This is a genomic window from Plantactinospora veratri, from assembly GCF_036421995.1.
GTDB lineage: Bacteria > Actinomycetota > Actinomycetes > Mycobacteriales > Micromonosporaceae > Plantactinospora > Plantactinospora veratri.
Genome location: NZ_JAZGQL010000012.1, coordinates 1 through 57,671 on the forward strand (window position 1 = coordinate 1; position 57,671 = coordinate 57,671).

The window sequence follows — 57,671 nt, forward strand, 5'->3', positions numbered from 1 at the left end:
TACGGGGGCGCGGGGGGGGGTGGGACGGGGGGGGGGGTGCGGGGCAGCGGCGCGGCCCACGGCGGCCAGCTGCGCCGGGGTCAGCTCCTCCCGGGTACCGTGCAGGTCCGTGCCGGCCACCCGGCTGAGGAAGACGAAGTCGGTACCGATCAGGTCCCGGTTGAAGTCGGCGTAGACGACCTCGGGTACGACGGTCACCACCCGGGCGGCCCGGCGGTAGAAGTCGACCTCGGTGCGCATCAGGTCGACCTCGTGGCTGAGCAGCTTCAGTTCGGGTGGCGGGGCGACCTTGAGTACCAGTTCGGTGCTCTCGCCGAGCGTCACGCCGTAGGCCGCGTTGTAGGTGCCGCCGGTCAGTTCCCGCCACCCGGTGATCCCGGTCCGGTCACCGAAGCCGCGCCGGACCAGCGACCGGAGTTCGCTCTCGGAGACGCGCCTTCTGGTCGTGCTCTGGTACTCCATGCGACCCCCTCGCTAGTACGGTCGGGCGGCGGTGCCTGCCCGAGGTGAAGTTCCGGGCTCGGGGTCACACGCTGTTATCGGCGATCACCCTCCGGTACCAGTGCGCGCTGCGCTTGGGGATCCGGCGCTGGGTGGGGAAATCAATATAGATCAATCCCCATCGCTGTTCATAGCCCTCGTTCCACTCGAAGTTGTCCATCAGCGACCAGACGTGGTAGCTCTCCAGCGGCACGCCGTCGGAGATGGCCCGGTGCGCGGCCGCCAGGTGGTCCCGGAGGAAGGCGATCCGGCCGACGTCGTCGACCCCGCCGTCCCCGTCGAGCCGGTCCGGGGTGGGCAGGCCGTTCTCGGTGACGGTGAGCGGCACGTCGCCGTAGTCGCGGGTGACCCGGGTCAGGATGTCGTACATCCCGGCGGGGAAGATCTGCTGCCAGTCCGCCTCGGAGGTCGGCCACCTGCGGACCGTACCGCCGTCGGCGGTGACGTAGAGCGGCGTGTAGTACTGCACGGCGAGCAGGTCCACCGGGGAGGAGATGATCGACAGGTCGCCGTCCCGGATGCCCTGGACCATCCGGCTCTGCGGGCCGAGGTCGGCCAGTACGTCGGCCGGGTAGGCGCCCTTGAAGATGGAGTCCAGGTAGAGCCGGTTCTCGTAGCCGTCGTAGAGCCGGGTCGCCTCGGTCGCGCCCGGGGCGGTGTCGTCGGCCGGGTAGCAGGGGTGCAGGTTGAGCGCGGGGCCGATCCGGCTGCCGCTGCCGGTGGCGCGCAGTGCGCGTACCGCGAGTCCGTGCGCGAGTTGCAGGTGGTGCGCGACCAGGTAGGCCGCGTCCGGCTCGCGCAGGCCCGGGGCGTGGTGGCCCTGGAGGTAGCCGTTCTGCACCACCGTCTTGGGTTCGTTGATGGTCAGCCAGACCGGCACGCTCTCGCCGAGCGCCTCGAAGATCGCCTCGGCGTAGTCGGCGAAGCGGTAGGCGACGTCCCGGGACTCCCAGCCGCCGACGTCCTGGAGCGACTGCGGCAGGTCCCAGTGGAAGAGCGTGGCCATCGGGGCGATGCCCCGGTCGTTCAGGCCGTCGACCAGGCGCCGGTAGAAGTCGAGTCCGCGCTGGTTGGGCGCGCCCGTGCCGTCGGCCTGGATCCGCGGCCAGGAGATGGAGAACCGGTACGTCCGCAGCCCGAGTTCCTTCATCAGGTCCAGGTCCTCGACGTACCGGTGGTAGTGGTCGGCGGCGACGTCGCCGGTGTCCCCGCCCCGGACCCGTCCCGGAGTGTGGCTGAACGTGTCCCAGACGGACTCGCCCCGCCCGTCGTCCTTGGCCGCCCCCTCGATCTGGTACGCCGAGGTGGCCGCGCCCCACCCGAAGCCGTCCGGGAAGCGGAGTCCGAGCTGCGCCTCCGGTGCCGTACGTCGCACGTCGTCGGCCTCATGGTCGGCGTCGCGACCGGCCAGCGGCGCGTCGGCGACGTCGGCTGCCGCCGTGCTCGTCGACGGCGGGCCGGCGGGGACGGCACTGGCGGATAACGTGGCGCGGCGCAGCAGATGCCGCCGAGTCAGTACGGACATGCTGTCTCCTCGTGAGTGGGGCCCTCCGCACGAGCCCGGGAGCGCTCCCATACAAGAGCGTAGCGATCTACCGGGCGATTGCGTATGGGATGTTCGGGTGGCAATGGCGGGTCTGGGCCTCGTCCATTGCCCGTCCCCACGTGCGTCAATGACCACGGCGACCGTTCGTCGCGTCGCGACGAGGCCGGTCGCCGTCCGAGGTGCCGATGACGCAGCCGGTCGACCGGTTCGGCGTCGAGACGCTGTACCGATGACCGATTTTCCCGTCGTTGGCGGGGGGTTAGTGTGGGGACGGGGAGGGCAACCCCCGTCCCCAGCTTGAGTTACAAACACGCACGAACGGAATTGGCGTCCAGGTCGTGCGTGCCGCGCGGGAGCCGGGCCACGCGAGTGGCTCTGGTTCCACCTCCTTCCGACGGTGGTGAGCTGGCTGACGGCGGAGTCCGGGCTGGCCCGCCCTCAGCCCTCTGGCTGAGCGGTCGGCGGCTACGTAACATTGCCGTAGCTCGCCCATCGGGGAGCGGTCGACCCGGCGGACCGGGTCCTCGCAACCTCCGTGGTGGTGCGTTCCAAGCTACTTACATCATCATCAATGGAAGCGCTCCCATCGACGTTGGTTGGACTGTAGCCCGCGTCACGGGTTTGTGAAAGACCCAAAATAAGATCGAAACATGTGGCCAACGTCGAGGAAACTCCGTTGTGCTGCCTCGATCGCATCGATGCCCAGGTCAAGCTGTCTCCGCGGGCGTCCGCTATGGACGCCTGGCCCGGCTCCCCTTGCTGCGGGAGCGCTCCCATGCAACACTGTCGAACTATCGCGGTAGGGGAGCCACAAGCTGACGCGATCACGGGCCGCCAGGGCATCCGAGTCTCTCGGTACGGCGCCCCTGCACAGCTCGGAGCCGCCACGTCCGGCGTCTCCTCCGGCGTCCGCCGACCCCGGTCCGGGACGGGTTGACCACCACCAATCCGGCGCCTACCCACCCACGCGCAACGCCCCCGCACCACGCGCAGGAGGCGCCCAAGCCGCGGCAGTACCGCGGCCCGGTCCGCGAGGAGAAGTCACGACATGAAGCTGAGGTTAGGAAGACGCCGACTGGCGATGGCCGCCGCCGGCATATTGGTGGTCGGAGGTGTGGCCGTCATCCCCGGCACCGCCTACGCGGCCCCCGGCTGCGACGTCACCTACACCGCCAACAGCTGGGGCTCCGGATTCAGCGCGTCCGTCACCATCCGGAACGTCGGCGACCCGTTGACCAACTGGAGCCTCGGGTTCACCTTCCCGGGCAACCAGCGGATCACCCAGGGCTGGTCGGCGAACTGGACCCAGTCCGGTGCGAACGTGACCGCGACGAACGTGTCCTGGAACGGCAACCTGGCCACCGGCGCCTCGACCAGCATCGGGTTCAACGGTACCTACTCGGGGACCAACGCCAGCCCTACCGCGTTCACCATCAACGGCAACGCCTGCAACGGCGCCCAGAACACCGCACCGACCGTTGACATCAGCAGCCCGGCCGACGGCGCGACCTTCACCGCACCGGCCGACGTCACCGTCTCGGCGACCGCGAGCGACGCCGAGGGGCCGGTCGAGCGCGTCGAGTTCTACCGCAACGGCCTGCTGGTCGGCACCGACACCAGCGCGCCGTACAGCTACACCAACAGCGCACTGCCGGCCGGGTCGTACACCGCCCAGGCCCGTGCGTACGACAGCGCCGGGCTGACCGGCATCGACGAGGTGGCCTTCACCGTCGGCGGCACCAGCCAGGCGAGCGTGGTCGTCCCGGCGACCCTCTCGGTGCCCGAGGGCGGCAACGCCGCCCTGAACGTCAGGCTCAGCGCCGCACCGACCAGCAACGTCACCGTCAACCTGGCCAAGACCGGCGACGCGGACGTGACGCTGGGCGCCAGCACGGCGACGATCACCCCGTCGAACTGGAACACCGGGGTCAACGTCGCGGTCAACGCCGCACAGGACGCCGACGACACCAACGACACGGCGACGATCACCGCCAGCGCCAGCGGGCGTACCCCCGGCACCACCCAGGTGACCGTCAGCGACGACGAGGGCGGCGGACCGGCCGGCGAGTACGGCGAGGAGTTCCTGGAGCTCTACAACAAGATCAAGGCGCCGGCGAACGGCTACTTCAGCCCCGAGGGCGTGCCGTACCACTCCGTGGAGACGCTGCTGGTCGAGGCCCCGGACCACGGTCACGAGACCACCTCCGAGGCGTTCAGCTACTGGCTCTTCCTGGAGGCCATGTACGGCCGGACCACCGGCGAGTGGGGACCGTTCAACAACGCCTGGCAGATCATGGACCGGTACATCATCCCGTCCGAGACCCAGTCGAACTACAACGCCAGCGACCCGGCGGACTACGCCCCCGAGGCGAACCGGCCGGACCTCTACCCGCAGCAGGGCGGCAAGCTCGACTCCAGCGTCAAGGTGGGTCAGGACCCGCTCGCCGCCGAGCTCCAGTCGACCTACAACAGCGGCCGGGTCTACGGCATGCACTGGCTGCTCGACGTGGACAACGTCTACGGCTTCGGCAAGTGCGGCGACGGGACCACCAAGCCGGCGTACATCAACACCTACCAGCGCGGCCCGCAGGAGTCGGTCTTCGAGACCGTCCCGCACCCCTCCTGCGAGACGTTCAGGCACGGTGGCCCGAACGGCTACCTGCCGATCTTCATCGGTGACTCGTCCTACGCCCAGCAGTGGCGCTACACCAACGCTCCCGACGCCGACGCGCGCGCCGTCCAGGCCGCGTACTGGGCGCTGAAGTGGGCCAAGGAGCAGGGCGCGCAGGGCCAGATCTCGGCCACCATCCAGAACGCCGCCAAGATGGGTGACTACCTGCGCTACGCGATGTACGACAAGTACTTCAAGCAGCCCGGGTGCGCCTCGCCGTCCTGCGCGGCCGGCACCGGCAAGAACAGCGCCGCCTACCTGCTCTCCTGGTACTACGCCTGGGGCGGCTCGCAGGGCGGCAGCAGCAGCTGGTCGTGGCGGATCGGTTCCAGCCACAACCACGGCGGCTACCAGAACCCGTTCGCCGCGTACGCCCTCTCCACGGTGTCCGAGCTGACCCCGCGGTCGCCGACCGCGCGGACCGACTGGGCCACCAGCCTCACCCGGCAGATCGACTTCTACACCTGGCTCCAGTCGGCCGACGGTGCCATCGCCGGTGGCGCGACCAACAGCTGGAACGGCGACTACAGCGCCCGCCCGGCCGGCGTGCCGACCTTCTACGGCATGGTGTACGACGTCAAGCCGGTCTACCACGACCCGCCGTCGAACCAGTGGTTCGGCTTCCAGGCGTGGAGCATGGAGCGGGTCGCGGAGTACTACCACGAGAGTGGTGACGCCCGGGCCAAGGCGCTGCTCGACAAGTGGGTCAACTGGGCGATCGCCAACACCACGGTGAACGGCGCCAACTACCAGATCCCGTCGACGCTGAGCTGGAGCGGTCAGCCCGGTGGCAGCTGGACCGCCGGCACCACCTCGGTGAACAACAGCAACCTGCGGGTCTCGGTGGTCGACCACACCCAGGACGTCGGTGTCGCGGGTGCCTACGCCCGTACGCTGATCTACTACGGTGCCAAGGCCAACCACGCGGCGGCCAAGAACACCGCCAAGGCCCTGCTCGACGCCGTGCTTCAGCACAAGACCGACAAGGGCGTCGCGGTGACGGAGACCAAGGCGGACTACAACCGCTTCGACGACCAGTACAACTCCAGCACCGGTCAGGGTCTCTACATCCCGCCGGGCTTCAGCGGCACCATGCCGAACGGCGACCCGATCAACCAGAACTCCACGTTCCTGAGCATCCGTTCGTTCCTCCAGGACGACCCGGACTGGCCCAAGGTGGAGTCGTACCTGAACGGCGGCCCGGTGCCGACGTTCACGTACCACCGGTTCTGGGCGCAGATCGACGTGGCGATGGCACTGCACGACTACGACCGGCTGATCGGCTGATCCCGGTCACCAGACGGGCCTGATTCCCACGGTCAGGCCAACGGTGGCGGGCCCGGCCGGATTGGCCAACGCAGCGATCCGGCCGGCCCGCCACTCCCGTTCCACTCCGGACAGCACAGGGGCGACCACCACCGCCCTGAGGGCGGGCGGCACCAGAGGGTGCCGCCCGCCCTTGCCTGTCCGGGTGGACCAACTTCGCCCATGCCGGGCGTCGTGGCGGAGATTTTCGTGTCACGGCGCGGGAAAGGCACTGAGTTTCCAGTCAGTCCGGGGTGCCCCGTGCGGCGAGACGGAGTATCCTGGCCTCAGTGGGAGGGGCCGCTTCCCCCGTGGCGGCCCCTCCCGCTTCTTGCTTCCCGCCCCTTCGTCGCCCATCGGTCGAGTGCGGTGTCGGCTATGCCGGGAGCGTCCGATACGGTGTCGAGCGTGCGTGGCCGAAGCGGCATCCTGACAGCGTCCTGGTTGATCCTGTTGACCGCACTACAGATACTCGCGTTCGTCGTGGTCTGGCGGTTCGCCGTCGGCACCGAACACGGTCAACTGCTGGACACGATCGCGCTGACCGGCAACTCGATCGGGCAACACCGGATCGAGGGGATCGTCGGCGGCGTGCTGAACGCGGTCTCCCTGCTCTCCCTGCTGGTCGCCACCGCCGTCATCGGCTTCATCGCGCTGATCCGGGTCCGGATCACCCTGGCGGTGGTGACGGTCGTGCTGATCGTGGGCGCCAACGTCACCACCCAGGCCCTGAAGTACTTCATCGAGCGGCCCGACTTCAACGTCGACGAGGCCCGGGAGGCGGCCGGCAACAGCCTGCCCAGTGGACACACCGCCGTCGCCGCCTCGGTCGCCATCGCGCTGGTCATGGTGCTGCCGCCCCGGGTCCGTGGCTGGGGCGCGCTGGTCGGCGCCGGCTACTCCGCCGCCGCCGGGGTCGCCACCCTGTCGGCCGGCTGGCACCGGCCCAGCGACGCCGTGGCCGCGCTGCTGGTGGTCGGCGCCTGGGCATCGGCGGCCAGCCTGGTGCTGCTGCTGACCCAGCGCGAGACCGCGCAGGTCTCGGCGGCCGACGGCAACCGCCGGGTCACCGCGGTACTCGCCGTCGTCGGCCTGGCCCTGCTGCTGGTCGCCGCGCTCGCCCTCGGCTGGACCGACGGGGTGCGCTCGACGCCGATCCCCGAGTTCGACCGACGCCAGCTCATGATCGCGTACGGCGGCAGCGCGGCCGGGATCGCCGGCACGGCCGCCCTGGTGACGGCCCTGGTACTGGTCACCCTGCACCGGGTGGTGCCCCGGCACACCGGTCGAGGCGCCACCGGACCGGACGACTAACCTGGCGGCGTGCGGGTGATCGAGGTGTTCCGGGGCGAGGCCGTCCAGCTCGCCGGAGTGCTGGCCGGGCTGACCGAGTCCGAGATCGCCCGACCGACCCGCTGTGCACCGTGGAACGTCCGGGAACTGGTCGCACACGTGAGTCTCGGCGCCGGTCGGGTGGTCGGGATGCTGGCCGAGCCGGCACCAGCCCGTGCCGAGGTCGACGCCGCCGCCTACTTCGGGCCGGCGAAGTTCGCCCCCGCGACCGACACGGCCCGGGTCGACACGGCCCGCCGGCACGGCGCCGGCTTCGGCCGGGACCTCGCCGAGGAATTCGCCCGGAGCTGGCGGGCCGGGTACGCGGCGAGCCTCGCGGCCCCGCCCGGCCGGCTTGTCCGGACCCGGCACGGCGACCCGATGACCCTGGAGGAGTTCCTGGTGACCCGGGTGGTCGAGCTGGGGGTGCACGGGCTCGACCTGGCCGCCGCCCTGGACCGGGAGCCGTGGCTGACCGAACCGGCCGGCGAGCTGATCGCCGGGCTGCTGATCCGGGCGGCCGGCCCGGCGGCCGCCGGCCTCGCCGAGGAGCATCGCTGGGACCGGCCGACCCTGGTCGCCAAGGCCACCGGCCGGCGGCCGCTGACCGCCGCGGAGCGGACCGACCTCGACCGGCGCGGGGTGCGCTGGCCCTCCTTCAGTTGACCTCCGGGACCGGCCCGGTCAGGACTGCGCGCGCAGGTGAGCGAGGACCACAGGGTCGATCTTGGCCGGCACCATCCGTTCCTCCAGGTTCTCCACGCCGGCCCAGGCGGCGAGCCGATCCTCCAGCGTCGCACCGTCGCCCGGATGGCCGACCCCGGCGAGCAGCCCCGACACCTCGTCGGCGAGGTCACCGGTCAGGTCGAGCAGCGTTTGCGGATCGGGGCGCTCGAAGAGCAGCCGGTGCACGTCCAACAGCCGCGCCAGCTCGGCCACCGGATCGGGGTGGTCGTCCACCCGCAGGTCCACCACGACGTCGCTGCCGCCGCCGTACCCGCCGCCGCGGCCGACCACCAGCAGGGCGGCGCTCTGCCGGCCACGCCGGTCGCCACCGGCCAGGTCACCGGCCCGGAGCGCGCCGAGCAGCCGGTCCGGGAAGCGCCGGTCGGCACCGCCCAGCCAGGCGTCCCGCATCTCGTCGACGACCTGCGGCCCGACCAGGATGTTGCCCTGCACCGCCCAGCCGGCACCGGCCTGACCACCGGCCCAGTCGTGGCAACCCGACCCGGTGTAGGTGGCGGCGGTACCCTCCGCGTCGACGATCCCGAGCTGCCGCTGCGGACGGCCGGGATCGGCGGCGACCAGCCCGGCCAGCGCGTCGGCCGCAGCCAGACCGGTACGCAGGAACGCCAGCCCCTGCGGCCGGTAGGCCAGGTTGGCGTACGCCTGGGTGGCCAGCGCACCCACCTCGGCCTCGGCGGCCGGCACCAGGGCGCCGACCCCGAGGAACTTGCTCGCGACCGCGACACCGTGCAGCCGGCCGTCGTCGGATCGCGCCACGATGGAGAAGGTCACCCGGCCGAGGCTACAAGAACGGCACCACTCTGTTGCCCGGGCCCGGGGGAGCGGGCACCATCGACCGATGACCACACGTTGGGGAATGACCGTGCCGCTGGGCGGCGTGCCGCTCGACGGGCACGACGCGATCTACGCCGCGCTCGCCGAGGCGGGTTTCACCGACCTGTGGTCCGCCGAGGTGGCCGGCAGCGACGCCTTCACCCCGCTGGCGCTCGCCGCCGCCTGGCAGCCGTCGCTGCGGTTGGGCACCGCCGTCGCTCCGGTCTTCACCCGGGGGCCCGGGCTGCTGGCGATGAGCGCGGCGGCGTTGGCCGAGGCCGCCCCCGGGCGGTTCTCGCTCGGGATCGGCGCGTCGTCACCGGTGCTGGTGCAGGACTGGAACGCGACACGGTTCGCGGACCCGTACCGGCGCAGCCGGGACGTACTGCGTTTCCTGCGGGCTGCACTGCGCGGGGAGACCGTCGACGAGGGCTACGACACCTTCACCGTACGGCGGTTCCGGCTGGAGCGTCCGCCGGCCGTACCGCCGCCGATCCTGCTGGCGGCGCTGCGCCCCCGGATGCTGCGGCTGGCGGGCGCCGAGGCGGACGGGACGATTCTGAACTGGCTCGCCGACGACGACGTGCCGAAGGTGCTCGCGGCGTTGGGGGAGCGCCGCCCCGGCTTCGAGGTGGCCGCCCGGATCTTCGTCTGTCCGACCGAGGACGCCGGATACGTCCGTACCTCCGCCCGCCGGCTGATCGCCACCTACCTGACCGTTCCGGCGTACGCGGAGTTCCACCGCTGGCTCGGCCGGGAGCCGGTGCTCGCTCCGATGTGGCGGGCCTGGGCGGCCGGTGACCGCCGGGGTGCCGCCGAGCTGGTCCCGGACGAGCTGGTCGACGCGCTGGTCGTGCACGGCAGCCCGGAGGTGTGCCGGGCACGGATCGAGCGGTACGCGGCGGCCGGAGTGGACGTTCCGGTGCTGGCCCTGCTCCCCACCCCGGAGGTGACGGCCGGCGGCGCCGCCGCGCTGACCACGCTGATCGCCCAGCTCGGCCCGGCGTCCCTGCCCCCGGCCTGAGCAGAGCCGGGTGGCCGGCCGGCACCGGGTGCGCCCTGCCGACCTCGTCGCCGAGTCGCGGTCAGCGACTGGCGGTCAGCGACGCCAGCGCAGCGGGCCGGGGTGCAGCGACCAGATCACCCGGCGCCACCACGGCCGGCCGGCGCGGAGTTCGGCCGCGTACGCCACCGCCAGCTCGCCGGCCCGCCGGGCCTGGTCGTCGGTGGCGTTGCCGGGCGCGAACGCGGCCAGGTTGACCAGCGCGGCCAGGTCGTCGACCGGAGGTGTCGCCGGGCGGAGCGGGCCCGGTCGGCCCGGCTGCTCCGGTCCGCTGCCGAGCTCCGGGCCCGGGCCTGGCTCCGGCCCCGGCGCACCGGGCAGGCTGGACCGGGCGTGCGCGGCGACCTCGGTCGCCGCCAGATGCTCCGGCACCGGCCGCCCGGCCAGGCGCAGCGCGTCGGTCACCTCCCGCCAGGCTCCGGCGATCCGCTGCGCGGGCGGCCCCTCGGCGAGCCGGCGGCGACGCAGACCCCGACGCAGACCGACGATCAGGGTGGCCAGCCCGGCGAGCAGGAGCAGGAACCCACCGGCACCGCCGCCGACCAGCACGGGGGTGCCGAGGCCGCCGCCCCGGCCCGGGCCGGCCTGCGGGTCCGGCGTGCCGCTCGGCGTGGCCGCCGGGCTCTGCGACGCCTCGTCCGGCGGCGGCGTCGGATCCTCCGGCTCCGGCTTGAAGTCCTGCTCGACCGGCTTGGGCCGGGTGTTCGGCTTCGGCAGCGGGTCGAACGCCACCCAGCCGAGACCCTCGAAGAGCACCTCCGGCCAGGCGAGCGCGTCCGCGCCGCGTACCGGACCGGTGCCGGTCGGCGACTGGAAGCCGACCACCACCCGGGTGGGCAGCCCCGTCATCCGGCCGAGTACGGCGAACGCGGCGGCGAACTGCTCCGAGGTGCCCCGCTGTCCGCCACCGTTGCTCGGGCCGAAGAGGAAGAAGTTCAGGTTCGGATAGGCGTGCCCGCTGGGCGCGTCGGCGACCACCCGGTAGTGCTCGGCGAGGAACGTCTCGATCGCGTCGGCCCGGGCGAACGGCGCGCCGTTCTCCTCGGCGATCTGGGCGGCGAGCTGCTGCATCTGCTCCGGTGCGCCCGGCTCGACCCTGAGGAACCGGGCGACCGCGTCGCCGGCCGGCACGCTCGCCGAGGGCAGCAGGCTGTAGTCGGGTCGCTCCTGCCGGGAGGTGACCGAGTAGGTCAGGCCCGCAGTCAGCCCCTCCGGCCGGATCAGCGTCCCGCTCTCCTCGTCGTACGCCACCCGGGCACCGGTGACCTCACGCGGGGTGGGTACCGCCGGCAGCAGCTTCCCGGTCAGGCTGTCGACGGTGATCTGTTGCACCACCTGCTGCACCCGGGCGTCGGGCAGCGGCTCCGGCTCGGGCAGTACCCGCCCCGCGTTCCGGTACGTCGCGCCGACCCGCCAGGTCACCCCGTCGTAGTCACCCAACACCGCGAGCCGGATCCGCCGGCCGAGTGGCGGACCTTCCTCCTCCTCGACGGCCGGCTCCGCGCCGTCGCCGCCCGGGGTGGGCGCGGCGGTGCCGGTCGGCTGCCCGGCGGTTGCCGGCCCACCCGCTCCGACGGTCGCCACGTCGAGCAGCTTCTGGTCGGGGTTCAGCGCCCAGCCGGAGATCCGGATCAGCGGATTCTCGTCGAGGCTGTCCACCTGGGGCGGTTGCACGTACCGGCGCGGGTCGACCGGGGTGGCGTCGACCTGCCGGGCCACCACGGGCGCCACCAGCACGGCGAGGCCGAGCACCAGCACCAGACCCAGCGCGGTACTGGCCAGGGTGCGGGCCCGCAGCGCGGCCCGGACCCCCGGACCCGGGTCGCCGGCCGGATCGGGGCCGCCGCCGCGCTCCGGTGGAGCCGGCCGCCCACCGGCAGCCAGCGCCACCGCGCCGGCTGCGGCGAACGCGACCGTCAGCCACGGCGTCGAATCGGCGTTCGGGCCGACGACGTAGAGCGCGCCCGCGTACAGGGCGGCGGGGGCGGTGAGGCCGAGCAGGACCCGGTCGGCCCGGATCCCGACCTCGGCACCGGCCAGCCCGGCGAGCCAGGCCGCGACCAGCGGCACGATCACGGTGTCCGGCATCGGCTCGACCGGGATCAGCGCGGTGAGCAGCCGGGGGATGCCGTTGCGGGCGGCATCGGCCGCCACCTCGCCGAGCGAGCCGGGCAGGTCGGCCCGCTGCGCGGTGAACCGGAGCGCGGCTGCGGTGTAGCCGAGCAGGACCAGCACCGAGAGCGGGGCGACCAGCCAGGACGGCAGTCGGCGGGCGGCCAGGCTGACCCCGACCGAGCCGACCGCCGCGCCGAGAACGAGCCGGCTGAGCAGCGAATCGGCGTACACCCCGCCGAGGACGGCACCGGCCAGGCCGATCATCGCCACCAGGGCCAGCGGCACCGGCAGCGTCCGGAGGAACTTCACCACCGGCGGACCCCGTCCCACTCGGCCGCGAACTCCGCCCCGTCGGCCGCGTCGATCACGACCAGTCCGGCGCTGCCTGCCGGGATCTGCCCGCCGGCTCCGAAGACCCCGGCCACCACCGACGGGTACGCCGGGCGGAGCGCGCCGACGTAGCCGAGGTCGGCGGCGGCGCCCGGACCGGTGAGGAAGACCAGGGTGTCGCCGAGCTTCTCCTGCCGCAGCCGCAGTGTCGTGGTGCGCAGCGGGTCACCCTCGACGCCCTGCGGCCCCCGCACCAGGTCGGCGGCGGCGAGCCGGTCCAGGAACTCCCCGGAGCCGTCGGAGTCGGCCACCAGCAGCAGCGTCACGGGCAGGTCCTCCCGGCGGGCGGCGACCACCACCGAGGCGGCCGCCTCGCAGGCGGACTCGAAGGTCTCGGCGATCCCGTCGACCCGCCCCGGATGGGCACCGGCCCGGTTGTCCAGCAGTACGACGATCCGGGGCAGGCTGGTGTCCAACTGCTCCTTGACCATCAACTCGCCGACCTTGGCGCTGCTCCGCCAGTGCACCCGGCGCAGTTCGTCGCCGACGACGTACTCCCGGAGCGAGTCGAAGGTGATCGACCCCTGCGGTACCTTGTCGATCCGCCCGTCCATGCTCCGGGCGATCCCGGCCGGCACCGCCGCCAGCGGGTGGATCCGGGGATGCACCCAGACCTGCGCGGTCTCGCCGTGCGAGCGGGCGACGGTGATCAGGCCGAGCGCGTCCCGCCCGGTGACCCGCAGCGGGCCGACGGCGATCACCCCGCGCCGGGTGGTCGGGACCGGGTAGCTGACCGTGGTGTCCCGGCCGGGACGCAGCCGGAGCAGCGGCACCGGCACCGCACGGTTGCCGCAACGGTCCTCGGCGATCAGGTTGGCCGAGCGGAGCCGGGCGCTGTTGCGCACCGTCAGGGTCATGCTCGCCGGCTCGCCCCGGCCCACCCGGTCCGGGTCGGCCACCCGGGTCACGTCGAGCCGGGGTCGCCAGGTGGCGTTGCCGGCGGCGCAGCCGACCGCGATGGCGGCGGTGGTGCCGAGCAGGGCGAGTTCGGGATAGCCGAACCGGAAACCGGCGACGAGGAGGACGGCGGCGCCGACGAGGAGGCCGATGCCGCGGGAGGTGACGGTCATGGTGCCGGGATCAGGTGCCGGCCGGGGCGAGTTGCCCCGAGGGGAGCGGCACCGGCACGGACGCGATCGCCTCGTGCAGCACCTCGGTCGCGGTGACGCCCCGGACCTGGGCGTCGGGGGAGAGCAGGATCCGGTGCGCGAAGACCGGCTCGGCGAGGATCTTGAGGTCTTCGGGGAGGATCCAGCCGCGCCCGTCGATCAGGGCGTACGCGCAGGCCGCCCGGGTCAGCGCGATCACGCCCCGGGGGCTGACCCCGACCCGGACCTGCGGGTGGTTGCGGGTCGCCGCGGCGAGCCGGACCGCGTACGCGTAGAGCGGGTCGGCGATGTGCACCCGCTGGGCCATCCGGACCATCTCCCCGACGGTGGCGGTGTCGGTGACCGGCTCCAGCGCCTCGGGGGAGCGCATCGGGGCGCCCCGGAGCACCTCGATCTCGACGGCCTCGTCGGGGTAGCCGATGGAGAGCTTCACCAGGAACCGGTCGAGTTGCGCCTCGGGCAGCCGGTAGGTGCCGTCCATCTCGACCGGGTTCTGGGTGGCGACCACCAGGAACGGCCGGGGGACAGGGTGCCGGACCCCGTCCACGGTGACGTTGCGTTCCTCCATCACCTCCAGCAGCGCCGACTGGGTCTTCGGGGAGGCCCGGTTGATCTCGTCCGCGATGACGATGTTGGCGAAGACCGGGCCGGGGTGGAACTCGAAGCCCCGGCTCGCCTGGTTGAAGATGGTCACCCCGGAGACGTCGGCGGGGAGCAGGTCCGGGGTGAACTGGATGCGCCGCCACTGGCCGTGTACGGTCGCCGCGATCGCCCGGGCCAGGGTGGTCTTGCCCACCCCGGGCACGTCCTCGAGCAGGACGTGCCCCTGGGCGAAGAGCGCGGTGAGCGCCAGCCGGACCACGTGCGGCTTACCCAGCACCACCGAACTGATGTTGTCGGCTATCCGGGCGGCCAGGTTGGCGAAGCCCTGCACATGGTGCGGGGTAAGCGGCTCGTGGTTGTTCACGGTCGTGGTGCTCCTTGTTACCGGAGTGCTCCCGTTACCGGGTGACGCGGTCAGCAGGTCGGCAGGACGTTGATATTGTCGCCCCCCTCGAGGTTGAGCCAGGCGAACGGGATGTACGGCTTGCCACCGTCCCACTCGATCCGGACCCACCAGGTGCTGCGCTTGTCGTCGTTGTAGACGTAGGCGTAGACCTCTTCACCGGACTTCTTGCAGAGCGACTTGATCCGGGTGCCCGGCTTCGCCCAGCCGACCTGGCGGTCGTCGTCCTGCTGGGTCACCGAGAAGATCTCGTTGCCGTTGCGGCCCGGACCGTCGGAGTTGCAGTACGTCCGCTGGTCACCGGAGGAGCCGTTCTTGCAGGTGGCGACGCCGTAGACGGCGGCGGTCGCCTTGCTGACCTTGTCGGTGCCGTTGCCGGCCGCGTTGGTCGCCGTCACGGTGAAGCTGTAGCTGGTGCCGGGGGTCAGCCCGGTGACCCGGATGCTGGAGCAGTTGCCGTTGACCTTGGCCCGCCCGGCCGGCGTCACCGAACAGGCCGCCTGGCCGCCGCCGTCCTCCACGGTGAAGTTGACCGTGACCGAGGTGACGTCCGCGGTGGTGCCGGTGATGGTGACCCGGGGCGCCGCGACCGTCCTGGCGGTGTCGGTGGCGGCGGTGCCGGGGCCGGCCTCGTTGACCGCCTGCACCCGGACGGTGACGCTCGCCCCGTCACCCAGTCCTCCCACGGTGGCCTGGGTGTCGGTGACCTCACTCTTCTTGCCGCCCGCCTCGACGACGTATTTCGTGATCGGGCGACCGTTGTCCGCCGGCGGGCTCCAGGTCATCGAGACGGTGCCGCGTGAGCCGGCGACCGTCTTCGCCTGGAGGTTGACCGGCGCGGCCGGGGTGCTGAACGGTACGACGCTGTTGCTGGCCGGTGAGGCGACCGAACCGGCGCCCTTCTCGTTGATCGAGACGACGGTGAACGCGTACTGGTTGCCGTAGTCGAGTTCGCCGGCCGGGATCACCAGTTCGGTCTTGGTCGACTCGCCGACCGGTGCGTTGGCGCCGGCCGAGATCGCGGTAACGGCGTACTTCTTGATTTTGTAGCCCTGACCGTTGGCGGCCGGCCACCTGACCACCACGGTGCCGTCCGGGCGTTCCTCGGCGGTGACGCTGGCCGGCGGATCCGGCACCTCCGAGGTCGGCACGACCGGGTTGCTCTTCTTGGCCGGACCGGCGCCCTTGGCGTTCACCGCGTGCACCGCGAACTGGTAGGTCTCGCCGTTGGTCAGGCCGGTCACCTCCAGCGAGCGCTGGTTGGCACCCACCTCGAAGGTCCGACCGGCGCCCTGCACCACGTAGCGGGTGATGGCGGCACCGTTGGCGGCGGCCGGTCGCCAGCTCACCCGGGCCTGGGCGTTGCCGGCGGCGGCGGTAACCGACTTCGGGGCGCTCGGCTTGCTGATCACCGGCTTCGGCGGCGGCGGGGGTGGCGGCGGGTTCGGCGGCGGGTCCCCGCCGAGGATGTCGTTGGCGTACTTGTTGACGTCCTTGACCCGGTGCTGGTCGTCAATGACCCGTGCGACGGCCGAGTTCGGCGCGTTGATGAAGAGGTGGTTCTCCCGGACCTCCAACTCCAGCGGGCCGTTGGCACCCGGGATCTCGATCTTCTCCAGCAGCTTTCCGGCGGAGTCGAACGAGTAGACCGTGCCGGTGTCCTCGTCGGCGCAGTAGAACCGGTCCGCCCAGGCGACGGCGGGACTGAGCTGGGTGCCGGCGCCGGGCACCCTGAACTGCTGCCCGACGGCGCCGTTGTCGGCCACCACGATGTTGCGGTCGTCGAGCACGGTCACCGGCACCCGGAGGCCGGTGGTCCGGGGCGGCAGGTCACCCGGACCGGTGAGCGGCAGCTTGACCGGCAGCTTGTCCTTGCCACGCAGCGTGGTGAGCGTGCTGGTGGTCCGGTCCAGCACCGCCACGCCGTCGTCCAGGGTGGAGAGCTTCAGGTCGTGGCTCGGGTCGGCGACCGCCTCGCTGAAGATCTGCTCCGGGTTGACGCCGCCGCCCGCGCCGCCGCTGTCGGACTCCGGAAGTTTGGCGGCGGTGATGGCGGAGACGGTTCCCTCGCTCGGTACGGCGATCCAGAGCCGCCCGGTCCCGTCGAACTGGCCGCCGGTGATGCCCGGCGGATAGTTGATCTGCTGGCCCACCGGGGTCAGCGTGCGGGGGTCGAGCTGGCGCACGATTCCCTGCACGGCGTCGACGACGAACGCCGCGTCCTCGTGCAGGGCCACGTTGACCCCGAGCCCGGCGGTGGTCTTGGTGGTCGCCATGATCTGGAGCGTGGCCAGGTCGAGCGAGCTGATCTGGCCGGTGTTCAGGTCGCGCAGGATCAGCAGCCGGTCGGTCTGCACGACCTGCATCTGGTGGTTGCGGCCCTGCGGGATCTGCACCCGGGTGTCGACCCGGCCGGTCACCCCGTTGACCCGGGCCATCTCGCTCTTGGTCATGCTCCACAGCCAGGAACTGGCGTCGTAGCTGGCCACGGCGTTGTCGGCGGCACCCAGGCCGAGCACGGTCAGACCCATAGCGGCGGCCAGCGCCGCCACCGTGGCGACGGTGACCAGTCCACCCCGGAGCCGGGACCGGCGACGGACCGGGGGCGCACCCGGCGCCACACCGGCGGGTTCGATCCCGCCGGTCCCGTCACTGCCTGTCAAGCCGTTGCCTGTGGTGACCACAGCCGGCCGCCTCCCCACCCCGTGGGCGGTCGTGTCCGACCGCCGTCGTCAGCGAATCTTTCCCGAAACCGCGTGCCATCATAAGGGCCCGGGCTTTGGCCGCGGGTACCCGCAACGTGCCGTTGTGGACAGACGCGGCGCGAATTGTGGATGAGCTCCGGTGTCCATCACCGTCTCCGCAGGTCGATGCGGTAGGAACGGTTGTCGAATTGTGATCAGCGTGGCGTGGCCCCGGCGCCGTCCCGCTTCGTGCAGGCAAGATCCGACGGGGCGAATTCGTTGGTCGAATAGACGGCGAGCACCGAGAAGCAGTAATCGAGCTTGGGGTTCAACGCGTTCACCTTGAACGTGGTCTCGCCGGCACCGACCGTAGTCATCGGCTTGGTCTGCTGGCCCGCCCGGCCGCCCGCGACGACGAACGGCACCGTCCCGCCGCTCGGATCGGTCCAGCTGATGGTGATCGCCGAGCCTTCGTCGACCAGCTTCACGTCGGTCGGCGGCTCACCGGCGACGACCGGCTCGCCGCGCTCGTCGGTCGGCCCCTGCTCCGTCGACCCGCTCTTGTCCACCACCACGGCGACCACCACCACGATCGCGGCGACCACCGCCGCCGCGGCGGCGACCGCGGCGGCCACCGTCGAGCCGCGGCCCCGGCTCGGCTCGGGGGCCGGCGCCGGCGGCACGGGGGCCGGGGTCGGTGCGATCACCGGGTACGACTCGAGCTGCGCGACCGACTGCGCCGAGTACGGCGGGTACGTCGACGACGTCGGCCCGGCGGCGCTCGGGGCGTACGGCGAGGTCTGCGGCTCGACCGGGCGGGCCGGTGCCGGTTCGGTTGCCGGCCCGTACGCCGGTGCGGTGGCGGCCGACCGGAACAGCCCGTCCCCGGCCGGTCGGGCCGGCGGTGCGGACAGCGGCGGCGTGACGGGTGGCGCCGAGACCATCGGCGGCCCGGCGAGCGGTGCCGACAGTGGTGCGGGCGGTGCCGACAGTGGTGCGGGCGGTGCCGACAGCGGCCCGACCGGTTCCGGGGCAGCGCCCCCGGGTGCCTCGCCGAGGTAGTCCCGGGCCGCCCGGACCTGCCAGTGGTCCTCCCCGAGCACACCCGCCCCGAGCGAGGCGATCCGGCCGAAGTTGCGCCGCGCCTCGTGCCGGTTGCCCAGTTCCTCGGCGACGGCGCCGAGTTCGAAGGTGAGCGACAGCATCAGCGGATCGGCGTCGCCCCACCGGCGCTGACCGTCGACGATCGCCTCTTCGAGCAGCCGCCGGGCTGCCGCCGGGTCGTCGGCCTCGCGGTGCCACTGTGCCAGCAGCCCGACCGTGCCGAGCACCTCCGGATGGTCCTTGCCGTACGCCGGCCGGGCCGCGTCGAGTGCCTGTGCGAGCAGCCGTCTGGCGCCCGGATCGTCACCGCCGTCGCGGAGCGCCCGGGCGCGGCCCTGCACGGCGGCAAGTTGTGGAGGCTGAGACACGCCCGCCATGCTGCCCCCTGGACGGGGTGACGCGCCAGCCGGGTACCGGCCCGGCGGTGCCGTTCCGGCCCGGTGCCGGACGCTGCCCCGCTGGCAGCACGCCGCTGACCAGGGCCGATCGGAGCGTCCAGCAATTCCGGTCGGAGTTTCCCGCGATCCGGGTCCGGCGGACGACGACGGTCCCCACCGACGCTGACCCGCACGGGACGCGCCTGTTCCGGTGGGGCCGGTACGTCGACTCCCGGCCCCACCGGCACTCCGGCCCGGTCGGCTTCCGGGTCAGCGGCTCTGCAACGCGTCCAGGCCGACCGCCATCGCGATGACCAGCCGGCGGTCGAGCTGCGGCAGGTGGACGTCGACGACGTACCGGTCGCGCAGGCCCCACTTCTTCACCACCGAGAACGCGGGCTGACCGTCGATGGTGAAGTCGAAGTGGTAGGGAAGCCACGAGAGCGAGTCGACGAACCGGCGCAGCAGCGCGACCGGCAGGCTGCGCTCCTGACCGATGGCCTGCCCGAGACCGGGCTGCTCGACATGCCAGGTGGAGCGCAGCAGCGACGACTTGAAGTCCTTGCGGAACAGCCCGATCGGAGTACCGGCGGCGTCGGTCACGTCGTACGTCGCGCCGAGGTCCATCACCTGGCGGGCCTTGAAGCCGAGCACCGGCTGCTGCTTGGAGTCATCCGCGTAGAGCGTCACCTGCTCCTTGAAGGCGAGCCGCTTCTGCTGGGCGAAGGCCAGCAGTTCACCCTCGGAGCCGTCCGGGTTGACCGCGTGCACCTCGTACTGGTTGACCATGAACCGGACCCGCTGCCGGACGTGGAACTGACGCTGGGACTGGAGCACATCGAGCTGCATGGCAGTTTCCTTTTTCTTCGGGGGTTTCCGGCGTGTTTCTTCGGATTCCGGCGTGGCGCGGCCGGCGTTTTCACCACCTGCTGTGCAGGCGCAGCCTCGGAGTGTGGCACAGCGGGGCGACATCCCGCCGCCCGGTCAGGAGGCTACCGCGCCACCCCCGTCGACCGGCCGGAACTGGCCCGGATCGGTTCCGCCCTCCAGACCGGGCCGCCCGGCGCTATGGTCCGGTCGGAGCGAACCCGGGTTCGCCCCGACCGGAACTGGGTCGCTGATCGGAAGCCGGAGGTCCAGGATGCCTTTCGACCGCCAACCGCGGCTGACCGGTGAGTCACTCGACGTCCGGCCGCTGCGGGCGGAGGACTTCGCGGACCTCTACGCCGTCGCCGCCGATCCGCTGCTCTGGGTGCAGCATCCGGAGCCCGACCGGTATCGGGAGGAGGTGTTCCGGGTCTTCTTCCGGTCCGCGCTGGACTCCGCGGGCGCGCTGGCCGTCGTCGACCGGCGCGCCGGGCGGATCATCGGTTCGTCGCGCTACCACGGCTACGACGAGGAGCGGAGCGAGGTCGAGATCGGTTGGACCTTCCTCGCCCGGTCGCACTGGGGCGGCGGAGCCAACCGGGAGCTGAAGTGGCTGATGCTGGCGCACGCCTTCACCGCGGTGGAGAGCGTCGTCTTCCTGGTCGGGCCGGAGAACCTCCGCTCCCAGCGGGCCGTGGAGAAGATCGGCGGGGTGCGGGCTGGCTCGCGGGCCGACGGGACCGGGCGGCACAGCCTGCTGTACCGGATCGACGCGCAGAGTTGGCGGGCCGGGTCGACCGGCTGAGAACCGGCGTACCGCCCGCGCCCGGTCGTGCCCCGTCGACCGTTGCGGGCCCGGCGAGGTTCGCCGGCCGGCGAGCCGGGCTGGCTGGACCGATCCCGACGAACGGCTCCGGGCCGGCCGCGAAAGTCGGCAGACCGGCGACCAACGTGCCGGTGGTGCACATCGACGGACGCCGGGTGGACTGCTTGGATGAGGCGTCGGTGCGATCCCGATCGGCGACGAGGCCGTGTAGAGGGAGCAGGGGAATGACCCAAGAGGACCGTTGGGACTTCTTCATCGCGTACGCGCCTGCGGACCGCGCCGCCGCGGAGGAACTGTACGACCTGCTCAGTCCGCCCTTCCGGGTCTTTCTCGACCACCGGAGCCTGCCACCCGGTGACCAGTCGCAGACCGTCGGTGGCGGTGACCGGGACAGTCGGCTCTCCGCCGCACGCCGCCGGGCGTCGGTCACCCTGGTGCTGGTCTCCGGCGGCACCGACGGTGCCTACCAGCCGTCGGCGGGACCAGCCGGGGTGGTCGAGCCGGCGGGTGGCGAGGACGGCCGGCAACTGGTCGTGCCGATCCTGCTGGACGGGACGGCGACGGCGGCCGGGCCGGCACACGGGTTGCCGTTCGAGCAGGCCGTCCCGGTCACCGCCACCGGCGGCCTGCGGCAGGTCGCCGAGCGGCTCGGCAGCACGCTGCGGCATCGGCTGGCGCTGCCACCCGACGAACTGCTGCGCCGGTACGAGGAGCGGACGCCTGTCGAGCGGGCCGTCCGGCTGGTACCCCGGGACGGCTTCGATCCGGCCGGACGGCTCGGACTGGAGAGCCGCAAGTACGTCTTCGTCGGCGACTACGAGGAGCAACGGCACCGAACCCTTCGCCAGATCCTCGCCAATCTCTGGATCGGGGACGCCTTCGAGCACGTCGCCAACTCCAACGGTCCCTGGTTGGCCCTCACCCTGGAGCTGGACGAGCTGAACCGCCGCAAGATGGACCTGCTGCCGGCGACCTGGAAGGCGGCGTTCCGGATCCTCTCCGACCCGACCCGGGCCGGGTGCTTCGAGGCGACCGACGAGGAACGCACCCTGCTCGGCCTACCGCCCCGCAACTACTACTCCGGCGACCAGCAGGCGTGGTATTCGAGCTGCACCACCCGGGAGCGCAGGTACACCCCGTGGGGCCCGGACTACTTCATCCGGGAGGTGCTGGGAATCAGTTGGCTCTGCTTCACCGGCACCGGGATCACCCAGGGGGCCCGGCGGTCCAGCGGGCTGCCGTCGCGGGTGTTCTTCGTCCGGAACCTGCCGCTGCACGGCATCGACTACCGGATCCAGGACCTGGGCGTACCCGACGACGGCGTGGTGCTGGACTAACGCCCCGGTTACGGGATTGGAAGCCTCCGGTGCGGGTACCCGGCGCATCTCCTACGACGGAGGTTGGCATATGTCGGAGCGGCATACCGTACTGCGCTCGATGCACGATCTCGGCCTGGCTGCCTGGTTCGGCGGCTCGCTGATGGGGGCGATCGGGGTCAACGGCGCGGCGGCGAAGGTGAACGACTCGACCCAGCGGCTCGGGGTGGCTTCGGCCGGCTGGGCCAAATGGACGCCGGTTAACGCGGCGGCGATCGGCACACATGTCGCAGGTGCGGCAGGTGAGCTGATCACCGAGAGTCCGCGGATGCTCGTCCAGGCCGGGGTGGGCCGGATGAGCGTGGTCAAGACCGGGCTGACGGTGGCGGCACTGGCAGCGACAGGCTACAGCCGGATGCTCGGCATGCAGTTGGAGAAGAGCAGCGGGGCACCGGTGGTGGCGACGACGGCGCCGGAGAACGGCACGCCGGCGGGCGTCGCCGCGCGGCAGCGGCAGTTGCGGGTGTTGCAGTGGGTGATTCCGGCCCTGACCGGCGGACTGATCGTGGTCACCGCGTTCGCCGGTGAGCAGCAGAAGCCCGGCCAGGTGGTGCAGGGCATCCTGAACCGGATGAACGGGCTCGGCTACCGGGCCAGGGGTGTGCAGGGTATGGCCACCAAGCAGCTGCGTGGGCTGGCCGGCATCGGCATGGGCGGGATGACCGGCAAGGGCATCCGGGAGATGCTCGACCGGCGGATGCCCGGGATGACCGGCCAGGGTGGGCGAGGGCTGGTGACCAGGGTGCTGCCCGGGGTGGCCGGGATGCGGGTGGCCCGGGGCGCGGTGGCGAAATTCCGCCGCTGACCTCCCGTCGCGGCGGGTCCTACCTGCGGGACCCCGTCGTCCCGTAGTGCGGGAAGGTGGTGCCCGGCAGCGGGCACCATCCGCGACACCGCGCAACCGGGCCGGGCGCCGTGCACCGGCAGCACCCGTCCGGCAGCCGATCCCGGCGGTCACCCGGCCGGCCGCGCTGAGCTGCGGAAACGTTACCGGTGCCCCGATGCGTACCGGGAGCGGTCGGCCATAGGTTCTCGGCGCTACGGTGTCAATGGACTGATGACTGCTTATAGTTCGGCCCGATCGCTCTGGCATGGACGACCGTCTACGCGGTTACCTCGGACCAGGATCAGCCCATGTCCTGGAGGTACGCAGGTGCCGGTCACATCGCCGTCGGAGCCGACGGCCGCACCACGACCGGCGGCGGCACACGCCGTCGCCGCCCTGGTCGGCCGCGGTGCCGAGCTGGCCCGGACGGTCGCGCTGCTCGACGAGGACAGGTCACGGCCCCGGTTCCTGGTGCTGCACGGCGAACCGGGGATCGGCAAGAGCCGTCTCGTGGCCGAGCTGGCGAAGGTGGCCGCCGGCCGGGGCCGCAGGGTACTGCTCGGCCGGGCGACCGAGTTCGAACGCTCCCTCCCGTACGGGATGCTGCTGGACGCGCTGGCCGGCGTACCCGATCATCTGGCCGAACTGCACGCGTCGCTCGACACCCTCGCGCCGCGCGACCCCGGCGGGCCGGGGCCGGCCACCGCCGCGGTCGAGCGGCACCGGCGGCACCGGCGGTTGCGCAGCCTGGTCACCGCCGCCGCCCGGCCGACCGGGGCGCTGCTGGTCTTCGACGACGTGCAGTGGGCCGACGACGCCTCCGTCGAGTTTCTCGGCTATCTGCTGCGGCATCCGCCGGACGCCCGGCTGACGGTGGTGCTGGCGTTCCGGTCCGAGCAGTGCCCGCCGAGACTCGCCGAGGAACTCGCCCACCTGGCGCCGCTGCCCGAATGGCTCCGGCTCGCCCCGCTCAGTGGCGCCGACGTCGACCAGTTGCTGCCGGCCGAGCCGGCGTCCCGGCGCCGGCTGCTGCACCAGGTCAGCGGCGGCAACCCGCTCTATCTGGAACTGCTCGCCGGCACCTCGACGCAGGTCCTCGGCGCGCTGCGCCGGGGCGACTTTCCCGACGAGCCGGTGACCAGCGCGCTGCACGGCGCGATGGCGATCGAGATCCGCGGGCTCGGTCCGACCGAACGCCTGGTGCTCCAGGCCACCGCCGTGGTCGGGCCGGGCCTCGACATCGGCACCGTCGCCGCCGCGGCCGGAATCGACCCGCGACGCACCACCGCCGCACTCGACGCGCTGGTCGCCCGCGACCTGCTCCGCCAGGCCGGCGCGAAGCTGGACTTCCGGCACTCGCTGGTGCGGGCGGTGGCGTACTGGCTGGCCGGTCCGGCCTGGCGGCTGGCCGCGCACCGCCGGGCGGCGGCACACCTGGAACAGGGCGGCGCCCCGCTGACGCTCCGGGCCCACCACCTGGCCAAGGCGATCCAGCCGGGCGACGAGGCCGCCGCCGGGGTGCTCGCCACCGCCGCGATGACCACCATGGGTACGGCGCCGAGCACCAGCGCCGCCTGGCTGCGCGTCGCGCTGTCGGCGCTGCCGGACGGCCCCGGCCGATCGGAGCGCCGGGCCGAGCTGCGACTGCTCTTCGCCAAGGCGCTCGGGGTGACCGGCCAGTTCGACGAGGCGCGGACGGTGCTGCACGACCTCGTCGCGGTCCCCGGCCCACACCGGCACGCGGCGGTCGAACAGCTCGCGGTGCTGGAGCGGCTGGCCGGCCGGCTCGACGTGGCCAGCGCGCTGCTCAGCACCGAACTGGAACGGCTCGGCGCCACCGGCACGCCGCAGGCGATGCTGCGGCTGGAACTCGCGGTGACGGAGATGCTCGCCGGCCGCTGGCGGGCCGGGGCCAGGCACGCCGGCAAGACCATGGACCGGGCGCGCCAGGGCGGGTACCGGGGAATCGAGGCCGCCGCCAGCACCGTACTGGCCACCTGCGCGGTCGCCCGGGAACCGCTGGCCACCGCCCGGCTACGGGTCTCGTACGCCGCCCGGATGATCGACGCCCTCGGCGACGTCGCGCTCCGGGACGAGCTGGGCGCGATCGCCCTGCTCGCCTGGGTCGAGGCGATGCTGGACCGGGTCGACGACGGGCTGGCGCACGCCGAGCGGGGCATCGAGGTGGGGCTGCGGTACGGGCGGATCCACGTGCACCCGCTGCTCTACGCGGCCCGATCCGTGCTCTACGGCACGGTCGGCCGGGTCGACGACGCGCTGCGGGACGCCGAGGAGGCCGAGGAGATCGCCCGGTGGCAGGGGGGTGCCGAGGCGGCGACACTGGCGGCGGCGGTACGACTCCGGCCGCTGCTCTGGCTCGCCGGGCCGGACGCCGTACGCCCGGCCCTGGACCGGTTGCGGAGCAGCGCGGCGCCACGCTCCACTCTGTACCGGGCGGTGGTCCGGATGCACCTGGCGGAGGCGAGCGCGGCGGTCGGCGACGACGCCGGCTGCCAGGAGTTGCTGGCCGACGCGGAGACGTACCGCTGCCTCGGGCCGGCCGAGGCGGGTGTCCTGGTCGTGCGGGCGCTCGCCGCCGCCGGAGCCGGTCGGCCCGGATCGGCGCCGGAGGGGCCGGCGGCGCTGCCACCGCAGGCCCGCCGCTGGCTGGCCCGGGCCGCCGACGCCGCCGGTGACCTGCCCGGACGGCTCGGGCTGGTCGGGATGGCCGGCGCGACCCTGGCCCTGGCGCACGGCGCCCCCGGTGACGCCGTGCCGAAGGTGGTGCCGGCGATCGACCAGTTGGGCGCGGCCGGCATGCCGGTGCCCGAGGGGCAGGCCCGGATGGTGCTCGCCGAGGCGCGCGCGGCGACCGGGGATCCGCGGTCGGCCCGCGAACAGCTCGGTCGGGCCAAGCGGCTCTTCACGGCCAGCGGCGCGCGCTGGCTGGCCGGTCAGGCGGACCGGGCGCAGCGCCGGCTGGCCGCCCGGCTGTCCCGGCGTGCCGTGCCGGCGGAGCGGGCCGGGGCGGCACCGGACGCGACGCATCCGCTGTCGCTGCTGACCGGGCGGGAACGGGAGGTCGCCGAGTTGACGGTCACCGGCGCCACGTCCCGGGCCATCGCCCGGCAGCTCCAGATCAGCCCGCGTACCGTGGACGCGCACCTGATGCGGATCTACCGCAAGCTCGGGGTGACCTCCCGTACCGCCCTGGTCAGTCTGCTGGCCCGGGGGTGACGCCGCCGGCCGTCACGTCGAGCGTCTCCGCAGCCCGGGTCAGCGGTCCGCCCGCCGTACCGGTGTTGAGGGTCCCGGCCGGTTCGACCAGCAGGATCGCGGTCTCCTCCTCCGCCACCGGGCAGTGCTCGACGTCCCGGGGCACCACGAACAGCTCGCCGGGGCCGAGGACCACGTCTCCGGTCCGCAGCCTGATGGTGAGCCGGCCGCTGAGCACCAGGAACAGTTCGTCGGTCTCCGGGTGGCGGTGCCAGACGAACTCGCCCTTCAGCTTGGCGAGCTTGATCTCGTAGTCGTTGAGGTCGGCCACCTTCTTCTGCGCCCATAGATCACTGAACCGGGCGAGTCGTTCGGCCAGGTTGACGGGTACGGGAGACTCGGACACGCGTACGCCCTTCGGAGGTTCCGGCCGGTCCGTCGGCGGCGGCCGACGGACCCGCCACCGAGCGTGTCGCACCCCGCCGCGCCGGTCTTGTACGTTCCTGACATGGCAGCCGAGCGGCCCGGTACGACGATCAGCGCCTGGCGTCCGCCGGTGCCCGGGATCGCCGAGGTCTTCCACGCGCACTTCACCGAGCACGCCTATCCGGCGCACACCCACGACACCTGGGACCTGATGATCCTCGACGGCGGATCGGTCGACTTCGCCCTCGACCGGCACCGGCACGGGATGACCGCCGGGAGCACCGTGCTGCTGCTGCCGCCCGGCGTCACCCACGACGGCCGGACCGTCACCCCGGCCGGCTTCCGCAAGCGGGTCCTCTATCTCGACACGACCGTACTGCCGGAGCGCCTGGCCGGCAGCGCGGTGGACGGCCCGGTCCTGGACGACGGGCTGCTGCGGCACCGGATCCACCAGTTGCACACCGCGCTCGGCCATCCCGGCGATGCGTTCGAGGCGGAGTCCCGGCTCGCCCTGATCCGGGAACGGCTGCACGAGCATCTCGACGCGCCCGGACCGGTTGCCCCGGGTGGCCGGTCGGACCGGCTGGCCGCCCGGCTGCGGGAACTGCTGGACTCCAGGATCTCGGTCGGGATGTCCCTGGGTGAGGCGGGGACGATCCTGAACGCCCATCCCAGCCACCTGATCCGGTGCTTCACCCGCAGCTTCGGCCTGCCACCGCACGCGTACCTGACCGGCCGGCGCGTCGACCGGGCCCGCCGGCTGCTGCTGGCCGGGGAGCGACCGGCGAGCGTGGCCGTGGCGGTCGGCTTCCACGACCAGGCACACCTGCACCGGCACTTCGTCCGGCACCTCGGCACCACTCCGGCCCGCTACGCGCCCCGACGGCGGGCAGGCGGCGGGTGACGGCGGTCAGCGGTCCGCGGCCTGACCGGTGTCGAGGTGGGCGGTCGGGGGCCGGTCCGGACCGGAGTGGGCGGTCGGAGGCCGGTCCGGGCCGAGGTGGAGGGTCGGGATGCCCTCCGGGCCGGTTGGGCTGGTGGCCGCGGCCGCCGTGCAGGCGTTCTCCGCGACGACCCGGAACGCCTCGCTGAGCAGCCGGGTCAGGCCCGGGACCAGTGCGGCTGTTTCGTTCTCCGGCTGCTGTCCGGCGGGGGCCGGGGTGGCGGTCCGGCGCAGCCGCGCCAACCGGCTGCCGGCGGCCGGCACCAGTTCGTCGGTGACCGGGCGGAGCCGGTCCAGTACCTCGCCGAGCAGCCGCAGCGCGGCCAGCACCGGTACGCCGGCCTGGTGCAGGTCGAGTGCGGGCTGCACGGCCCGGGGGCGGGCGGCGGTGACCGTGCCGTCCTGGGCGCGTACCAGCACGCCGTGCCGGGCGAGGCTGTGCAGCAGGGCGGGCTGCTCGGTGGCCAGCCGGTTCAGCGCGGTCGTCAGCGGTTCGGCGGGCGGCGGCGCCGGCTGGCGTACCCCGAGCATCGCCTCGATGGCGACCAGGTTGAAGCCCTGCCGTTGCAGCGACTTGATGCTCTCCAGCCGGCGTACGTGGCTGGCGCTGTAGTAGGCGGTCCGGCCGTACCGGGCCGGCGGCGCGAGCAGGCCGCGGGCCTGGTGCGCCCGGATGTTGCGCGGTGACATCCCGACCAGCCGGGCGAGGGTGTCGATGGTGTACCGCGGGGTCGCCGGTGCCGAGCCGACGCGGTCGCCGAGCTGGGACACAGTAACCGTCACGGCCTCTCCTCACGTCCTGGGGCGATTCGAACCTACCGATGCGACCCGGATGCGGGTATTGGTGAAATTACTGCCGTCGTCGGTGACCGCGTCCGCCGGTTGGATCTGACTTACCCGGTTTGATGACGGTTCTTCTGGTTTGCCGGAATAATCGGTCTGTCGCCGGGGGACGGCAACGGGAGGATCAGCGATGCGGAAGATCGTCGGAGAGGCGCTGGCCGACCGGCTCTGCGACTGGGGGGTCGACACCATCTTCGGCCTGCCCGGCGACGGCATCAACGGGCTGATGGAGGGCTTCCGCCGGCTCCGGGAGCGGCTGCGGTTCGTGCTGGTGCAGCACGAGGAGGCGGCCGCCTTCATGGCCACCGGCTACGCCAAGGCGACCGGCCGGCTCGGGGTCTGCGTCGCCACCTCCGGCCCCGGCGCCATCCACCTGCTCAACGGCCTCTACGACGCGAAGCTCGACCACGTACCGGTACTGGCGATCACCGGCATGCAGGAGACCTCGGTCCTCGGCTCGCAGTACCAGCAGGAGGTGCACGCCACGCAGCTGTACGCCGACGTCGCCGGGTACAACCTGATGGTGACGAACCCGCAGCAGGTGCCGGGAGTCGTCGACATCGCCATCCGCAGCGCCCTGGCCGGGCGGAACGTGTCACACCTGAGCTTCCCCAACGACATCTCGGTGGCCGAGGCCGGCACCGACCCGTACCGGCACGTCAGTCCCGGCGCACCGCCGGTGAGCAGCCCGGTGTTCTCGTACCCGCCGGTGCCGGCCGCGCCCGACGAACTCGACCGGGCCGCCCGGGTGCTCGGCGAGGGCCGGAAGGTCGCGATGCTGGTCGGAGTCGGCGCCCGGGACGCCCGGGACGAGGTGCTGGCCGTCGCCGACCGCCTCGGCGCGCCGATCGTCAAGACGCTGCCCGGCAAGCAGGTGGTGCCGGACGAGCACCCGCTGACCACCGGGGGCCTCGGACTGCTCGGCACCCGGCCCAGCGAGGAACTGATGGAGGAGTGCGACACCCTGCTGATGGTGGGCACCTGCTTCCCGTACCGCAGCTACCTGCCGGCACCGGACCGGGTCCGAGTGGTGCAGATCGACCAGGACGCCAGCCAGATCGGCATGCGGCTGCCGGTGGAGGTGGCGATCTCCGCCGACGCCGGTACCGCGCTGCGCCAGTTGCTCCCACTGCTGGACCGGGCCGCCGAACGGTCGTTCCTGGAGAAGTACCAGGGTGCCGCGACGCGGTGGCGGGCCGAGATGGCCGTGCTGCGCGACCCGGGGCGGCGGCCGGTCGCCCCGCAGTACCTGATCGGGTGCGTCGACGAACTGGCCGCCGACGACGCGATCCTGACCTGCGACTCGGGCACCGTCGCCACCTGGTCGGCCCGGTACTGGACGATCCGGGGCGGCCGCGACTACCACCTCTCCGGCAACCTGGCCACGATGGCGTGCGGCCTGCCGTACGCGATCGCGATGCAGCTCGCCTTCCCCGGCCGGCAGGTGATCGCGTACGTCGGGGACGGCGGCTTCGCGATGCTGATGGCCGAGTTCCTCACCGCCGTCCGGCACGACCTGCCGGTCAAGGTGATCGTGAACAACAACAACTCGTACGGGCAGATCCTCTGGGAGCAGATCCTGCTCGGCTATCCCGAGTACGCCGTCCGGCACCGGGAGCCGGCGGCGGACTTCTCCGCCTGGGCGCGCAGTTGCGGCGGGTACGGCATCAAGGTGACCGAGCCGGGGCAGGTGTCGGAGGCGGTCCGGACGGCGCTGGCGCACCCGGGGCCGGCGCTGGTCGACTGCACCGTCAACCCGAACGAGCCGCCGATGCCCGGCCGGATCCGCTACGAGCAGGCCAAGGAGTTCACCGAGGCGTTCCTGCGCGGGCAGCCGCACCGGATCGCCACCCTGGCCACCGTCGCCCGCGACAAGATCCGGCAGCTCCGGTCGTGAGCGCCGGGCCGCGCCGGATCCCGGTGTCCCGGTCGTGAGCGCCGTCTCGCTGCCGGACCCGGTGACCCGCGCACCCCGGGCCAGCCACGTCGACCTTCGCCGGCTGTCGGCCGAGCTGCGGGCCACGGTCGACGGCGAGGTGCGGTTCGACGCCGGCAGCCGGGCCGCCTACTCCACCGACGCCTCCAACTACCGGCAGATCCCGCTCGGGGTGGTGCTGCCGCGCACCGTCGAGGCGGCGGTCGAGACGGTCGCGGTCTGCCGGCGCTTCGGCGCCCCGGTGCTGTCCCGAGGCGGCGGTACCAGCCTGGCCGGCCAGTCCACCAACGTCGCGGTGGTGCTGGACTGGTCGAAGTACTGCTCCCGGCTGCTGGACGTGGACACCGAGCGACGTACCTGCCTGGTCGAGCCCGGCATCGTCCGGGACACCCTCAACGAGCGGCTCGCCCCGCTGGGGCTGGAGTTCGGGCCGGAGCCGGCCACCCACGACCACTGCACCGTCGGCGGCATGATCGGCAACAACTCCTGCGGGGCGAGCGCACAGCGCACCGGCAAGGTGGTCGACAACGTCGTCGAACTGGAGGTACTCCTCTACGACGGCACCCGGATGTGGGTCGGCGCTACCGACGACGACCGGTACGCCGGGATCCAGCGCGGCGGTGGCCGCCCGGCCGAGGTGTACCGGCAGCTCCGGGCGCTGCGCGACGAGTACGCCGACGAGATCCGGCGGCGCTACCCCGACATCCCCCGCCGGGTCTCCGGCTACAACCTGGACAGTCTGCTGCCGGAGCGGGGCTTCCACGTCGCCCAGGCCCTGGTCGGTGCCGAGGGGACCCTGGTGACGATCCTGCGGGCCCGGCTGCGGCTGGTGCCGGTGGTCCCGGCCCGCTCGCTGGTGCTGCTCGGCTATCCGGACATCGCGGCGGCCGCCGACGACGTGCCACGGGTGCTGCCGTACCAGCCGATCGCGCTGGAGGGCATCGACGACAAGTTGATCGACTTCGAGAAGCGCAAGCACCTGCACCCGGCGGCGCTGCGACTGGTGCCTCCGGCCGGCGGCTGGCTGATGGCGCAGTTCGGTGCCGACAGCCAGCCGGAGGCCGACGAGGCCGCCGGGCGGTTCGCCGAGGCGATGCGCCGGCCGGGCGGGCCGAGTGTGCGCCGCTTCGTCGACCCGGCGCACGAAGCACAGCTCTGGGCGGTCCGGGAGTCCGGGCTCGGCGCCACCGCCTTCGTCGCCGGGATGCCGGACACCTGGCCGGGCTGGGAGGACTCGGCGGTCGCACCGGACCGGCTCGGCGACTACCTGCGCGACCTGCGCCGGCTCTACCGGGAGTACGACCTCGACCAGGCCTCGATCTACGGCCACTTCGGCCAGGGCTGCCTGCACAACCGGCTGCCCTTCCCGCTGACCACGGCCGACGGGATCGCCCGGTTCCGCTCCTTCCTGGAACGCGCCGCCGACCTCGTCGTCTCGTACGGCGGCTCGCTCTCGGGCGAGCACGGCGACGGGCAGGGTCGGGCCGAGCTGCTGCCGGCGATGTTCGGCGACCGGCTGGTCCGGGCCTTCGGCCAGGTCAAGGCGATCTTCGATCCGGACGACCGGATGAATCCCGGCAAGGTGGTCGCCCCGTTGCCGCTGGACAGCACGCTGCGGATCGGTCCCAACTACCGGCACGGGGACGTCGACACCGTCTTCCGCTACCCGGACGACGGGGGCAGCTTCGGTCGGGCCGTACTGCGCTGCGTCGGAGTGGGCAAGTGCCGACGCCAGCACGGCGGGGTGATGTGTCCGTCGTACCAGGTGACCCGGGAGGAGAAGCACTCCACCCGGGGCCGGGCCCGACTGCTCTTCGAGATGCTGGACGGCACCGCCCGGGGTGGCCCGGTCGGTGCCGGCTGGCGCTCCGCGGAGGTGCGCGACGCCCTCGACCTCTGCCTGGCCTGCAAGGGCTGCAAGTCCGACTGTCCGCTCAACGTGGACATGGCGACCTACAAGGCGGAGTTCCTCTCCCACCACTACGCCGGGCGGCTGCGGCCCCGGGCGCACTACTCGATGGGCTGGCTGCCGCTGGCCGCCGCCCTCGCCGCCCGGGCGCCCCGGCTGGTCAACGCGGTGTTCCGGCTGCCCGGGGCAACCCCGCTGATCAACACGGTCGGCGGGATCGACCGGCGCCGCGAGCTGCCGCTCTTCGCCGACCAGACGTTCCAGCGCTGGTTCACCGCGCGCCGCCCCGACGGTACCGGCAGCCGGGGCGAGGTGCTGCTCTGGCCGGACACCTTCACCAACCACTTCTCCCCGGCGGTCGGGCGGGCCGCCGTGGAGGTACTGGAGGCGGCCGGCTGGCGGGTCCGGGTGCCGGAGCAGGCGCTCTGCTGCGGGCTCACCTGGATCTCCACCGGTCAACTGCACACCGCGAGGCGGGTGCTGCGGCGCAGCGTCGAGATCCTCCGGCCGTACCTGCGCGCCGGTACCCTCGTCGTCGGCCTGGAGCCAAGCTGTACGGCGGTGTTCCGCTCCGACGCCGCCGAACTCTTCCCCGACGACGAGGACGTCGCCAAGCTGCGCCGGCAGACCGTCACGCTCGCCGAGCTGCTGCACCAGCACACCCCGGACTGGCGTCCGCCGACGCTGCCCACCCAGGCCCTGGTGCAGACGCACTGCCACCAGCACGCCGTACTCGGCACCGCCGCCGACCGGGCGGTGCTGGACGAGGCGGGCATCACGGCCACCTTCCTCGATTCCGGCTGCTGCGGGCTGGCCGGCAACTTCGGCTTCGAGCAGGGGCACTACGACGTCTCGGTGGCCTGTGCCGAGCGGGTACTGCTGCCCGCGGTGCGGGCCGCCGACCCGGACGTCGCGGTAGTCGCGGACGGGTTCAGCTGCCGGACCCAGATCGAGCAGGGTGCCGCGAACGGGCGCCGGGCCGTGCACCTCGCCGAACTGCTCCGGGCCGGACTGCGGGGCGAGCGGTCGCTGCCCCGTCCGGAGCGGCGCTGGGCGGCCCGGCCCCGTCCACCGGCCTCACCGGTACGCGCCCTGGTCGGCGCGGCGGTCGGGATGGTGGGCAGCGCCGCGCTGGCCGCCGTGCTGACCGCCCTGGCCAGGGCCCGCCGCCGCCCGTAGCCGCCCCTTGAGCGTCGGGCGGGGTAAGCGGCGGTCGACGGCACCGGCGCTGTCGCTCCGCGTCCGGCGGAGGCGACGGCGACGCTCGTGCCGGGCGGTGCTGTCCAACGGTGTCCAACCCGGTCCAAGATCCGGCCCCGCCGGCCCCGCCGGGCGGCAGAGTCGGTCCCGCGCACCGGGCGGCCCGGACGACGAGGGGGTGTCCGGGTGGGCCGGGCCGACGTGGCCACGCGTCGGCCCGGCGCCCCGCACCGGGTACGCCGGCCGGTTCCGTCGGGCCGACCCGGCGGGGTGCGACCGAGGTGGGAGAGCCGGGGACGGGTCAGCGGCTCGGTGCCCGGCCGACCCGGTCGAGACGGGCCTTCACCTGTTCGGCGTCCGGGTGGTCGAGGCCGTCCAGGATGTCGAGCGCCCGGTGCCAGGCGTCCGAGGCGGCGTCGAGGTCACCGATCGCCGACTGGGTCTCGCCCAGCCGGGTGAGCAGGTCCGCCTCCTGGTAGCGGTGCCCGAGTTCCCGCCAGAGCGCGTACGAGTGCTGGTACGACTCGGCCGCCTCCCGGTACCGGCCGAGCTGGTGCTGAGCGTGCCCGAGGCTGTCCCAGCCGTCGGCGGCGCCGAACCGGTCGTCGAGTTCGAGGAGTATGTCGAGGGCCTGTCGGCAGTACTCGACGGCCTCCTCGTGGTGTCCGAGCCAGCTCAGGCACCAGCCGATGTTGTTGAGGGCCCGGCCCTGTCCGGAACGGCTGCCGGCGGCGGTGAACAGTTCCAGCGCCTCCCGGCTGTGCCGCAGCGCGTCGGGGTAGCGGTTCTGCCGGACCGCGATCCAGCTCAGGTCGAACTGGATCCTGCCCTGGCCGAGCCGGTCGGCGGCCAACTGGTAGAGCCCGCGCGCGGTGTCCAGGTGCGCGACGGCCCGGTCGACCTGTCCGAGGTGGATCTGGGCCCGGCCGAGACTGCGCCGGGCGTGTGCCTCCTCGGCCGGATCGCCCAGCCGCCGGGCCGCCGCCACGGCGAGTTCCTGCACCGCCGCCCACCGGTGCCAGTGCCCCCGCCGCTCCATCACGTGTGCCATGGTCCGGCTCAGCCGGCACAGGTGCCGGTCGAGCCCGGCGGCGGCGGCCTCCTCGGCGGTCGCGAGCAGCGCCGGCAGTTCGAGGTCGAACCAGGCCAGCGCGGCGCAGTGGTCGGCGATCTGCCCCGGCGTGACGCCGGGCGAGGCCGTGAGCAGCGGGATCGGGTCACGGTGCGGGTCCAGCCGGCGATCCGCGGCGTGCGCCGTGTGCAGGTAGTGGTCGAGCACCCGCGTGGTGGCGGCCCGCCGCTCCTGCTCCGGATCGACCGCGGTGGTCAGCTCGGCCGCGTACGCGACCAGCAGGTCGTGGCAGGCGTACCGGCCGGGGCCGTGTTCGGCGACCAGGTTGGCATCGGTCAGCTCGGCGAGCAGCGGCCGGACCCGTGACGGTGGCAGGCCGGCGAGGCTGGCCACCGCGAGTGCGCCGACGCTGGGCCCGGGGTGCAGGGCGAGCAGCCGGAACAGCCGGGCGGCACCGGGGCCGAGTGCCCGGTACGACCACGAGAAGACGGCGCGTACGTCGGAGGCGGGATCGCTGCCGGCGAAGGCCGCCAGTCCGCCCCGGGCGTCGCGGAGTTCTCCGGCCAGCGCGTCGAGCGGAAACTCGGGGTGCAGCGCGGCTCGGGCGGCCACGATCGCCAGGCCAAGCGGCAACCGGGTGCAGGCGGTGATGATGTCGTCGACGGCCTGTGGTTCGGCCGCCACCCGGGCCGGACCGATCCGGGCGGCCAGCAACTGCCGGGCCTCGGCCCGGGTCAGCAGGTCCAGGGTGATCGGCCGGGCGCCTCCGGTGCTGACCAGGCCGGCGAGCTGATTTCGGCTGGTCACCAGCACCCGGCAGGCGGGGCCACCGGGCAGCAGCGGGCGCACCTGGTCGGCGTCCCGGGCGTTGTCGAGCAGCACCAGCACGTGCCGTTCGGCGAGCAGCCCCCGGTAGAGGGCCGCCTGTGCGTCCAGGGTCGCCGGGATGCGCTGCGGCAGTACTCCGAGGGCGTCCAGCAGGGTACGGATCGCCTCGGTCGGGCCGACCGGCGCTCCGGTCGGGTCGAAGCCGCGCAGGTTGAGGTAGAGCTGCCCGTCGGCGAACCGGTCGGCGACCCGGTGCGCCCAGTGCAGTGCCAGCGCGGTCTTGCCGACCCCGGCGGTGCCGGAGACGGCGGTGATCAGTGCCACCGGCGCGACCGGATCCGCCTCCAGCAGCCGGTCGAGTGCGGCGAGCTGGCTGGCCCGGCCGGCGAAGCCGGGGACGGCCGGCGGAAGCTGGCGCGAGGACGGGACCGCCGCGGTGGCCGCCGTCGCGGCCGAGCGGCGTCGTTCCTCGACCCGGTCCCGGGCGGTGGCCAGGGCGCCCTGCTCGCCGGGGGTGGCGCCGAGCAGCCGGATCAGGATGTCGAACCGGTCGGTGGGCGGCAGCACCCGGCCGGCGAAGTACTCGCCGAGGATCCCTCGCGACCAGCCGGTCTTGGCGGCCAGCTCCCGGTAGGTGAGCGGGCTCGCCCCCTCCAGCCGGGCCTCCCGGCGCCGGAGTTGACGCAGCAGCGCGGCCAGTTCGGCGACGGTCTCCACCCGGGCCATCTCCCGGTGCGACAGCCCCGGCGATCGTTCGCCCGACCGGTCGGTCACCCGTCCTCCATGGCTCGCGGTCAGTCATCGACCTGCGCAGTGTGGTGGAACGGTCACAATATATCTACCCGCGTCACTGACGCGCCCGGGATATCCGCCCGCGCGACTGACGCTGCCGGGTCAGCCCTGGCGGCTCTTCCACTGCGGGTTGGCGCGGTTGACCACGACCACCCGGCCGCGCCGGCGTACGACCACCGAGCCCGGCTTCTGCTTCAACGCCCGGAGCGAGCTGCGGACCTTCATGACTGCTCTCCTCCGCCTCGAACCAGCGGCTGCTCCGCCGGTTTCCGTCGGGCACAACCACCGGCACCGGGTGCGGATTCCCGGCGAGGTTCGGCGGAGCGGCCCAGGTGACCGGGAGAACGTGGTAAATCTCGGTGGAGTCGACACTCCCGCACGGCGTACACGGCGTACACGGCCGTGCTCCCCGTGCGGGCCGGGTCCGTCGGGCCCGTCCGTCGGGTTCGTGCCCGGCGGTGGGGTTAGCTGACCGGACGGGGGATACCGGTGACCGAGCGGCCTTCGTCCCGGATGTCCGGTCGGACGGCGTGGGCCCAGGACATCGCGGCGCCGTTGCGCCGGTTCGTGCGTACCGAGGCGGGCAGCTCCGGGGTACTGGTGGCGGCCGTCGGCGCGGCGCTGGTCTGGGCGAACGTCGACAACTCGTCGTACGAGGCGGTGTGGGGCACCGAGCTGTCGATCCGGCTGGACGGCGTCGGCGTCGCGCGCGACCTGCGTACCTGGGTCAACAGCGGTCTGATGACCCTGTTCTTCCTGGTGGTGGGGCTGGAGGCGCGCCGGGAGTTCGATCTCGGCGACCTGCGGGACCGGCGGCGGTTCGTGCTACCGCTCGCGGCGGGTGTGCTCGGCATGGTGATCCCGGTCGGGATCTACCTGCTGGTCAACCGGGGCGGTCCGGGGGCGCACGGCTGGGGTGTGGCGATGTCCACCGACACCGCGCTCGCCCTCGGGCTGATCTCGCTGCTCGGACGCGGCGTACCCGACCAGGTGCGGATCTTCCTGTTGACCGTCTTCGTGGTCGACGACCTGGTGGCGCTGGTCGTCATCGCGGTGGTCTACACCGAGCACGTCTCCGTGGTGCCGCTCGGGGTGGCGATCGGGCTCTTCGCGGCGCTGCTCGGGCTGCGCGCGCTGGGGGTGCGGCGAGGTCTGGTCTACCTGCCGTTCTGCGTCGCGCTCTGGGCGGCGCTGCTGGCCAGCGGCGTGGAGCCGGTGGTGGCCGGGCTGGCCATCGGCCTCACCGCGACCGCGTACTCACCGGCCCGGGGTGCCCTGGAGTACGCCAGCGGCCTGTTCAAGCTCTTCCGGGAGCAGCCCACCGCCGAGCTGGCCCGCAGTGCCACGCTCGGGTTGACCCGCACCCTGTCGCCGAACGACCGGCTCCAGCGGATCTACCACCCGTGGTCGAGTTTCCTCATCGTCCCGCTCTTCGGTCTGGCCAACGCCGGCATCGTGCTCGACGCCGGGTTCCTCGCCCGGGCCGTCACCGCGCCGGTGACCGTCGGCGTCTTCCTCGGGTACGTCGTCGGCAAGCCGGTCGCGGTGGTCGGGGTCTCCTGGCTGGTGGACCGGGTCACCGGTGGCCGGATCCGGCCGGCGGTCGGCTGGGCCGGGGTCCTCGCCAGCGGCACCATCTCCGGCATCGGCTTCACCCTGTCGCTGCTGATCGCCACCCTCGCCTTCCAGGACGACCAGCTCGCCGAGGCGAAGGTCGGAGTGCTGGCCGCCTCGCTGGTAGCCGCCCTGCTCACCTGGGTCGTCTTCCGGATCACCTCGGCGTTGCCGAAGCCGCGGCGGACCCGGGCGCTGCTCGGCGACGCGGACCAGCTCCTCGATCTCGTTCCGCCGGTCGACCCGCGCCGGGACCATGTCCGCGGTCCGGCGGACGCCTCGGTCACGGTGGTCGAGTACGGCGACTTCCAGTGCCCGTACTGCGGTCAGGCCGAACCGGCGGTACGCGAGCTGTTGGCCGACGTCGACCTGCGCTACGTCTGGCGGCACCTGCCGCTGACCGACGTCCATCCGCAGGCGCAGCTCGCGGCGGAGGCGGCCGAGGCGGCGGCCGCCCAGGGCGCCTTCTGGGAGATGCACGACCTGCTGCTCGACCACCAGGACCGGCTGCGCGTCGACGACCTGGTCGGGTTCGCCGGTGACCTCGGCCTCGACCGGGAGCAGTTCGAGGCGGACCTGATGACGAACGAGCACGCGGCCCGGGTGGCCAAGGACGTGGACTCGGCCGACCTCAGCGGGGTCTCCGGTACCCCGACCTTCTTCATCAACGACCGCCGGCACTACGGGGCGTACGACATCGAGACGCTGACCCGGGCGGTCAAGATCGCTCGGGCGCGGGCCCGGATCGAGCCTCGGCGGCGCCGGCGGTCGGGCCGGGACTGAACGGCGCCGGTTCCGTTCTTTCTCATCGACGCTCCAGATTTTTCGCATCAGTGTCGCACTCTTGCGAGGTCGAGTCGTGTCCTGGCAGGCTGAGGCATCGACCCGCGTCCCTTCCCCCCGAGGAGCGGCAGCCATGGCGCTAGCACGCCGACGATTCCTGACCTCCACAGCGGCCGGCGGAGCCCTGGCCGCCGTCTCCACCACCGAACTGCTCACGGCGATGACCCGCCCGGCCGGCGCGGCCAGCCCACCCGGCGACGTGGTCGGCAAGATCTCGGTCGGCTACCAGGGCTGGTTCGCCTGTCCCGGCGACGGCGCGCCGATCGGCGGCTGGTGGCACTGGAGCCGCGACCGGTTCCAGCCGCCGTCGCCGGGCAACACCACCATCGTCTCCTGGCCCGACCTGCGGGAGCTGGACCGGCGCTATCCGACGGCGTACCCGAACCTCGGCAACGGCGCCCCGGCCGAACTCTTCTCCTCCTACGACCAGCAGACCGTCGACACGCACTTCCGGTGGATGCGCGAGCACAACTGCGACACCGCCGCGCTGCAACGGTTCAACCCGATGGGTGACGAGGGGCCGACCCGGGACGCGATGGCAGCCAAGGTCCGGGCCGCCGCCGAGCGGTTCGGGCGCAAGTACTACATCATGTACGACGTCACGAGCTGGACGAACTTCCAGACGGAGATCAAGATCGACTGGTCGACGAAGATGTCGGCGCACACCTCCTCACCGGCGTACGCGCGGCAGAACGGCAGGCCGGTCGTCTGCGTCTGGGGCTTCGGCTTCAACGACCCGGGCCGCCCGTTCCCGCCGGCACCCTGCCTCGACGTGGTCAACTGGTTCAAGGCGCAGGGCTGCTACGTGATCGGCGGGGTGCCGACGTACTGGCGGGAGGGGATCAACGACTCCCGGCCCGGCTTCCTCGACGTCTACCACGCGTTCGACATGATCTCGCCGTGGATGGTCGGCCGCACCGGCACCCTCGACGGGCTGGACTGGTTCTACACCAACGTCAACCGGCCCGACCAGGCCGACTGCGACGCCCGGGGGATCGACTACCAGCCGTGCGTGATGCCCGGTGACCTCTCGGCGGGGCACCGCCGGCACGGCGACTTCTACTGGCGGCACCTCTACAACATGGTCCGGCTGGGTGCGCAGGGCCTCTACGTCTCGATGTTCGACGAGTTCAACGAGGGCAACCAGATCGCCAAGACCAGCGAGACCCAGGCGAGCACCCCGGCCGGCGCCGGCATCCGGGCGCTGGACGAGGACGGCACGTTCTGCTCGTCCGACTACTACCTGCGGATCACCGCCGACGGCGGTCGGATGCTCAAGGGCCAACTCCCGCTGACCCCGGTCCGGCCCACCCCGCCGGTCGCCGGTGGTGGGCCCGGTCCTCAGCCGGGCACCAACCTGGCGCGCGGCCGCCCGACCGCCGAGAGCGGGCACGTCCAGCACTACGCCTCGGGCAACATCGTCGACGGCAACCCGGACAGCTACTGGGAGAGCCCCAACCACGCCTTCCCGCAGTGGGTACAGGTCGACCTCGGCGCCGGTACGCCGGTCGGGCGGCTGGTGCTCAGGCTGCCGCCGTCGCCCGCCTGGGGTGCCCGTACCCAGACCCTGGCGGTACGCGGCAGCACCGACGGCAACTCCTTCGGCACCCTGTCGGCGTCGGCCGCGCACCGGTTCGACCCGGCCGGCGGCAACACCGTCACGGTCACCTTCCCGGCCACTCCGGCCCGGTACGTCCGGCTCGAGTTCACCGGCAACACCGGCTGGCCGGCCGGTCAGCTCTCCGAGCTGGAGGTCTATCCGAGCTGATGTCAGCTCCGGGCCAGCGGCACCTCGACCAGGTGTTCGGCGAGGAACCACGCCTGCAACTCACCGGTGCGGAGCACGTTCGACACCAGCAGGTCGTTGCTGCCGTCGTCACCCGCTTCGGCCACCCGCCCGGCGGCGTCGCGTACGTCGATCAGGATCGTCTCGTGCGCCTCCAGCAGTCGGGAGAGCATCACGGGCACCTGTTCGGCGCCGTCCGGCGGTCGGGGGATCCGGGTGATCTCGGCGACGTGCCGGGGATCGCCGACCGCCACCCCGCCGAGCGTCTGCACCCGCTCGGCGAGCATGTCGACGAGCGCCAGTTGCTCGCCGGCGTGCTTGTCCAGCAGCAGGTGGAGCTGGTAAAAGGTGGGCCCGCGCATCAACCAGTGGTGCTTCTTGTAGAGGGCGTACAGGATCTGGGTGTCCGCCAGCACCTGGTTGAGCCGCTGGCAGGAGTACATCCGGGCGTTCGAGGAGAGCCCGAGCGGAAACTGCCGTACGGTGCCGAACTCCTGGATCCGTCCGTCGTGCTGGTGCAGCCACGGCTGGCTTCCCACGGTTTGTCCCGGACCGCTCATCGCACGCCCCTTCCGTCCGGCGACGGTGCTGGAGACAGGCGGCTACCCCGGCGTCGCGGCGGCAAACCAGGTCGACCGGGCAGGTCACGGGCCGACCGGGGGACGGACGTGCCGGTTACCCGGCGGATGACCTGCGGGCCCGCGCGGCTTACACTCTCGGATGTGGGTGCCAGCGTGATCGACTTTCGTGCGGACTCGCCGTACGGTCATGTCTGCTGGTCCTACGACGATCCGGCGGCATTCGACCTCCGGGCCCGGCGGTTCCTCGCCGAGGGGCTGGCCGCCGGTGAGCGCGTCTGGTATGTCGTGCCAGGGAAGCCGGAGCCGGTCGTCGAGCGGCTGGCCGGGCTGGTCGAGTTCGCCGACGCGCTGCGGCGGGGCGCCGCCCGGGTGGTCGGACTGGACGTGACCTACCCGGGCGAGGTCATCGACCCCATGGAGCAGGTAGGCCGCTACACGGCCGCGACCGAGGCGGCCCTGGCCGCCGGCTACACCGGGCTGCGGGTCGTGGCGGACGCGACGCCGTTGGTGCGTACTCCGGCCCAGCTCGCGGCGTTCGCCCGTTACGAGCATGTGATCGACCGTTACATGCGGGTCCGGCCGCTCTCGGCGATGTGCGCCTACCACCGGCCCGAGCTGGGTGACCGGACGGTCGCCGACCTGGCCTGTCTGCACCCGGTGAGCAACGTCCCGGATGTCCTGTTCCGGCTCTACGCCTGCCATCCCGGCGACGGTGCCGCCGCGCTGGCGGGGGAGCTGGACACCTTCAACCACGAGATGTTCGCCACCGCGCTGGAGCACGCCGACCTGAACCCGGTCGACGGCGAGCTGGTGGTGCGCGCCGGTGACCTGCGGTTCATCGACCACAACTGCCTGACCCGGCTGCACGACTACGCCGGTGGTCGGGACGCCACCGCCGTGCTGCGGACCCCGTGGACCGCCGCCGCCCGCCTCGTCGAGATGCTCGGGCTCTCCGGCGTGCGGGTCGAGGCGGCGCGATGAGGACAGGCGCCGCCGCCGGCCACGAGGGCTATTACCACGAGGCCGTGACATACGACTCCGACGACGAACTTCTCGCGGTCGTGCTGCCGTTCCTGCTCGGCGGTGTCTCGGCCGGGGAGCCGACGGTGGTCTCCCTCGGCGAGCGGACCGGGGCACTGGTCCGGGCCGCGCTGCCGGCCGACTCGGGCGTCACCTTCCTGCCCGGCGGCGACCTCTACGCCCGCCCGGCCGTCGCGATCCGGTCCTACCAGCGGATGTTGGCCGGATACGTCGCCGGGGGCGCCGGGCAGATCCGGATCATCGGCGAGGTGCCCCGGGCCGCGCTCGGCGCGACCTGGGACTGGTGGGCCCGCTACGAATCGGCGATCAACCACGCGTACGACAGCTTTCCGCTCTGGAGCATGTGCGCGTACGACACCCGGATCACTCCGGCGCCGGTGCTCGAGGACGTGCTGCGTACCCACCCTCGGGTGGTCACCGCCGACGGCCGCCGGCCGAGCGAGACGTACACCGAGCCGAAGGCGTACCTGACGGAGGAGCGGCCGGTGCTGCCCGATCCGATCCAGCGGACGCCGCCGCTCGTCGAACTCGTCGATCCGTCGCCGAACCGGGCCCGGCAGGCGGTCTACCAGGCCGATTCCGGGGTGCTCCCGACCGAGGAGGTCGAGGATCTGGTCGTCGCGGTCAGCGAGACGGTGACGAACGCCCTGCGGCACGGCCGTTCGCCGGTCCGGTTCCGGCTCTGGGCCGGCGTGGACCGGATCGTCGTCGCGGTCAGCGACGAGGGGGGCGGGCCGGCGGATCCCTTCGCCGGCCTGCTGCCGGCGGCCGACGGCGGCGCGGGCGGGCTCGGCCTGTGGATCACCTACCAGTCGTGCAACCACGTGTCGGTCAACCGGAGTCCGGGCGCCTTCACCCTCCGGCTGACCGCCGGCAATCCGCACTTCACCGACTGACGCCGGCACCCGCCTTGGTTAGAGTGTCACCATCTGTCGCCGTCTGACGATGAGGGTGGGGATGGCCGACGCCGACGTGGTGCTGGACAGGTCCGCCCCGACGACGGCCGGAGGCCGCTGATGCGGATCCGGGCGATGGGGCCGGACGACGCCGCCGCCGTGCTGGCGATCTACCAGGCCGGGCTGGACACCGGACAGGCCAGCTTCGAGACCGCCGCTCCGAACTGGCCGGCGTTCGACGCCGGCCGGCTCGCCGCGCACCGGCTGGTGGCGGTGGACGACGGCGGTACGGTGCTCGGTTGGGTCGCGGTCAGTGCGGTCTCCACCCGGGCGGTCTACGCCGGAGTGGTCGAACACTCCGTCTACGTCCACCCCGCCGCGCAGGGCAGGGGAGTGGCGCGTGCCCTGCTGGACGCGTTGATCACCTCGACCGAGGCCGCCGGGATCTGGACGATCCAGTCCGGGGTCTTTCCGGAGAACGCCGCCAGCCTCACCCTGCACGAGCGGGCCGGCTTCCGGGTCGTCGGCGTACGGGAGCGGGTCGGGCGGCACCACGGCAAGTGGCGTGACGTGGTGCTGCTGGAGCGGCGTAGCCCGACGGTCGGCTGATCCCGGCGGGTGGCCGCGGTGTCGCCGCCGTCGGAGCGCGTCCCTGGCCACGAGGTCCCGCCGTTGTCCGGAGTGGAGCGCCCTCTGTCGGAACGCCTGTCCGCGGGCGATACTGGAAATTGATCAACGCTCGGCTCCCCTGGGGCGCTGGCGCTCGGCTGCTCGGGGGGCGTCTCCCGGCGATATTGCATACGGTATCCAAGGCGACGTATGGTGGAGGTCCAGTAGGCGCGAGTGGAGGTGGGATCCCCGTGGTCAGTCCGGACCCCTCGGTGACGGATCGGGTGCGCGCGCTGGTCGCGGCGCATCGTGGTGACCGCGGTGCGCTGTTGCCGATCCTGCACCGCATCCAGGCCGAGTTCGGCTATGTCGACTCCGACGTGGTGCCGGTGCTGGCCAGCGAGCTGAACATCTCCCGTGCCGACGTGCACGGCGTGATCACCTTCTACACCGACTTCCGGGCCGAGCCGCCCGGGCGGACGGTGGTCAAGCTCTGCCGGGCCGAGGCCTGCCAGTCCGTCGGCGCCGAACAGCTCGTCACGTACGCGGAGCGGACCCTGGGCGTCAAGGTAGGACAGACCACATCGGACGGTTCGGTCACCCTGGAGCAGGTGTTCTGCCTGGGCAACTGCGCACTCGGCCCGGCCGGTCAGATCGACGAACGGGTGCACGGGCGGCTCACCCCCGCCCGGCTGGACGCCCTGGTGACGAAGGCGGTGGACGCATGACGACCCCGGTGACGGTCTACGTACCCCGCGACTCGGCCGCGCTCTCGGTCGGCGCCGACCTGGTCGCCGCCGAGATCGAGCGAGCCGCCGCCGAGGCCGGCCGGTCGGTCCGGCTGGTCCGCAACGGCTCGCACGGCATGCTCTGGCTGGAACCGCTGGTCGAGGTGGTCACCGAGCGCGGCCGGATCGGCTACGGTCCGGTCGAGCCGGAGGCGGTCGCCGACCTGGTCGCGGCCGGGCTGTTCGACGGCGCCGACCACGAGCTGTGCCAGGGCGTCGTCGCCGAACTGCCCTGGCTGCGTGACCAGACCCGGCTCTGCTTCGCCCGGGTCGGCGTCACCGACCCGCTCTCCCCGTCCGACTACCTCGCACACGGCGGCCTGGCCGGGCTGCGCCGCGCCCTGGAACTCACCCCGGCCGAGGTGGTCGCCGAGGTCACCGGGTCCGGGCTGCGCGGCCGGGGCGGCGCGGGTTTCCCGGCCGGGATCAAGTGGAAGACCGTGCTGGACACCCCCGGCGAGCTGAAGTTCGTCTGCTGCAACGCCGACGAGGGCGACAGCGGCACCTTCGCCGACCGGATGCTGATGGAGGGTGACCCCTTCACCCTGATCGAGGGGATGACCATCGCCGCCCACGCGGTCGGCGCCACCGAGGGCTACGTCTACATCCGCTCGGAATACCCGGACGCGGTCCGGACGATGCGCCAGGCCATCGCGGTGGCCCGCGAGCAGGGCTGGCTCGGCCGCGACATCCTCGGCTCCGGGCTCCGCTTCGACCTGCACGTGCGGGTCGGCGCGGGCGCCTACATCTGCGGCGAGGAGACCGCGATGCTGGAGAGCCTGGAAGGCAAGCGCGGCATGGTCCGGGCCAAGCCGCCGATCCCGGCGATCACCGGCCTCTTCGGCAGGCCGACCGTGGTGAACAACGTGCTCACCCTGGCCTCGGTGCCGACGATCCTCGCCGACGGGGCGGCGGCGTACCAGGCGCTCGGGGTGGAGCGGTCCCGGGGCACCCAGGTCTTCCAACTCGCCGGCAACGTCGCCCGGGGCGGCATCTTCGAGACCGCCTTCGGGATGACGCTCGGCGAGCTGATCCACACCTACGGCGGCGGCACCCGCACCGGCCGGCCGGTCCGCGCGGTGCAGGTCGGCGGGCCGCTCGGGGCGTACCTCCCGGCGACCAACCTGGACCTGCCGATGGAGTACGAGGCCTTCGCCTCGGCCGGCGCGATGCTCGGCCACGGTGGCATCGTGGTCTTCGACGACACCGTCGACATGGCGGCGATGGCCAGATTCGCGATGGAGTTCTGCGCCGAGGAGTCCTGCGGCAAGTGCACCCCCTGCCGGGTGGGCGCGGTCCGGGGCGTCGAGGTGATCGACAAGATCACCGCCGGCCAGGACCCGGACGGCAACCTGGCCCTGCTGGGTGATCTCTGCGAGCTGATGACCGAGGGGTCGCTCTGCGCGATGGGCGGCCTGACACCGATGCCGGTACGCAGCGCACTGCTGCACTTCCCGGACGACTTCACCGTTCGCGGGGAGAGGTCCGCCGGCCGATACGAGGAGGCCACACCGTGAGCCTGTTGAAGGAACCCGACCTCGGCACCCCGGCGAGGCCCGGCCCGGCGACCGTCACCGTCGAGGTGGACGGACACCCCGTCGCCGTCCCCGAGGGCACCTCGGTGATGCGGGCCGCGGCGCTGAGCGGAATCGACATCCCGAAGCTCTGCGCCACCGACAGCCTGGAGGCGTTCGGCTCCTGCCGGCTCTGCCTGGTGGAGATCGACGGCCGACGCGGCACCCCGGCGTCCTGCACCACCCCGGTCACCGAGGGGATGAAGGTGACCACCCAGTCGCCGAAGCTGGAGAAGCTGCGCCAGGGCGTGATGGAGCTGTACATCTCCGACCACCCGCTGGACTGTCTCACCTGCTCCGCCAACGGCGACTGCGAGTTGCAGGACATGTCCGGCGTGGTCGGGCTGCGGCAGGTCCGGTACGGCTACGACGGCGCCAACCACCTGGACGAGAAGACCGACTCCAGCAACCCGTACTTCGACTTCGAGGCGTCCAAGTGCATCGCCTGCTCCCGCTGCGTACGGGCCTGTGGCGAGGTGCAGGGGACGTTCGCGCTGACCATCGAGGGGCGCGGGTTCGGCTCCAAGGTGTCGGCCGGCGGCACCGACTTCATGAGTTCCGAGTGTGTCTCCTGCGGCGCCTGCGTGCAGGCCTGTCCGACCGCCACCCTCCAGGAGAAGACGGTGGTGCAGCTCGGGATGCCGACCCGCAGCGTCGTCACCACCTGTGCCTACTGCGGGGTCGGCTGCTCCTTCAAGGCCGAGCTGCGCGGCGCCGAGCTGGTCCGGATGGTGCCGCACAAGGACGGCGGGGCCAACGAGGGGCACTCCTGCGTCAAGGGCCGCTTCGCGTTCGGCTACGCCACCCACCCGGACCGGGTGCTCACCCCGATGCTCCGGGAGAGCATCACCGACGAGTGGCGCCCGGTCGACTGGGAGACCGCGATCTCCTACACCGCCAGCAAGCTGATGGACATCCAGGCCCGGCACGGGGTCGGCTCGATCGGCGGCATCACCTCCTCGCGTACCACCAACGAGGAGGTCTACGTGGTGCAGAAGATGATCCGGGCCGCGTTCGGCAACAACAACGTGGACACCTGCGCCCGGGTCTGCCACTCGCCGACCGGGTACGGCCTGAAGCAGACCTTCGGCACCTCCGCCGGTACCCAGGACTTCCGCTCGGTGGCCCAGTCCGACGTGATCATGGTCATCGGCGCGAACCCGACCGACGCGCACCCGGTCTTCGCCTCCCGGATGAAGCGACGGATCCGCGAGGGCGCCAAGGTGATCGTGATCGACCCGCGCCGGATCGACCTGGTCCGCTCGCCGCACGTCGAGGCGGCGCACCACCTCCAGCTCGCCCCCGGCACCAACGTGGCGGTGGTGAACGCGATGGCGCACGTGGTGCTCACCGAGGGGCTGGTCGACCGGAGCTTCGTCGAGGAGCGCTGCGAGGACTTCGACGGCTGGGCCGAGTTCATCGCCCGGCCGGAGAACAGCCCGGAGGCGGTCGAGGAACTCACCGGGGTACCGGCCGAGGAACTGCGCGCGGCGGCCCGGCTCTACGCGACCGGCGGCAACGCGGCGATCTACTACGGACTCGGCGTCACCGAGCACAGCCAGGGCTCGACCATGGTGATGGGGATGGCGAACCTGGCGATGGCGACCGGCAACATCGGCCGGGACGGCGTCGGGGTCAACCCGCTGCGCGGGCAGAACAACGTGCAGGGTTCCTGCGACATGGGGTCGTTCCCGCACGAGCTTCCCGGCTACCGGCACATCTCCGACGACGTCGTACGCGGGGTGTTCGAGAACATGTGGGGGCGCGAGCTGCTGGCCGAACCGGGCCTGCGGATCCCGAACATGTTCGACGCGGCGCTCGACGGCAGCTTCCGGGCGCTCTTCGTGCAGGGCGAGGACATCGCCCAGTCCGACCCGAACATCAAGCACGTGCACGCCGCACTGGCGGCGCTGGAACTGCTCGTGGTGCAGGACCTGTTCCTCAACGAGACGGCGAAGTTCGCCCACGTCTTCCTGCCCGGCACCTCCTTCCTGGAGAAGGACGGCACCTTCACCAACGCCGAGCGCCGGATCAACCGGGTACGCCCGGTGATGCCGCCGAAGACCGGCAAGCATGAGTGGGAGATCGTCGCCGAGATCGCGGAGGCGATGGGCTACCCGATGCGGTACGACCACCCGAGCCAGATCATGGACGAGATCGCCGCGCTCACCCCGACCTTCGCCGGAGTCTCCTTCGACAAGCTCGACAAGCTCGGCAGCGTGCAGTGGCCCTGCAACGACAGCGCGCCGGAGGGCACCCCGATCATGCACATGGAGGGCTTCGTCCGGGGCAGGGGGCGGTTCGTGCAGACGCCGTTCGTGCCGACCCGGGAGCGCAGCACCCGCAAGTACCCGCTGATCCTGACCACCGGCCGGATCCTCAGCCAGTACAACGTGGGGGCGCAGACCCGGCGGACCAGCAACGTGGAGTGGCACCCGGAGGACGTACTCGAGATCCATCCGCACGACGCGGAGGTCCGGGGCATCAACGACGGCGACGAGGTCACCCTGGCCAGCCGGGTCGGCGCCACCTCGCTGCGCGCGGTCCTCTCCGACCGGATGCCGGTCGGCGTGGTCTACACGACCTTCCACCATCCGGTCACCGGGGCGAACGTGGTCACCACGGAGAACTCCGACTGGGCGACCAACTGTCCCGAATACAAGGTGACGGCGGTGCAGGTCGGCCTGAAGAATCCGCCGGCACCGGTCGGGGCGACCGTGGCGGAGACCCGGCTGCCGGCGATGGTGGACTGAGATGTCGACCCACACCGGGACCTCGCCGCAGGTCAGACTCGCCAACGAGATCGCCGTGCACTTCCGGCACCAGGCGCCCGAACAGGCGGCGGCGGCGATCGCCGGGCACATCCGGGCGTTCTGGGATCCGCGGATGCGGGCCGAGCTGCTGGCCCGGGCCGAGGCCGAGCCGGACACGCTCGACCCGCTGGCCCTGGCCGCGGCCCGGCTGCTGACCGGCTGACACCCTCGTCTCCGAGTGCGTCGCGGTCCGGGACGGCGCTGCTGGTCTCTGCGCTGATTTCCCTGGCCGGCGCTCTGCTCTGGACCTGACCCGGGTTCATCGGGCGAGGTCCTAGCCGGATGGTCCTTCCCATTCCGCGACGTAGACCGTGTTGGTCGCCTCGCGGTCCTGTAGGTGGTTGTGGAAGCGCACCACCTGCGCGACCGGCCTTGCGAAGACCTCGGCGAGGGTGCGGGTGAACTCCTCGTCCGGCGGGTCGTTCGACCAGAGCGCGAAGACGCCGCCCGGTCGTAGGTGGTCGGTGAGCCGGCGCAGGCCCTCGCGGCCGTAGAACACCGCGTGGCTCGGGTGCAGGACCTGCCGTGGCGTGTGGTCGATGTCCAGCAGGACGGCGTCGAACCGCCGGCCCGGTGCGTCGGGATCGAATCCGGTCCCGTGGGCCATGGCGAAGAAGTCGCCGTGGACCAGCCGGCTGCGTGGGTCGGCGGTCAACTCGGCGGCGTGCGGCAGCAGCTCGTCTCGGTGCCACTCGATCACCGCATCGAGCCTCTCCACCACGGTCAGCGACCGCACCCGGGGGTCGGCCAGTGCCGTGCGCGCGGTGTAACCGAGCCCGAGCCCGCCGACCACCACGTCGAGTCCGGTGCCGGGGAGCCGCGCCAGGCCGAGCCGGGCGAGTTCGATTTCGGCCACCGGGAACAGGCTGGACATGAGGAACTCGTCGCCGAGTTTGACCTCGTAGACGTCGATCCGCAGAGAGGGTTCCAACCGCCGCCGAAGACTGATGGTGCCGATGGGCGTGTCGCGTCGGTCGATCTCCTCGAAGCGTGCGATCAACCCCGGGGCCACCCCTCTGTCTCGTCCGCTGGTGCCGGAATCGTATCGCCGGCCCGGACGTCCGCGCCGGGCGGGGACGGGTCAGGGCGTACGGCGGTCGCCTCGCCTCCCGGACAGCGGTTGCGGGAACGGCGACTGGTGTACACTGCCTCCATACTGCATACAGAATTCTGTAGGTAATGCCAGATGTCATCCAGCCGCCGGGAGGATCCGTGCCCGCACATCACCTCCGCTACGACGTGAACTGCTCGATCCTCTTCACCGAGCTGCCGCTGCTGGAGCGGCCGGCGGCGGCGAAGGCGGCCGGATTCGACGCCGTCGAGTTCTGGTGGCCGTTCGCCGAGCCGGTGCCCCGAGCCTCCGAGGTGGAGGCCTTCCTCGCCGCCATCCACGACGCCGAGGTGCAACTCGTCGGGCTGAACTTCTTCGCCGGAGACATGCCCGGCGGCGACCGGGGCGTGGTCTCCTGGCCGGCCCGGTCCGCCGAGTTCCGGGAGAACGTCGAACTGGTCGCGATGATCGGCGCCGCCACCGGCTGCCGATCGTTCAACGCCCTCTACGGAAACCGGATCGCCGACCTGCACCCGGCGACCCAGGAGGAGACGGCGGTGGCGAACCTGGCCTTCGCCGCGTCCGCGGTCGCCCGGATCGGCGGCACCGTACTCGTCGAGGCGGTCAGCGGACCGCAACCCTACCCGCTGCGTACCGCCGCAGACGTGGTCGCGGTACTCGACCAGTTGCTGGTCGAACGCGACGCCCGCAACCTGGCCTTTCTCGCCGACCTCTACCACCTCACCGTCAACGGCGACGACGTGCCGAAGGTGCTCGCCGAGCACGCCGACCGGATCGGGCACGTGCAGATCGCCGACGCACCCGGCCGGCACGAGCCGGGCACCGGCGAGATCGACCTCGACGGTCAGCTCGACCAGCTCGGCCGGGCCGGCTACCGCGGCTGGGTCGGCCTGGAATACCTGCCCAGCGGGCCCAGCGCGGAGAGCTTCGAGTGGCTGCCCCGGCACCGCCGGAGCGGCGGTGCCGACCAGACCAACGAAGGGGATCGCTGAAATGACCAGCATCGGTGTCATCGGCCTCGGCATCATGGGCGGCCCGATGGCCGCCAACCTGATCAAGGCCGGCCACGACGTCGTCGGCTACGACGTCAGCCCGACCCGCAACGCCGCCCTGGAACAGGCCGGTGGCAAGGTCGCCGCCAGCATCGGTGAACTGGTGCGTCAGGTGGACGTGGTGATCACCATGGTCCGCGACTCGGCCGACGTCGAGGCGGTCGCCCTCGGCGAGGACGGCGTCCTGGCCAACGCCCGTCCCGGCCAGCTCTACGTCGACATGAGCAGCATCTCGCCGGGCACCTCCCGGCAGGTCGCCGAGGCCGCCAGGCCCCGCTCGGTGCGGGTGCTGGACGCCCCGGTCAGCGGCGGCGAGGCGGGCGCGATCGAGGGCACCCTCTCCATCATGGTCGGTGGCGAGCCGGCGGACTTCACCGCCGCCCGGCCGATCCTGGAGGTGCTCGGCGCCACCGTCGTGCACGTCGGCCCGGCCGGCGCCGGCCAGACCGTGAAGGCGGCCAACCAGCTCATCGTGGCCGGCACCATCGAACTGGTCGCCGAGGCGATCGTCTTCCTCGAGGCGTACCAGGTGGACACCGAGGCGGCGGTCAAGGTGCTGGCCGGTGGCCTGGCCGGTAACCGGATCCTGGACCGCAAGGCGGCCGGGATGCTGGCCCGGCAGTTCCAGCCCGGCTTCCGGATCGACCTGCACCACAAGGACATGGGGATCGTCACCTCGGCGGCCCGGGAGGCCGGGGTGGTGATCCCGCTCGGCGCGGCGGTCGCCCAGCTCATCGCCGCGCTCAAGGCACAGGGTGACGGCGGCCTCGACCACAGCGCGCTGCTCAAGCTGGTCGAGCAGCTCTCCGGCCGGTCCGCCGGCTAGCCAGCCACGCCGATGGGGCACGTGCTGCTGGCACCGGACAAGTTCAAGGGCTCGCTGACCGCCGCCGAGGTCGTCCGGCACCTGACCGCCGGGCTGCGCCGGGCCGCACCCGGCACCGAGGTACGCGGCTTCCCGGTCGCCGACGGCGGCGACGGCACCCTCGACGCGGCGGTCTCGGCCGGCTTCCACCGGGTCCCGGTCTCCGTCGCCGGTCCGACCGGCGCGCCGGTCCAGACCGCCTTCGGGTACGCCGACGGCGTCGCCGTGGTCGAGATGGCCGACGCCTGCGGGCTGCGCCGGCTGCCGGCCGGGGTACCCGATCCGCTGCACGCGAGCAGCCGCGGTGCCGGCGAGGTGATCCGGGCGGCGCTGGAGTACGGCTGCCCGGAGGTGGTGCTCGGGCTCGGCGGCAGCGCCAGTACCGACGGCGGGGCCGGGCTGGTCAGCGCGCTCGGGGTACGCCTGCTCGACGAACGCGGCGCGGAGTTGCCGCCCGGCGGTGCGGCGCTGCGCCACCTGCACCGGGTCGACCTGACCGGGCTGCACCCGGCGGTCCGGCGTACCCGGTTCGTGGTGGCCGGAGACGTGGACAATCCGCTGCTCGGCCCGACCGGCGCCGCCGCCGTGTACGGCCCGCAGAAGGGTGCGACCGCCGACGACGTCGCGGTACTGGAGGCGGGCCTGACCCGCTGGGCCGACCTGGCCGAGCCGGCGATCCGGGCGGTTGGCCCGCTCGGCGCCGCCCCGGGTCCTCGGGTCCGGGACCGGGCCGGTGCGGGTGCGGCCGGTGGGGTCGGGTTCGCCGCGCTCGGTTTCCTCGGGGCGCGGTTCCGGCCCGGCATCGAACTGCTGCTCGACCTGCTCGGCTTCTCCGAGGCGGTGGCCGGCGCGGACCTCGTGGTCACCGGTGAGGGATCGCTCGACGCGCAGAGCCTGCGCGGCAAGGCGCCGGTCGGGGTGGCCGGGGCCGCCGTCCTGGCCGGCGTGCCCACGGTGGCCGTCGCCGGCCAGGTCAGTGTGGACCCGGCGGAGCTGCGGGACGCCGGCATCCAGGCGGTCTACCCGCTCACCTCGGTCGAACCGGACCCGGCGGCCTGTCTGCACCGCGCCGCCGAGCTGGTCGAGAGGGTCGCGGAGCTGCTCGCGGCCGACTGGCTGGACCGGTCCGGGCAGGGCACGCAGCGCTGAACCGGGTCACTCCGTGGCCGCCGACAGGTCTGCTTACTCCCCGGTCGACGTCGCCGGTGGCCGCAGTACGCAGAACTCGTTCCCGTCGGGGTCGGCGAGCACGTGCCAGGCCCAGCCGTCCTCCTCGACGGGACGCTCCGTCAGGCATCGCGCGCCCAGCGACAGCAGCCTGGCCACCTCTGCCTCCAGGTCGGGTACCCGCAGGTCCAGATGCATCCGGTTCTTGTCCCGCTTGGTTTCGGGAACCCGCTGCAACAGCAGTTCCACGCCGTCCCCGTTCGGGGGCAGCAGCCGCCGGTAACGGCCCGGGGGTGCGGGAGGCTCGGCGAGGTAGCCGAGCGCGCCGCCCCAGAACGTCGCCGAACGGTTCAGGTCGGCGCAGTCGAGCACAATCGCCAGGACCACGTCGGTCCGTCCACCGAATCGGGTTGGCCGGGCAGTCATTGCGACAGGCTACCTCGAGGCACCCGAATGTCGGACGGGGTCGCCGGCTCAGGCCGTGGCGGCGACGACCGGCCGGCACGGGAGCGGTGCCGGCGAGGCCAGCGCGGTTTCGGCGGCAGGCAGCGGAAGCAGCTCGACCTCGGCACCGGACCAGCCCGGCGGGACGACCGCGAGCGCGTCCGCCCCGGCGGCGCCCCAGAGTGAACCGGGGCGGTCGTGCCCGACCGGAAGCGCCGTCGCCCCGACCCGGGCCACCGGCACCAACCGGGTGTCCCGGTCGTGCGGTGCCACCGGCCCGGCCAGCGTCGCGGTCAGGGTCGCCGGTTCGGTACGCCCGGCCAGCCGGCCGAGCAGCGGAGAGAGCAGGGTCAGCGCGGCGACCAGGGCCGCGTACGGGTTGCCGGGCAGCCCGACCACGAACCGGCCGTCCGGCAGGCCGGCCAGGAGTTGGGGATGTCCCGGCCGGCAGGCGACGCCGCGTACCGGTACCTCGGCGGCGAGCGTGTCCAGGGCCCGGCGCAGGTGGTCGGCGGCGCCGGCCGAGGTGGCTCCGCAGACCACCAGCACGTCGGCGTCGGAGCGCAGCAACGCGGCGACCAGCGCCGAGGCGTCGTCGGCGATCCGGGTGGACCAGGCCAGCTCGGCTCCGGCGGCCCGGACCAGTCCCGGCAGCATCGGCCCGATCGCGTCCCGGACCTGTCCCGCCGTCGGGATGCCGGCGGTGCGCAGCTCCGCCCCGGTCACCACCATGCCGACCCGGGGGTGCCGGTGCACCGTCAGGGTGTCGTGGCCGAGACTGGCGGCCAGCCCGAGCACGACCGGGTTGACGACCGTGCCGGCGGGCAGCACCTCCTGGCCGACCGGACAGTCCTCGCCCCGGCGGCGTACGTGCCGGCCGGGCTCGATCCGGCCGTGCACCGTCCGGTCCGTCCGGGTGGCCCGCTCGTACGGCAGCACCGCGTCGGCGCCGGCCGGCACCACGGCACCGGTGCCGATCTCGACGGCGTCTCCGGCGGTCAGCGGGGTGGGGATGCCCGGATCTCCGGCCAGTACCCGCCCGGTGAGCTGCCACGGGCCGGGTCCGGCCACCGCGTACCCGTCCATCGCGGCGCTGTTGTAGGCGGGCAGTGCGCAGAGGGCGACGAGTGGGACCGCCAGGGCGGAGCCGACGGTCTCGGGCAGCGGCCGTTGTACGGCACCGAGGGGTCGGGCGGCGCTGCGGGCGTACCGCCGGGCCTCGGGCCAGGCGACGGCGCTCATCGCCCGGCGTCCCGCCGTGACCACTCCTGCGCGAGCCGGGTCAGCCGGTCCGCCGCCTCCGGCAGGGTGGCGCCCTGGCCCACCACCACGCCGAGCAGGAAGGCGCCGAGCGGTGCGGCCGGCCGGGTGACGCCGTGCGCGACGTCCCGGGCGACGTCGAGCACGAGCCGCTGGTCCAGCACCGCCGGGTCGAGCCCGAGTTCGTCGATGGCCTGTCGGGTCCATTCGTCCAGCACGCTCATGCCATCTCCTCGGTCCGCCGATCGACCTGGACAGTTGCCCGTCCGTGGTAGAGAATAGTGCACTCAACATACAGTATACAGTTGCCAGTTGGAGGCACCAGATGACGGACTCCAGCAACGACACGGCGGTGCGCGAGATCAGCGACCTCTACGGCCGCCGCTACCGCATCGGCGAGACCGACCACGCCCTGCTGGGCAGGTCCCGGGCGTGGATGCTGCTGCTGCCCTGGGCCGCCATGCTGGCGATCAGCCTGTTCCAGTACGGCTACGGCGCCGCGCTGCCCACCCTGATCGAGGCGAACGGCTGGAGCCTGTGGCAGGCGTTCGCAGTACTCGCGCTCTGGGTGGTCTGCCAGGCAGCCAGCTCGCCGCTGGCCGGGTGGTGGTACCAGCGGCTCGACGGCCGGCTGGCCGTACCGATGCTCGTCGGCGCCGCCTGCTGCCTCAGCGCACTGCTCACCCTGGCACACCGGGCCGACCTCGGCACCGTGCTGCTCGGCTACTCGGTGCTCGGCGGCGTCGGCGCCGGACTCGTCTACATGACCTGCATCGCCTGCGTCACCGAGTGGTTCCCGGAGCGGATCGCCGGCCGGGTGGCGGTGGTCAGCGCGGCGTTCGGCTACGGGTCGATCCCGTTCGTCGTGCTCGCCGGATACGGGCTGGACACCGGCAACCGGGCGAGCGTGCTGACCGGGACCGCCGTCGCCGTCTCCGTCGTGGTGGCCCTCTGCGGCGTGCTGATGCGCAAGCCGCCCCGCAACTGGTGGCCGGCGCACATCGACCCGCAGCGCTGGGCGGTCGACCGGCGGCTCAACCGCAGCATCCCGCACAACCGCCCCGCCGCCCGCCCCTACCCGCCCCGGGCGGCGGTACGCAGCGGCATGCTGCCGTTGATGTTCGTGGTGGTGGTACTCACCGCGACGATGGCGCTGTTCGACATCGCGTACCTGGCCGGTGCCGCGTACACCCAGGGGCTGCCGGCGCTGACCCTGGTGGCCGGGATCGGCGCGCTGGCCGCGTCGAACGGGATCGGGCGGGCGGTGACCAGTTCGCTCTCCGACAAGATCGGCCGACGCGGCACCCTGGGCCTCTCCCTGCTGGTCGGCGGCATCGCCCAGTTCGGCCTGCTCGCGGCGGCGGCCAGCGACAACCACCCGGCCGCCGTGGTCGGGTTCGCCGCGCTGGCCGGCGCCGGCACCGGGGCCGGGTACTCGCTGCTGGTCAGCCTCGTCCGGGACTGGTTCGGTGACGCCGCCACGGTGCCGAACTACGGCATCGTCTACACCGGCAAGGCCGTCGGCGGGCTGCTCGGCATCGTGCTCGCCGGGCTGGTGGTGACCACTCCGGACTCCGTGCTGCCGTTCCTGGTGGCCGGTTCGCTGGGGCTGTTCGGCGCGGCGCTGACCCGCTGGATGCGCCAGCCCGGACTGGCGATGGTCCGGCTGCCGTCGCCGCTGCGCGCCGACCGGCTCTAGGGCGGACAGGGGGCGGCCGGTCGCGCCGTGCGGCGGGGCCGACCGGACGGACGGGACAGCGCGAGGATCGGTGGTGGGCGGAATGGGACGGGTGACGAGCCGACGCCGGGTGGTCCGGATCGTCGACGGCGAGGTCAGCGAGCCGATGGACACGCTGGCGGCCGAGGAGCCACTGGAGATCCGGGTGAACGGGCGTTCCCTGGTGGTGACCATGCGGACCCCGGGTGACGACTTCGACCTGGCGGCCGGCTTCCTGGTCAGCGAGGGCGTGGTACGCGCCACCGGTGAGATCGCCGGCATCCGCTACTGCGCGGGCGCCACCGCCGACGGGGTGAACACCTACAACGTGGTCGACGTGGTACTGGCGGCCGGGGTGGCACCGCCGGACCCGTCGCTGGAGCGCAACTTCTACACCACGTCGTCCTGCGGGCTCTGCGGCAAGGCCAGCCTGGACGCGGTGCGTACCATCGCGGCCTGGTCGGTGGCGGACGACCCGCTCCGGCTCGACCCCGACGTGGTCAGCGCGCTGCCGGACACCCTGCGGGCCGCGCAGCGGGTCTTCGACCGGACCGGTGGCCTGCACGCGGCGGCACTCTTCTCCGCCGACGGGCGGCTGCACTGCCTGCGCGAGGACGTCGGCCGGCACAACGCGGTGGACAAGGTCGTCGGCTGGGCGCTGCGCAACGGCCGGGTGCCGCTGCGCGGCACGGTGCTGATGGTCAGCGGGCGGGCCTCGTTCGAACTGGTGCAGAAGGCGGTGATGGCCGGCATCCCGGCCCTGACCGCGGTCTCCGCGCCGTCGTCGCTCGCCGCCGACCTGGCCTCCGACGCCGGGCTCACCCTGGTCGGCTTCCTGCGCGGCAACTCGATGAACGTCTACGCCGGAGCGCACCGGCTGACCCGGCGGGCTCCGAACACCCTGTCGGCCTGACCTCCGAGCGGTTCGCCGCGGCCGTACCCCGGCCGCGGCGATCTCGTCGTGTGCGGTCCCGGCACCCGTCGGTGCCACGGGGACCGGTACCCCGGAGAGGCTGGCCGGGCCGGGCGGCGCGAGAGGTCCGGGCGGAGGTGTCGGCCTCCGCCCGGACCGGCGCCGACCTCTGGGGTACGGCGGTCGCCGGGTGCCGGTCGCGTCCGCCCGATCCGGCACCCGGCGTTCCCGCCGACGGTCAGCGCCTCGGTAACGCCTCGCGGATCAGCGCGCCAGCAACGTCTCGCGCATCAGCGCGGCGGTCTCGGACGGCGTCCGGCCGACCCGGACCCCGACCGCCTCCAGCGCCTCCTGCTTGGCCAGCGCCGTGCCGGACGACCCGGAGACGATCGCCCCGGCGTGCCCCATCGTCTTCCCCTCCGGCGCGGTGAATCCGGCGACGTAGCCGACCACCGGCTTGCTGACGTGCTCGGCGATGTACGCCGCCGCACGCTCCTCCGCGTCCCCGCCGATCTCGCCGATCATCACGATCGCCTCGGTCTCGGGATCGTCCTCGAACGCCTGGAGGCAGTCGATGTGCGTGGTGCCGACGATCGGGTCGCCGCCGATGCCGACACAGGTGGAGAAGCCGAAGTCACGCAGCTCGTACATCATCTGGTAGGTCAGGGTGCCGCTCTTGCTGACCAGGCCGATCCGGCCCCGCTTGGTGATGTCGGCCGGGATGATGCCGGCGTTGGACTGACCGGGACTGATCAGCCCCGGGCAGTTCGGCCCGATGATCCGGGTCTGGTTGCCGGTGCTCCGGGCGTACGC

At 72.8% G+C, this 57,671-nt stretch carries 44 protein-coding genes (1 of these 44 running past the window's edge); 25 read left to right on the forward strand and 19 right to left on the reverse strand.

Annotated features, from left to right (window positions below; genetic code table 11):
- Together V1634_RS16885 and V1634_RS16890 are read right to left on the reverse strand one after the other, a co-directional pair.
- Positions 1-462: phosphotransferase family protein (locus V1634_RS16885; RefSeq protein WP_331208789.1), on the reverse strand; the 462-nt coding region annotated here is incomplete at its 3' end.
- Between the two features lie 64 nt (positions 463-526).
- The gene (locus V1634_RS16890) at positions 527-2,026 is read right to left on the reverse strand and encodes a GH1 family beta-glucosidase (protein WP_331208790.1); all 1,500 of its coding nucleotides are present in this window, start codon (positions 2,024-2,026) and stop codon (positions 527-529) included.
- Between the two features lie 1,069 nt (positions 2,027-3,095).
- On the opposite strand from V1634_RS16890, the gene V1634_RS16895 reads away from it, so the two are divergent.
- The 3 genes from V1634_RS16895 to V1634_RS16905 all read left to right on the forward strand — a co-directional run bounded on the left by V1634_RS16895 (position 3,096) and on the right by V1634_RS16905 (position 8,021).
- Positions 3,096-6,005, forward strand: coding sequence for a glycoside hydrolase family 48 protein (locus V1634_RS16895; protein WP_331208791.1), 2,910 nt, complete (start codon positions 3,096-3,098; stop codon positions 6,003-6,005).
- 426 nt (positions 6,006-6,431) lie between these two features.
- Positions 6,432-7,337: a phosphatase PAP2 family protein gene (locus V1634_RS16900; protein ID WP_407951804.1), complete on the forward strand. Its 906-nt coding sequence runs from the start codon at positions 6,432-6,434 to the stop codon at positions 7,335-7,337.
- 9 nt (positions 7,338-7,346) lie between these two features.
- The gene (locus V1634_RS16905) at positions 7,347-8,021 is read left to right on the forward strand and encodes a maleylpyruvate isomerase N-terminal domain-containing protein (protein ID WP_331208792.1); all 675 of its coding nucleotides are present in this window, start codon (positions 7,347-7,349) and stop codon (positions 8,019-8,021) included.
- Between the two features lie 18 nt (positions 8,022-8,039).
- Here V1634_RS16905 and V1634_RS16910 read toward each other — a convergent pair whose 3' ends face one another.
- Complete coding sequence (locus V1634_RS16910) at positions 8,040-8,873, reverse strand: DUF1028 domain-containing protein (protein ID WP_331208793.1); 834 nt, start codon at positions 8,871-8,873, stop codon at positions 8,040-8,042.
- A gap of 85 nt (positions 8,874-8,958) precedes the next feature.
- Here V1634_RS16910 and V1634_RS16915 point away from each other — a divergent pair, with 85 nt between their 5' ends.
- Positions 8,959-9,939, forward strand: a complete 981-nt coding sequence (locus V1634_RS16915; protein ID WP_331209113.1) for an LLM class F420-dependent oxidoreductase — start codon at positions 8,959-8,961, stop codon at positions 9,937-9,939.
- Positions 9,940-10,014: 75 nt separating this feature from the next.
- On the opposite strand, the gene V1634_RS16920 is transcribed toward V1634_RS16915, so the two are convergent.
- The 6 genes from V1634_RS16920 to V1634_RS16945 all read right to left on the reverse strand — a co-directional run bounded on the left by V1634_RS16920 (position 10,015) and on the right by V1634_RS16945 (position 19,612).
- Positions 10,015-12,357, reverse strand: a complete 2,343-nt coding sequence (locus V1634_RS16920) for a DUF3488 and transglutaminase-like domain-containing protein (RefSeq protein ID WP_331209114.1) — start codon at positions 12,355-12,357, stop codon at positions 10,015-10,017.
- A 41-nt stretch (positions 12,358-12,398) separates the two neighbouring features.
- The gene (locus V1634_RS16925; protein WP_331208794.1) at positions 12,399-13,553 is read right to left on the reverse strand and encodes a DUF58 domain-containing protein; all 1,155 of its coding nucleotides are present in this window, start codon (positions 13,551-13,553) and stop codon (positions 12,399-12,401) included.
- Between the two features lie 10 nt (positions 13,554-13,563).
- Positions 13,564-14,559 carry an AAA family ATPase gene (locus tag V1634_RS16930; protein WP_331208795.1) on the reverse strand — a complete coding sequence of 332 codons (996 nt, stop codon included), beginning with the start codon at positions 14,557-14,559 and terminating at the stop codon, positions 13,564-13,566.
- A 50-nt stretch (positions 14,560-14,609) separates the two neighbouring features.
- The gene (locus V1634_RS16935; protein WP_331209115.1) at positions 14,610-17,219 is read right to left on the reverse strand and encodes a fibronectin type III domain-containing protein; all 2,610 of its coding nucleotides are present in this window, start codon (positions 17,217-17,219) and stop codon (positions 14,610-14,612) included.
- Positions 17,220-17,497: 278 nt separating this feature from the next.
- A complete protein-coding gene (locus V1634_RS16940) occupies positions 17,498-18,754 on the reverse strand; it encodes a fibronectin type III domain-containing protein (protein WP_331208796.1) in 1,257 nt (418 codons plus the stop codon).
- Between the two features lie 279 nt (positions 18,755-19,033).
- Positions 19,034-19,612: an LURP-one-related/scramblase family protein gene (locus V1634_RS16945; protein WP_331208797.1), complete on the reverse strand. Its 579-nt coding sequence runs from the start codon at positions 19,610-19,612 to the stop codon at positions 19,034-19,036.
- Between the two features lie 292 nt (positions 19,613-19,904).
- Here V1634_RS16945 and V1634_RS16950 point away from each other — a divergent pair, with 292 nt between their 5' ends.
- The 4 genes from V1634_RS16950 (at position 19,905) to V1634_RS16965 (ending at position 25,895) form a co-directional block, all read left to right on the forward strand.
- Entirely contained in the window at positions 19,905-20,435 is a 531-nt protein-coding gene (locus V1634_RS16950) for a GNAT family N-acetyltransferase (protein WP_331208798.1), read from the forward strand.
- Between the two features lie 245 nt (positions 20,436-20,680).
- Entirely contained in the window at positions 20,681-21,793 is a 1,113-nt protein-coding gene (locus V1634_RS16955; protein ID WP_331208799.1) for a hypothetical protein, read from the forward strand.
- 70 nt (positions 21,794-21,863) lie between these two features.
- Complete coding sequence (locus tag V1634_RS16960; RefSeq protein ID WP_331208800.1) at positions 21,864-22,637, forward strand: hypothetical protein; 774 nt, start codon at positions 21,864-21,866, stop codon at positions 22,635-22,637.
- A 348-nt stretch (positions 22,638-22,985) separates the two neighbouring features.
- The gene (locus V1634_RS16965) at positions 22,986-25,895 is read left to right on the forward strand and encodes a helix-turn-helix transcriptional regulator (RefSeq protein ID WP_331208801.1); all 2,910 of its coding nucleotides are present in this window, start codon (positions 22,986-22,988) and stop codon (positions 25,893-25,895) included.
- Here V1634_RS16965 and V1634_RS16970 read toward each other — a convergent pair.
- Entirely contained in the window at positions 25,873-26,280 is a 408-nt protein-coding gene (locus V1634_RS16970) for a cupin domain-containing protein (protein ID WP_331208802.1), read from the reverse strand. The genes V1634_RS16965 and V1634_RS16970 overlap by 23 nt on opposite strands.
- 102 nt (positions 26,281-26,382) lie before the next feature.
- Between V1634_RS16970 and V1634_RS16975 the strand changes: the two genes are divergently transcribed.
- Positions 26,383-27,204 carry an AraC family transcriptional regulator gene (locus V1634_RS16975; RefSeq protein ID WP_331208803.1) on the forward strand — a complete coding sequence of 274 codons (822 nt, stop codon included), beginning with the start codon at positions 26,383-26,385 and terminating at the stop codon, positions 27,202-27,204.
- Positions 27,205-27,210: 6 nt separating this feature from the next.
- Here the strand turns inward: V1634_RS16975 and V1634_RS16980 are convergent, their stop codons facing one another.
- Positions 27,211-28,026, reverse strand: coding sequence for a MerR family transcriptional regulator (locus V1634_RS16980; protein ID WP_331208804.1), 816 nt, complete (start codon positions 28,024-28,026; stop codon positions 27,211-27,213).
- Between the two features lie 190 nt (positions 28,027-28,216).
- Between V1634_RS16980 and V1634_RS16985 the strand changes: the two genes are divergently transcribed.
- Both V1634_RS16985 and V1634_RS16990 read left to right on the forward strand, forming a co-directional pair.
- A complete protein-coding gene (locus V1634_RS16985; protein ID WP_331208805.1) occupies positions 28,217-29,983 on the forward strand; it encodes a thiamine pyrophosphate-dependent enzyme in 1,767 nt (588 codons plus the stop codon).
- Between the two features lie 34 nt (positions 29,984-30,017).
- Entirely contained in the window at positions 30,018-33,110 is a 3,093-nt protein-coding gene (locus V1634_RS16990) for an FAD-binding and (Fe-S)-binding domain-containing protein (protein ID WP_331208806.1), read from the forward strand.
- A gap of 322 nt (positions 33,111-33,432) precedes the next feature.
- Here V1634_RS16990 and V1634_RS16995 read toward each other — a convergent pair whose 3' ends face one another.
- Together V1634_RS16995 and V1634_RS17000 are read right to left on the reverse strand one after the other, a co-directional pair.
- Positions 33,433-35,805, reverse strand: coding sequence for an ATP-binding protein (locus tag V1634_RS16995; RefSeq protein WP_331208807.1), 2,373 nt, complete (start codon positions 35,803-35,805; stop codon positions 33,433-33,435).
- Between the two features lie 120 nt (positions 35,806-35,925).
- Complete coding sequence (locus V1634_RS17000; RefSeq protein WP_030490864.1) at positions 35,926-36,048, reverse strand: 50S ribosomal protein L36; 123 nt, start codon at positions 36,046-36,048, stop codon at positions 35,926-35,928.
- 288 nt (positions 36,049-36,336) lie between these two features.
- On the opposite strand from V1634_RS17000, the gene nhaA reads away from it, so the two are divergent.
- Complete coding sequence (gene nhaA, locus V1634_RS17005; protein WP_331209116.1) at positions 36,337-38,220, forward strand: Na+/H+ antiporter NhaA; 1,884 nt, start codon at positions 36,337-36,339, stop codon at positions 38,218-38,220.
- A 133-nt stretch (positions 38,221-38,353) separates the two neighbouring features.
- Entirely contained in the window at positions 38,354-40,048 is a 1,695-nt protein-coding gene (locus V1634_RS17010) for a discoidin domain-containing protein (RefSeq protein ID WP_331208808.1), read from the forward strand.
- Between the two features lie 2 nt (positions 40,049-40,050).
- On the opposite strand, the gene V1634_RS17015 is transcribed toward V1634_RS17010, so the two are convergent.
- Entirely contained in the window at positions 40,051-40,605 is a 555-nt protein-coding gene (locus V1634_RS17015; protein ID WP_331208809.1) for a Dps family protein, read from the reverse strand.
- A 195-nt stretch (positions 40,606-40,800) separates the two neighbouring features.
- Between V1634_RS17015 and V1634_RS17020 the strand changes: the two genes are divergently transcribed.
- From V1634_RS17020 to V1634_RS17050, 7 genes are all read left to right on the forward strand, one after another.
- A complete protein-coding gene (locus tag V1634_RS17020) occupies positions 40,801-41,628 on the forward strand; it encodes an MEDS domain-containing protein (RefSeq protein ID WP_331208810.1) in 828 nt (275 codons plus the stop codon).
- Positions 41,625-42,584 carry a sensor histidine kinase gene (locus V1634_RS17025; RefSeq protein ID WP_331208811.1) on the forward strand — a complete coding sequence of 320 codons (960 nt, stop codon included), beginning with the start codon at positions 41,625-41,627 and terminating at the stop codon, positions 42,582-42,584. Before V1634_RS17020 ends, V1634_RS17025 begins: the two co-directional genes overlap by 4 nt.
- Positions 42,585-42,704: 120 nt before the next feature.
- Positions 42,705-43,193: a GNAT family N-acetyltransferase gene (locus V1634_RS17030; protein WP_331208812.1), complete on the forward strand. Its 489-nt coding sequence runs from the start codon at positions 42,705-42,707 to the stop codon at positions 43,191-43,193.
- Between the two features lie 251 nt (positions 43,194-43,444).
- On the forward strand, positions 43,445-43,921 hold the full coding sequence (locus V1634_RS17035) for a formate dehydrogenase subunit gamma (protein ID WP_331208813.1): 477 nt from the start codon (positions 43,445-43,447) through the stop codon (positions 43,919-43,921).
- On the forward strand, positions 43,918-45,498 hold the full coding sequence (locus V1634_RS17040; protein WP_331208814.1) for a formate dehydrogenase beta subunit: 1,581 nt from the start codon (positions 43,918-43,920) through the stop codon (positions 45,496-45,498). The genes V1634_RS17035 and V1634_RS17040 overlap by 4 nt, the downstream gene beginning before the upstream one ends.
- Positions 45,495-48,308, forward strand: coding sequence for a formate dehydrogenase subunit alpha (fdhF, locus tag V1634_RS17045; RefSeq protein WP_331208815.1), 2,814 nt, complete (start codon positions 45,495-45,497; stop codon positions 48,306-48,308). The genes V1634_RS17040 and fdhF overlap by 4 nt, the downstream gene beginning before the upstream one ends.
- Before the next feature lies 1 nt (position 48,309).
- The gene (locus tag V1634_RS17050; protein ID WP_331208816.1) at positions 48,310-48,531 is read left to right on the forward strand and encodes a formate dehydrogenase subunit delta; all 222 of its coding nucleotides are present in this window, start codon (positions 48,310-48,312) and stop codon (positions 48,529-48,531) included.
- A gap of 111 nt (positions 48,532-48,642) precedes the next feature.
- Here V1634_RS17050 and V1634_RS17055 read toward each other — a convergent pair whose 3' ends face one another.
- Entirely contained in the window at positions 48,643-49,299 is a 657-nt protein-coding gene (locus V1634_RS17055) for a polyamine aminopropyltransferase (protein WP_331208817.1), read from the reverse strand.
- A 281-nt stretch (positions 49,300-49,580) separates the two neighbouring features.
- Between V1634_RS17055 and V1634_RS17060 the strand changes: the two genes are divergently transcribed.
- The 3 genes from V1634_RS17060 to V1634_RS17070 are packed head-to-tail and all read left to right on the forward strand — an operon-like array spanning position 49,581 to position 52,506.
- Positions 49,581-50,432: a hydroxypyruvate isomerase family protein gene (locus V1634_RS17060; protein WP_331208818.1), complete on the forward strand. Its 852-nt coding sequence runs from the start codon at positions 49,581-49,583 to the stop codon at positions 50,430-50,432.
- Position 50,433: 1 nt separating this feature from the next.
- A complete protein-coding gene (locus tag V1634_RS17065) occupies positions 50,434-51,318 on the forward strand; it encodes a 2-hydroxy-3-oxopropionate reductase (protein ID WP_331208819.1) in 885 nt (294 codons plus the stop codon).
- Positions 51,319-51,330: 12 nt separating this feature from the next.
- Positions 51,331-52,506 (forward strand): glycerate kinase, encoded by a 1,176-nt coding sequence (locus V1634_RS17070; protein ID WP_331208820.1) that lies wholly within the window; start codon positions 51,331-51,333, stop codon positions 52,504-52,506.
- 33 nt (positions 52,507-52,539) lie between these two features.
- Here V1634_RS17070 and V1634_RS17075 read toward each other — a convergent pair whose 3' ends face one another.
- The 3 genes from V1634_RS17075 to V1634_RS17085 are packed head-to-tail and all read right to left on the reverse strand — an operon-like array spanning position 52,540 to position 54,452.
- Positions 52,540-52,950: a VOC family protein gene (locus V1634_RS17075; RefSeq protein WP_331208821.1), complete on the reverse strand. Its 411-nt coding sequence runs from the start codon at positions 52,948-52,950 to the stop codon at positions 52,540-52,542.
- Between the two features lie 48 nt (positions 52,951-52,998).
- Positions 52,999-54,210, reverse strand: a complete 1,212-nt coding sequence (locus V1634_RS17080; protein ID WP_331208822.1) for a molybdopterin molybdotransferase MoeA — start codon at positions 54,208-54,210, stop codon at positions 52,999-53,001.
- Positions 54,207-54,452 carry a DUF6457 domain-containing protein gene (locus V1634_RS17085; protein WP_107267453.1) on the reverse strand — a complete coding sequence of 82 codons (246 nt, stop codon included), beginning with the start codon at positions 54,450-54,452 and terminating at the stop codon, positions 54,207-54,209. Before V1634_RS17085 ends, V1634_RS17080 begins: the two co-directional genes overlap by 4 nt.
- Positions 54,453-54,553: 101 nt before the next feature.
- Between V1634_RS17085 and V1634_RS17090 the strand changes: the two genes are divergently transcribed.
- A complete protein-coding gene (locus V1634_RS17090) occupies positions 54,554-55,927 on the forward strand; it encodes an OFA family MFS transporter (RefSeq protein WP_331208823.1) in 1,374 nt (457 codons plus the stop codon).
- Between the two features lie 82 nt (positions 55,928-56,009).
- The gene (gene fdhD, locus V1634_RS17095; RefSeq protein ID WP_331209117.1) at positions 56,010-56,858 is read left to right on the forward strand and encodes a formate dehydrogenase accessory sulfurtransferase FdhD; all 849 of its coding nucleotides are present in this window, start codon (positions 56,010-56,012) and stop codon (positions 56,856-56,858) included.
- 264 nt (positions 56,859-57,122) lie between these two features.
- Here the strand turns inward: fdhD and sucD are convergent, their stop codons facing one another.
- Positions 57,123-57,671, reverse strand: partial view of a succinate--CoA ligase subunit alpha gene (gene sucD / locus V1634_RS17100; RefSeq protein ID WP_331209118.1) — the 3' portion only. 327 nt of this gene lie beyond the right edge of the window; the window shows 549 of its 876 coding nt (coding positions 328-876); its start codon lies beyond the right edge, outside the window; it ends in the stop codon at positions 57,123-57,125.

Coding starts and splice junctions, on each gene's coding strand:
- V1634_RS16890 (WP_331208790.1), bottom strand. CDS start 2,026: ATGTCCGTACTGACTCGGCGGCATCTGCTGCGCCGCGCCACGTTATCC.
- V1634_RS16895 (WP_331208791.1), top strand. CDS start 3,096: ATGAAGCTGAGGTTAGGAAGACGCCGACTGGCGATGGCCGCCGCCGGC.
- V1634_RS16915 (WP_331209113.1), top strand. CDS start 8,959: ATGACCGTGCCGCTGGGCGGCGTGCCGCTCGACGGGCACGACGCGATC.
- V1634_RS16920 (WP_331209114.1), bottom strand. CDS start 12,357: ATGATCGGCCTGGCCGGTGCCGTCCTCGGCGGGGTGTACGCCGATTCG.
- V1634_RS16925 (WP_331208794.1), bottom strand. CDS start 13,553: ATGACCGTCACCTCCCGCGGCATCGGCCTCCTCGTCGGCGCCGCCGTC.
- V1634_RS16945 (WP_331208797.1), bottom strand. CDS start 19,612: ATGCAGCTCGATGTGCTCCAGTCCCAGCGTCAGTTCCACGTCCGGCAG.
- V1634_RS16950 (WP_331208798.1), top strand. CDS start 19,905: ATGCCTTTCGACCGCCAACCGCGGCTGACCGGTGAGTCACTCGACGTC.
- V1634_RS16955 (WP_331208799.1), top strand. CDS start 20,681: ATGACCCAAGAGGACCGTTGGGACTTCTTCATCGCGTACGCGCCTGCG.
- V1634_RS16960 (WP_331208800.1), top strand. CDS start 21,864: ATGTCGGAGCGGCATACCGTACTGCGCTCGATGCACGATCTCGGCCTG.
- V1634_RS16975 (WP_331208803.1), top strand. CDS start 26,383: ATGGCAGCCGAGCGGCCCGGTACGACGATCAGCGCCTGGCGTCCGCCG.
- V1634_RS16985 (WP_331208805.1), top strand. CDS start 28,217: ATGCGGAAGATCGTCGGAGAGGCGCTGGCCGACCGGCTCTGCGACTGG.
- V1634_RS17000 (WP_030490864.1), bottom strand. CDS start 36,048: ATGAAGGTCCGCAGCTCGCTCCGGGCGTTGAAGCAGAAGCCGGGCTCG.
- nhaA (WP_331209116.1), top strand. CDS start 36,337: ATGTCCGGTCGGACGGCGTGGGCCCAGGACATCGCGGCGCCGTTGCGC.
- V1634_RS17010 (WP_331208808.1), top strand. CDS start 38,354: ATGGCGCTAGCACGCCGACGATTCCTGACCTCCACAGCGGCCGGCGGA.
- V1634_RS17025 (WP_331208811.1), top strand. CDS start 41,625: ATGAGGACAGGCGCCGCCGCCGGCCACGAGGGCTATTACCACGAGGCC.
- V1634_RS17030 (WP_331208812.1), top strand. CDS start 42,705: ATGCGGATCCGGGCGATGGGGCCGGACGACGCCGCCGCCGTGCTGGCG.
- V1634_RS17040 (WP_331208814.1), top strand. CDS start 43,918: ATGACGACCCCGGTGACGGTCTACGTACCCCGCGACTCGGCCGCGCTC.
- V1634_RS17050 (WP_331208816.1), top strand. CDS start 48,310: ATGTCGACCCACACCGGGACCTCGCCGCAGGTCAGACTCGCCAACGAG.
- V1634_RS17065 (WP_331208819.1), top strand. CDS start 50,434: ATGACCAGCATCGGTGTCATCGGCCTCGGCATCATGGGCGGCCCGATG.
- V1634_RS17070 (WP_331208820.1), top strand. CDS start 51,331: ATGGGGCACGTGCTGCTGGCACCGGACAAGTTCAAGGGCTCGCTGACC.
- V1634_RS17075 (WP_331208821.1), bottom strand. CDS start 52,950: ATGACTGCCCGGCCAACCCGATTCGGTGGACGGACCGACGTGGTCCTG.
- V1634_RS17080 (WP_331208822.1), bottom strand. CDS start 54,210: ATGAGCGCCGTCGCCTGGCCCGAGGCCCGGCGGTACGCCCGCAGCGCC.
- V1634_RS17085 (WP_107267453.1), bottom strand. CDS start 54,452: ATGAGCGTGCTGGACGAATGGACCCGACAGGCCATCGACGAACTCGGG.
- V1634_RS17090 (WP_331208823.1), top strand. CDS start 54,554: ATGACGGACTCCAGCAACGACACGGCGGTGCGCGAGATCAGCGACCTC.
- fdhD (WP_331209117.1), top strand. CDS start 56,010: ATGGGACGGGTGACGAGCCGACGCCGGGTGGTCCGGATCGTCGACGGC.